42 protein-coding genes, 1 tRNA gene and 3 pseudogenes (1 of these 46 only partly in view) are annotated in these 57,671 nt (G+C 61.8%); 7 read left to right on the top strand and 39 right to left on the bottom strand.

All coding sequences use genetic code 11. The annotated features are described in order from the left end of the window. Positions 1 to 30: 30 nt before the first annotated feature. From A7D16_RS04695 to thrS, 21 genes and pseudogenes are all read right to left on the bottom strand, one after another. Complete coding sequence (locus A7D16_RS04695; RefSeq protein WP_064630278.1) at positions 31 to 825, bottom strand: WecB/TagA/CpsF family glycosyltransferase; 795 nt, start codon at positions 823 to 825, stop codon at positions 31 to 33. Between the two features lie 4 nt (positions 826 to 829). Beyond that, positions 830 to 1,624, bottom strand: coding sequence for a polysaccharide pyruvyl transferase family protein (locus tag A7D16_RS04690; protein ID WP_064630276.1), 795 nt, complete (start codon positions 1,622 to 1,624; stop codon positions 830 to 832). A gap of 33 nt (positions 1,625 to 1,657) precedes the next feature. Beyond that, a complete protein-coding gene (locus A7D16_RS04685) occupies positions 1,658 to 2,854 on the bottom strand; it encodes a GumK N-terminal domain-containing glycosyltransferase (protein ID WP_064630275.1) in 1,197 nt (398 codons plus the stop codon). Between the two features lie 63 nt (positions 2,855 to 2,917). Further along, positions 2,918 to 4,411 carry a lipopolysaccharide biosynthesis protein gene (locus A7D16_RS04680; RefSeq protein ID WP_064630273.1) on the bottom strand — a complete coding sequence of 498 codons (1,494 nt, stop codon included), beginning with the start codon at positions 4,409 to 4,411 and terminating at the stop codon, positions 2,918 to 2,920. A gap of 17 nt (positions 4,412 to 4,428) precedes the next feature. Next, positions 4,429 to 5,478: a glycosyltransferase gene (locus A7D16_RS04675; RefSeq protein WP_064630271.1), complete on the bottom strand. Its 1,050-nt coding sequence runs from the start codon at positions 5,476 to 5,478 to the stop codon at positions 4,429 to 4,431. Beyond that, on the bottom strand, positions 5,475 to 6,617 hold the full coding sequence (locus A7D16_RS04670) for a glycosyltransferase family 4 protein (RefSeq protein WP_064630269.1): 1,143 nt from the start codon (positions 6,615 to 6,617) through the stop codon (positions 5,475 to 5,477). Before A7D16_RS04670 ends, A7D16_RS04675 begins: the two co-directional genes overlap by 4 nt. A gap of 67 nt (positions 6,618 to 6,684) precedes the next feature. Beyond that, positions 6,685 to 7,768: pseudogene (locus tag A7D16_RS04665) on the bottom strand (acyltransferase family protein). A gap of 13 nt (positions 7,769 to 7,781) precedes the next feature. Next, positions 7,782 to 8,876, bottom strand: a complete 1,095-nt coding sequence (locus A7D16_RS04660; RefSeq protein WP_064630267.1) for an acyltransferase family protein — start codon at positions 8,874 to 8,876, stop codon at positions 7,782 to 7,784. After that, positions 8,873 to 10,162, bottom strand: coding sequence for a hypothetical protein (locus A7D16_RS04655; RefSeq protein ID WP_064630265.1), 1,290 nt, complete (start codon positions 10,160 to 10,162; stop codon positions 8,873 to 8,875). Before A7D16_RS04655 ends, A7D16_RS04660 begins: the two co-directional genes overlap by 4 nt. 94 nt (positions 10,163 to 10,256) lie before the next feature. Then, positions 10,257 to 11,711 (bottom strand): undecaprenyl-phosphate glucose phosphotransferase, encoded by a 1,455-nt coding sequence (locus A7D16_RS04650; RefSeq protein ID WP_064630263.1) that lies wholly within the window; start codon positions 11,709 to 11,711, stop codon positions 10,257 to 10,259. Positions 11,712 to 11,954: 243 nt separating this feature from the next. Next, positions 11,955 to 13,394, bottom strand: coding sequence for a GumC family protein (locus A7D16_RS04645; RefSeq protein ID WP_193395439.1), 1,440 nt, complete (start codon positions 13,392 to 13,394; stop codon positions 11,955 to 11,957). Continuing rightward, positions 13,376 to 14,074, bottom strand: a complete 699-nt coding sequence (locus tag A7D16_RS04640; RefSeq protein WP_064630259.1) for a polysaccharide biosynthesis/export family protein — start codon at positions 14,072 to 14,074, stop codon at positions 13,376 to 13,378. Before A7D16_RS04640 ends, A7D16_RS04645 begins: the two co-directional genes overlap by 19 nt. A gap of 467 nt (positions 14,075 to 14,541) precedes the next feature. Beyond that, positions 14,542 to 14,618: transfer RNA gene (locus A7D16_RS04635), tRNA-Pro, on the bottom strand. A gap of 60 nt (positions 14,619 to 14,678) precedes the next feature. Further along, positions 14,679 to 15,035 carry a MerR family transcriptional regulator gene (locus tag A7D16_RS04630; protein ID WP_005995911.1) on the bottom strand — a complete coding sequence of 119 codons (357 nt, stop codon included), beginning with the start codon at positions 15,033 to 15,035 and terminating at the stop codon, positions 14,679 to 14,681. Continuing rightward, the gene (locus A7D16_RS04625; RefSeq protein ID WP_002811076.1) at positions 15,016 to 15,315 is read right to left on the bottom strand and encodes an integration host factor subunit alpha; all 300 of its coding nucleotides are present in this window, start codon (positions 15,313 to 15,315) and stop codon (positions 15,016 to 15,018) included. The genes A7D16_RS04630 and A7D16_RS04625 overlap by 20 nt, the downstream gene beginning before the upstream one ends. A 22-nt stretch (positions 15,316 to 15,337) precedes the next feature. Further along, positions 15,338 to 17,716, bottom strand: coding sequence for a phenylalanine--tRNA ligase subunit beta (pheT, locus tag A7D16_RS04620; protein ID WP_064630257.1), 2,379 nt, complete (start codon positions 17,714 to 17,716; stop codon positions 15,338 to 15,340). Between the two features lie 126 nt (positions 17,717 to 17,842). After that, positions 17,843 to 18,838, bottom strand: coding sequence for a phenylalanine--tRNA ligase subunit alpha (gene pheS / locus A7D16_RS04615; protein WP_064630255.1), 996 nt, complete (start codon positions 18,836 to 18,838; stop codon positions 17,843 to 17,845). Between the two features lie 287 nt (positions 18,839 to 19,125). Next, positions 19,126 to 19,485 carry a 50S ribosomal protein L20 gene (rplT, locus tag A7D16_RS04610; protein WP_003484828.1) on the bottom strand — a complete coding sequence of 120 codons (360 nt, stop codon included), beginning with the start codon at positions 19,483 to 19,485 and terminating at the stop codon, positions 19,126 to 19,128. 10 nt (positions 19,486 to 19,495) lie between these two features. Then, a complete protein-coding gene (gene rpmI, locus A7D16_RS04605; RefSeq protein WP_002811096.1) occupies positions 19,496 to 19,693 on the bottom strand; it encodes a 50S ribosomal protein L35 in 198 nt (65 codons plus the stop codon). 247 nt (positions 19,694 to 19,940) lie between these two features. After that, positions 19,941 to 20,483 carry a translation initiation factor IF-3 gene (gene infC, locus A7D16_RS04600; RefSeq protein ID WP_070690874.1) on the bottom strand — a complete coding sequence of 181 codons (543 nt, stop codon included), beginning with the start codon at positions 20,481 to 20,483 and terminating at the stop codon, positions 19,941 to 19,943. 51 nt (positions 20,484 to 20,534) lie between these two features. Beyond that, positions 20,535 to 22,439 carry a threonine--tRNA ligase gene (thrS, locus tag A7D16_RS04595; RefSeq protein WP_064630253.1) on the bottom strand — a complete coding sequence of 635 codons (1,905 nt, stop codon included), beginning with the start codon at positions 22,437 to 22,439 and terminating at the stop codon, positions 20,535 to 20,537. 319 nt (positions 22,440 to 22,758) lie between these two features. Here thrS and A7D16_RS04590 point away from each other — a divergent pair, with 319 nt between their 5' ends. Beyond that, positions 22,759 to 23,883: a LacI family DNA-binding transcriptional regulator gene (locus A7D16_RS04590; RefSeq protein WP_064630251.1), complete on the top strand. Its 1,125-nt coding sequence runs from the start codon at positions 22,759 to 22,761 to the stop codon at positions 23,881 to 23,883. Positions 23,884 to 24,027: 144 nt separating this feature from the next. Here A7D16_RS04590 and A7D16_RS04585 read toward each other — a convergent pair whose 3' ends face one another. The 3 genes from A7D16_RS04585 to A7D16_RS04575 are packed head-to-tail and all read right to left on the bottom strand — an operon-like array spanning position 24,028 to position 29,362. Then, on the bottom strand, positions 24,028 to 25,653 hold the full coding sequence (locus A7D16_RS04585) for an alpha-amylase family glycosyl hydrolase (RefSeq protein ID WP_193395441.1): 1,626 nt from the start codon (positions 25,651 to 25,653) through the stop codon (positions 24,028 to 24,030). A gap of 47 nt (positions 25,654 to 25,700) precedes the next feature. Further along, positions 25,701 to 27,179 carry an MFS transporter gene (locus A7D16_RS04580; RefSeq protein ID WP_064630247.1) on the bottom strand — a complete coding sequence of 493 codons (1,479 nt, stop codon included), beginning with the start codon at positions 27,177 to 27,179 and terminating at the stop codon, positions 25,701 to 25,703. Beyond that, positions 27,176 to 29,362, bottom strand: coding sequence for a glucosidase family protein (locus tag A7D16_RS04575; RefSeq protein WP_064630246.1), 2,187 nt, complete (start codon positions 29,360 to 29,362; stop codon positions 27,176 to 27,178). Before A7D16_RS04575 ends, A7D16_RS04580 begins: the two co-directional genes overlap by 4 nt. Before the next feature lie 243 nt (positions 29,363 to 29,605). Here A7D16_RS04575 and A7D16_RS04570 point away from each other — a divergent pair, with 243 nt between their 5' ends. Next, positions 29,606 to 31,687 carry a glycoside hydrolase family 97 protein gene (locus tag A7D16_RS04570; RefSeq protein ID WP_064630244.1) on the top strand — a complete coding sequence of 694 codons (2,082 nt, stop codon included), beginning with the start codon at positions 29,606 to 29,608 and terminating at the stop codon, positions 31,685 to 31,687. Positions 31,688 to 31,999: 312 nt separating this feature from the next. Beyond that, positions 32,000 to 34,774 carry a TonB-dependent receptor gene (locus A7D16_RS04565; RefSeq protein WP_064630241.1) on the top strand — a complete coding sequence of 925 codons (2,775 nt, stop codon included), beginning with the start codon at positions 32,000 to 32,002 and terminating at the stop codon, positions 34,772 to 34,774. Positions 34,775 to 35,052: 278 nt separating this feature from the next. Here A7D16_RS04565 and A7D16_RS24410 read toward each other — a convergent pair. Both A7D16_RS24410 and A7D16_RS22355 read right to left on the bottom strand, forming a co-directional pair. Beyond that, a pseudogene (locus A7D16_RS24410) lies at positions 35,053 to 35,285 on the bottom strand (IS5-like element ISCARN85 family transposase); the annotation flags it as partial. Positions 35,286 to 35,288: 3 nt separating this feature from the next. Further along, a pseudogene (locus tag A7D16_RS22355) lies at positions 35,289 to 35,944 on the bottom strand (IS5 family transposase); the annotation flags it as partial. A gap of 248 nt (positions 35,945 to 36,192) precedes the next feature. Between A7D16_RS22355 and A7D16_RS04545 the strand changes: the two are divergent. Further along, positions 36,193 to 36,681 (top strand): MarR family winged helix-turn-helix transcriptional regulator, encoded by a 489-nt coding sequence (locus A7D16_RS04545; protein WP_064630235.1) that lies wholly within the window; start codon positions 36,193 to 36,195, stop codon positions 36,679 to 36,681. A gap of 7 nt (positions 36,682 to 36,688) precedes the next feature. Further along, entirely contained in the window at positions 36,689 to 37,546 is an 858-nt protein-coding gene (locus tag A7D16_RS04540) for an SDR family oxidoreductase (RefSeq protein ID WP_064630233.1), read from the top strand. Positions 37,547 to 37,698: 152 nt separating this feature from the next. Here A7D16_RS04540 and A7D16_RS22915 read toward each other — a convergent pair whose 3' ends face one another. The 4 genes from A7D16_RS22915 to A7D16_RS21225 form a co-directional block, all read right to left on the bottom strand. Beyond that, a complete protein-coding gene (locus A7D16_RS22915) occupies positions 37,699 to 38,085 on the bottom strand; it encodes a hypothetical protein (RefSeq protein WP_153043125.1) in 387 nt (128 codons plus the stop codon). A gap of 93 nt (positions 38,086 to 38,178) precedes the next feature. Beyond that, entirely contained in the window at positions 38,179 to 38,730 is a 552-nt protein-coding gene (locus tag A7D16_RS04535; protein ID WP_064630231.1) for a hypothetical protein, read from the bottom strand. Between the two features lie 714 nt (positions 38,731 to 39,444). Then, positions 39,445 to 39,669, bottom strand: a complete 225-nt coding sequence (locus tag A7D16_RS04530) for a hypothetical protein (RefSeq protein ID WP_064630229.1) — start codon at positions 39,667 to 39,669, stop codon at positions 39,445 to 39,447. 111 nt (positions 39,670 to 39,780) lie between these two features. Beyond that, positions 39,781 to 40,131, bottom strand: coding sequence for a SymE family type I addiction module toxin (locus tag A7D16_RS21225; protein ID WP_082925728.1), 351 nt, complete (start codon positions 40,129 to 40,131; stop codon positions 39,781 to 39,783). A 517-nt stretch (positions 40,132 to 40,648) separates the two neighbouring features. Between A7D16_RS21225 and A7D16_RS21220 the strand changes: the two genes are divergently transcribed. Then, positions 40,649 to 41,338 (top strand): hypothetical protein, encoded by a 690-nt coding sequence (locus tag A7D16_RS21220; RefSeq protein ID WP_082925727.1) that lies wholly within the window; start codon positions 40,649 to 40,651, stop codon positions 41,336 to 41,338. Beyond that, positions 41,335 to 42,786 (top strand): XVIPCD domain-containing protein, encoded by a 1,452-nt coding sequence (locus A7D16_RS04525; RefSeq protein WP_082925726.1) that lies wholly within the window; start codon positions 41,335 to 41,337, stop codon positions 42,784 to 42,786. The genes A7D16_RS21220 and A7D16_RS04525 overlap by 4 nt, the downstream gene beginning before the upstream one ends. Positions 42,787 to 42,938: 152 nt before the next feature. Here the strand turns inward: A7D16_RS04525 and A7D16_RS04520 are convergent, their stop codons facing one another. The 9 genes from A7D16_RS04520 to A7D16_RS04480 form a co-directional block, all read right to left on the bottom strand. Continuing rightward, positions 42,939 to 43,892: a hypothetical protein gene (locus A7D16_RS04520; RefSeq protein WP_064630225.1), complete on the bottom strand. Its 954-nt coding sequence runs from the start codon at positions 43,890 to 43,892 to the stop codon at positions 42,939 to 42,941. 968 nt (positions 43,893 to 44,860) lie between these two features. After that, positions 44,861 to 45,061, bottom strand: a complete 201-nt coding sequence (locus tag A7D16_RS04515) for a hypothetical protein (protein ID WP_064630223.1) — start codon at positions 45,059 to 45,061, stop codon at positions 44,861 to 44,863. A 107-nt stretch (positions 45,062 to 45,168) separates the two neighbouring features. Continuing rightward, entirely contained in the window at positions 45,169 to 45,762 is a 594-nt protein-coding gene (locus A7D16_RS04510) for a hypothetical protein (RefSeq protein WP_064630222.1), read from the bottom strand. Between the two features lie 372 nt (positions 45,763 to 46,134). After that, complete coding sequence (locus tag A7D16_RS21210) at positions 46,135 to 46,419, bottom strand: DUF3892 domain-containing protein (protein WP_082925724.1); 285 nt, start codon at positions 46,417 to 46,419, stop codon at positions 46,135 to 46,137. A 440-nt stretch (positions 46,420 to 46,859) separates the two neighbouring features. Continuing rightward, positions 46,860 to 50,723 (bottom strand): LamG-like jellyroll fold domain-containing protein, encoded by a 3,864-nt coding sequence (locus A7D16_RS04500; protein ID WP_193395438.1) that lies wholly within the window; start codon positions 50,721 to 50,723, stop codon positions 46,860 to 46,862. Between the two features lie 220 nt (positions 50,724 to 50,943). Further along, complete coding sequence (gene pelA, locus A7D16_RS04495; protein WP_064630218.1) at positions 50,944 to 51,972, bottom strand: pectate lyase; 1,029 nt, start codon at positions 51,970 to 51,972, stop codon at positions 50,944 to 50,946. Next, positions 51,972 to 52,949: a pectinesterase family protein gene (locus A7D16_RS04490; RefSeq protein WP_064630215.1), complete on the bottom strand. Its 978-nt coding sequence runs from the start codon at positions 52,947 to 52,949 to the stop codon at positions 51,972 to 51,974. The genes pelA and A7D16_RS04490 overlap by 1 nt, the downstream gene beginning before the upstream one ends. A gap of 12 nt (positions 52,950 to 52,961) precedes the next feature. Further along, entirely contained in the window at positions 52,962 to 56,162 is a 3,201-nt protein-coding gene (locus tag A7D16_RS04485; protein WP_064630214.1) for a TonB-dependent receptor, read from the bottom strand. Between the two features lie 244 nt (positions 56,163 to 56,406). Continuing rightward, on the bottom strand, positions 56,407 to 57,671 hold the 3' portion of the coding sequence (locus A7D16_RS04480) for a TonB-dependent receptor (protein WP_064630212.1). The gene runs 1,504 nt beyond the window's last position; only the last 1,265 of its 2,769 coding nucleotides appear in the window; its start codon lies beyond the right edge, outside the window; its stop codon occupies positions 56,407 to 56,409.

Raw genomic sequence — 57,671 nt, 5'->3', positions numbered from 1 at the left:
GCATGCTAGGCCAGACGCGCCGCCGCTGCATCAGGGCAGCTGCTTGCCCGCGCGCAGGCAGGTGCGGAAGAACACCAGCAGATCCCAGCTATAGCGCTTGAGCAAACGGCGCGGCTCGTTGAGCAGCCGATACATCCATTCCATGTGCAGGCGCCGCACCCAATCGGGCGCACGCTTGGCGGTGCCCGACAGGAAATCGAGCAACGCGCCCACCCCGAAGACCAGCGGTATACGCAGCGCATTGCTGTGGTCCAGGATCCAGCGTTCCTGCAACGGGTTGCCGAACGCCACCAGCAGCACATCGGCACCGGAGCGACTGATGCGCTCGGCCAGGCCCTCGCCCGCTGCCGCAAATTCGCCGTAGCCGTCGCACATGCCGACCACCTGTTGCCCCAAGGTGCCTGTCAGCGTGGCTGCCGCCGTCTTGCCGACACCCGGACGACCACCCAGCAGAAAGAACTTGAGCGGCTGCGCACTCTCGCGGCACAGATACGGAATCAGATCGGTGCCATTGAGATTGCCGGCGAAGCGGCGGCCATGGATCAGCCGTGCGGCCAGATCCATGCCGATCCCATCGTTGACGATCCGCACGCTGGGCTCGCGCATGCGCATCCGCAGCGCCTGGCACTGCACGATGAAATTGGTATTGGCAAAGAACACCCGCCGCGGCTGATGCGCGGCCAGCGCATGGAACAGATCCAGCGCGAAGGCTTCCTGCGTGGTGGACAACACCGGAAAGCCACCCAACGGAATCACCACACCGGGCAGTGTCGTACCGCTGGCAACTGCCGTCGTTTCCGCATCCACGCGCTGGCCCTGCATCATCGAATCACCAAAGGTCGTAAGGGAATGCAGCCAACAGCCCGGCCTGCAGTTTTTCAAGATCGAAATCGCCGTTACCGCCCAGCTCCAGACACTCTTCCACGCTGTTGCCGGAATGCCACTGCATGCGCCCGGTACCGTTGTAGTAGTCGTCGTACTTGAAGCGGTCTTCGCCGTTGCCCCAGTCCAGGTACACCGCCGGGATCCCGTAGGCTTCGGCAAGAATCAGGCCGTGCAGCGAGCTGCTGATCACCAGTTCAGCGCCGAGCAAGGCGCTCATGAAGGTCGCAGGCTTGACGTTGGGGAACACCAAGTGATCCTTGTACGCGCTGTACTTTTCGACCGGCTCGTTGAAGTGCGGCACGATGGCGAAGGGCCGCTTGTTGATCGGGCCGAGCGCCTCGGCCGGGAAGAACATCGGCGTCAGCAGGCCCGGATCGCCATACACTTCCGGCACCGCGATGCCGCGATCGACCAGAAATTTGCGCGTCTTCGGCCCGCGCACCGCACGGACGTCGAGCGTACTGAAGGTGTTGCGTTCGGCCGGGATCTTGCCATTGATGCCGCTGCCCCAGACGGTATCGCCGTCTTTGGCGAAATGCAGCACCGAGCCGATCGCGATCAGCTTCTTGCTGAGATCCTGCTTGTCGATCAGCGTCTTGTCCTGCAGCGACAGCACACATGAGACGATCACCTTGGACAGGTGATCTCCCATATTCACGCCAGCGTTCTTGGGCTGCCACCAGAACAATGCACGACGTTCTGCATGTTCTATCCACTTCTGCAGCAAGGCGTTGGCCATAGGTATGAGTCTCCTGGGGGTAGATGCCCCGCATCAATGCGAGAGCGCGGCCTCCGACGAGGCATGCACCGCTGCGCTGTGTTGCGGGTACAAACGGGTTTCCGGATACGCACTGGGATCCAGCACGCGATCAGTGGTGTCGGACCAATTCAGGCACTGGCGATAACGCACGCGCGGTGCTTCCAACGCACGGCCAATTGCCGCAATGACAGAATCAGCGTTGCCTGGAGTGTAGCCGAAACGCGACTGATACGGCCCCACCACGGCATTCGGGCACACCGCAGGCAAGCCGAAAAAGTCGTACTGCAGCAGCTTCATCGAGCTGTCGGCCAGATACACCGGCACCTGCTCGGACGCGTAAGGCGCGATGCCGAAACGCGCATGCTTGATGTAGCCGATGGTCTCGGCATGCTTCATCTCGCCATAGACCACCACGTTGTCGCCGTAGCCGGGATGCCGGCCCATGCCCGAGCCGATCACGTGGAAGGTGACCTGCGGGAAGGCCTTGCTCGCAACCACGAAGAACTCAGGATCGAACAGCATCGAGCCCACCGCCACTGCGTGGATGCCCTCGCCATACGGCGACGGGTCGCCCAGTTGATCCAGGTTGTGATCCACGCCATGGCCCACGTGGTACACGTTGTCGCGGCTTGCGATTTCCTCCGCCATTGCCGGCGACACCAGCGCAATCACATCGAGCTTGGGCGCGACGCGGTCGAACTCACGTTCGATATAGGACGCCACGTTGATCGTGCTCAAGCCGTCGGATGCGCGATAGACCAGCTTCGCGGCCGGATTGACACGCTTGGCAAGTTCGATGAAAGCAACCGCGATGCCGCTCTCGAACACGATGACGTCGGATTCGCGCATCCAGTCGAGCAAACGGCGTGGCGGGTGCGCGGCGTACCAGCGGAACATTGCATCCTCGACAGAACGCAGCCATGCGCGGCGCGTGTTGAACGGATGCACCGTCGTGCGCCACAGGTAGCAGTCGACACCTTTGTGCGAAACGACCGTGTTTGCGGTCTCGTCCAGCGGCAGTCGCATATCGCCTTTCATCCGCGACAACCGGCTGTAACGCAGCGAGAAAAATCGCGTGGTACCACGCAGCGCAAGCTGATCGGTAATGAAATGGATATTGGCGCGCCGCGGCGTGCGGTAGTCGTGGGCGGACAAGACCAGATAGCAAGGCCGGCGAATGCCGGAAGCGGCGGCGGGTGTGTCGCTCATGGGCCGTGTCCTATGAATGAGTGAGGGAAAGCATGACCAACTGCGGGCGAAGACGATGTCGACTCATCGACGTGCCCTGGCCTGCGTCAGCAACTTGCGGATATTGATGATGGAAATCACATCGCGACGGAATGCAGGCCAGATTGCCAGCGCAAGCAGACACACTGCGGCCATCGCTGCAGCGCCGACCGCAAGCTGCTGCCAGATCGCGCCACCTACCGCGATGGATGCGTAATACGCGCACCCACCCGCCACGCCATACGCGGTCATTGCGCGGACGGCATTGGTGAACAGAGCTCCGACAGGCGCGTCGGAAATCTTGCCGACCCACACCAGCGACAACGGCCAGATCAGCAACAGACCGAACGAATAGCCGATTGCCACGCCCATCGCACCCCATCGCGAACCGACAAAGATGCAGGCGATCAGCACGATGCGGCTGACCAGCGAATACACCAGCTGCGCGCGCATCAAGCCCCGCGCAAGGAACACCCAGTACGTCGCATAGGACGCCGTCTGAAAGATGCCGCCCAGCGTCAGCACCTGGAACAGCGGCACCGCCTCGCGCCACTGTTCGCCCAGCACCAACACGATCAACGGCATCGCAAGCGCGCAGGCGAACGCGAACAGCGCAACGATCAGATGCACCATCACTGTCTGCCCGCGTAGCAGAAACGCATTGAAACGTTCGCGGTCGTCCTGCAGTTGCGACAACACCGGCAATGCCACGCTGGTGGCCGGCGCATTGATCTGGTTCAACGGCATCATCAGCAACTGGAATGCGCGGTTGTACAGGCCCAGCGCATCCGGCCCGGTCCGCCAACCGATGATCACCTGCCCGACGTTGCGACTGGCGTAGCCCAGCAACTGCGCGGCCATCAGGTTCCAGCCGAAGCTCATGAAATCGCGCATCGGCGCCGAGCGCCGATAGCCACCCGGCAACCAGCGCGCGCAGCTTGCGGCGATGATGAAATTGACGATGGCCTGCACCACCTGCTGGACCACCAGCGCCCAATAGCCCCAGCCCAGCAACGCAGCAGCAACGGCTGCGCCCAGCCCCAGCACCTGCGAGCCCACGTCGCTGAGCGCCACTTGCCCGAAGCGCAGCCCACGGCTCAGATGCGCACGGTACTGCGTGGTCATTCCGTTGATCAGGAAGGTCACCGCCAGTGCCTGGGAAATCGTCACCAGGGCGGGTTCTTTGTAGAAGTTGGCGATCAGATGCGCCGAGGCGAACACCACCACCGACAGCGACAACCCGATGCCGCTGTTGATCCAGAACAGGTTATCGCGTTGCTCGCGGCTGACATGCTTGGCTTGCACCGCAGCTGCCGACAGACCGAAATCGCGCAGGATCTCGGCAGCGCCGACGATGGCGGTGACCATCGCCATCAGACCGTAGTCGTACGGCGTCAGCAATCGCGCCAGCAAAATGATGCCGCCGAACTGCACGACCATCTTGGCCGACTGGCCGAGCATGGTCACCGCTGCGCCACCGGCGGCGCGCGCGCCCAGGCTGCGCTGCGGTGGCGGTGGTGGCGGTGTGGGAGATGTCATCGTCGGTGTCTCTGCGTTCACAGCGCGGCGTCTCCATCCTTGCCCAACGCTTCCAGATAGGTGCGGTAATGCAACTGCCCGATCCGCGGCCAGTCGCGCTCCGAGAGATCCGGCACCGGGCCGCGTGGCGCCGCGCGCACCTTGTCCAGCATGCCCGTCAGCAACGCCGCGTCGAAGTCGCCTTCATACAGGAACACCCAACCCGGCCCGACTTCCTCGGCGATGGCCGCGTTCGATTCGCTCCACGGCGCCAGCACCGGACGTGCCAGCGACAACGCCAGCAGCAAGGTGCCGGAGTTGTGCATTTGCCGATACGGCAACACCACCAGTTCGGCCGCGCTGACTTCGCGCGCAAGCACCGGCTCTTCGACATAGGCCAGCAGCGCGCTGATGCGCGGATCCTGCGCGCAGGCGTCCTCTACCAGGGTGCGCATCTGCGGCGTCGCCGGGTTGCCGACGATACGCAGATTCACGCGCGCGTCGTCGACCTCGCGCATCACCTCCAGCAGTGTTTCGACGCCTTTGTACGGGCGAATCAGGCCGAAATGCAGCAGCCGCCCCGGCACCGTGCTGCCCTGCTCCATGGTCGCGAACCAATCGCGATAGTGGCCATGCAGAATCGTATCGGTGAATGGCGGGCGCGGCGGTGTGGTCGCATTGATGCGGATCCAGCGACGTGTCAGCCGGTCGATCCAGCGCAGCAGGCTGCGCTCGCGCCAGCCGCGGTCTTCGTGCGGCGCAAGATTGTGCAAGGTGCGCACTACCGGCGTGCCGGTCAGCTGCAGCTTGAGCAGCAACACCGCAGCGCACACCTGCTTGGCCAGGGTGCCGGCAGCGGTTGGATGGCGCAGCAGGTATTCGGGCCAGTGCAGATGCAATACGTCATAGCGCGACAGCAACGCATCACGCATCGAAAAGAAGCGCGGCTGCACGGCGGCGGGCAACGCATCATAGAGCTGGGTCAGGTACGGATTGGTGCTGGCATTGGGTTTTTCGGTGGAAAACAGCACCGTGACCTGCGGCTGTGTCGCCGCGTGCGTCATCGACGAAGAGGCCAGCGCGCTCATCGCACCACCTCCTGCACGCGCGGGATGCCCAATGCGTCGTGGTATTCGTCGATGTAGCGCCCGACCACATGCTTCCAGTCGTACCTGCTCACGTAGGCCATGGAGGTCGCACGACGGGTGTCGAAGTCGCTGTCGGCCTGCAACGCGAGCGCCTGCACCTGGTCTGCCGCTGCCTCGATCCTGTCGCGATTGACGATCACGCCCTGGCCCGATTCGCTGGCAAGCCGCACGAACGGCGGGATATCGCTGAGGATCGGAATCAGGCCGGCGCTCATCGCCTCGACCGCGGCGATCCCGAAGCCTTCATGCCGCGACAGGCACACGAAGAACTGCGCCTGACGCATCAGGCTGCGCAACTGCTCCTGCGAGGGCGACATGCTCAGCTGCACCTTGTCCTGCAGCCCTCGCTCGGCAATCGCCTTGCGCAGACCGGCCTCGTTCAAATCGTATTCGCGCCCGGCAATGATCAGCCGCCATTGCGGGTCGCGCTTGAGCGCGGCCTGCAGCAGTTCCAGCGTTTCGATCAGCCCCTTGTTGACCGACCAGCGCCCGAAATACAGCATCGTTCGCCCGGGCGTGGTTGCGCCCTGCCCTGCGTACTTGCCGACATCCACGCCGTTTTCGATCACCCGCAGCCGTGCCGGCGCCACCACCTTGGCGAATAGGTCGCCATCGTTTTCGCTGGTGGCGATCACGCGCGCGTAGGCCAGCGCCGAGGTGCGCGTGAGCGTCTGAAACCACAGCTGCTTCATCCGCGAGGCGTACGCAGTGTGGAAAAACCCGCCATGCGTGGATACCACCATCGGCTTGCCGTGCAACGGCTTGGTCAGGGCCAGATAGTCGTAGAAAAAGTCGATGCCGTGCAGATGCACCAGATCGGCCGAACGGATTGCACCGAGCACCGACGGCGCCAGCGGGTAGCGCGATGATCCGCGATAGCCAATCCGTCGGATCGGCAGCCCCTGATGCGTGTCCTGCGCCGAGAGCTGCGCACCCGGGTCGGTAAACACACGATCCAGCGTCACGACCTCGACCGTATCGGCGCTATTGGCTTGATGTTGGCGGGCAACATTGAGAACGACCTCTTCCATGCCTCCGATGGAAGGATGGAATTGGCGGACGACATGCACCACTTTCATTACGCCAATCTCCTGTGCCAGCGACGCGCACGCAGTTGCTGCGACGGCTGATGATTCTGAAAACTCGTCATTTGCGTTTCAACCCCAACATCCACGGCGCCAGCCGCACCAGCGCCGCGCGCATCGGCATGCTTGCAGTGATCGCGAACGCGCTCAGCCCCAACGCCCAGGCAGGCGTACTGATCGCGCTGCGTGCGATCACGCCGGTACACGCCACCAGGCTGGTGATCACCAAGAACACCAAGAACACCAACGTATGCGTACACAGGATCAACAAGGTGTTGGTGCCGATCCATTGCACCCAGCGCAAGCGCCGGATGAAGTACGCCACGCACAACGTCATCGCTGTCCCCAGCAGGCTGACGAGCAGGAACACGGCAGCCGACTGCCCGAACTGCAGGTTGTTCACGTCCACCTGCCCATTCCACGCGGCCAGCCACCACCACACCGCAGCCAATGGCACCAACGCCAGCACCCAGGATTCGCAGTGCATCTGCAAAACGCGACAGCCAGCCGCCCACCGCGACGAAGAACAGCGCCACAGGCAGCACATCCAGCGCGAGCGGCAAGCGCACCTGCAGCGACGGGAACCAGCCAGCCCATGCCAGCGCGAGCGCCAGACTGAGCGCGGCCACCGCGGCCGCACTCAAACGCGCACGCAGCGCAATGTAAGCCAGCGTTGTGACAAACAGCGCGGGCAGGAACCACAGCGCCGGAAGCACATACAGGCCTGCCCCGTTGGCCCAGAGCACTCCCGTCAACGGGTCCCACAACGGGCGCGCCTGTGCATGCCCTGCGTGGCCATCGAGCGCAGCGGTCAACAGCCACAATGCATGGGCTACCAGAAAGAACGACAGATATGGAATCAGCAACGTGCGCGCCAGCTTTGCGACCGTTGCGCCGGTCAATACACGCCGCCCGAAACGTTCGCCGACCCAGCCGGACAGCACGAAAAACAGCGGCACATGGAAGCTGTAGGCGAACAGCTTGTACGCCGGCGGCATCCCGCTGGCATGCCCCAGCACCACCAACACAATGGCCAGCGCCTTTGCGGCATCGATCTGCCAATCGCGCGTCGCCGCGAGCGCGGGCCGGGCATCTGGCAGGCGATGCGCACACACGGTCTGCGCGGAGGAAGACGCACGTGTCATGCCGCAGTGCCGCTCATGCCGCCACCCGGCGCGCACCCAACGTCCACGGAGCAAAACGCATCAACACCCAGCGCATGGGCACGCACGCGGCCAATGCGAACAGCGTAACAAACACCGCCCAGGCAAGCCCCGGACGCGCGCTACCGAAGCCACCCGCCAATGCAGCAACCCCGGACAGCACAAAGAACACCAGCATGTGCGTGCACAGGATCAGCAAGGTATTGCGGCCGATCCACTGCAGCCACGCCCAGCCTTGCACCAGCCGCGCCGCGCAGATCACCATCAATGAGCCCAGCAGCGCAGTGAGCAGGAACAGCGCGTGGTTGTGTCCGAATTCAAGCATGTTGACGTCGATCCGCCCGTTGGCATTGGCCAGCCAGGCCACCGCCAACGCCAGCACGACCGTTGCGACTGCACTGCCAGCCAAGGAGGTCGGCAGATGCGGCGAGAGGTAAATCAGCAAGGCACCCAATGCGTAAAAGCACAGCGACAGCGGTAGCACATCCAACCCGAAAAAAATCCGCAGGTGCTGGGCCGGGAACCACGCCATCCAGAACCATGCCAAAAGCAACGCCAGCACCGCGATCAATACCGGCGAGATCCAACGGCGCAGCACGAAATAACTCACCACCGTAACCAGCATCACCGGCAGAAACCACAGCGGTGGCTGCACATATAGGTCCGGGCCGATACCGGTAAACATCGCCACGATGGGCTCCCACCAGGGATGACTTCCCCAGCGCGCAGCCTTTTCACCGATATTGCGTGTCAGCAACCAATACGCGTAGCCCAACAGATAGAACGTGACATACGGCAACAGCAAGCTGCGTGCATGCCTGCCGACTGAGCGCCTGGCCCGCCCGGCGGTGTGTGACGCATAACCGGATGCCAACCAACCAGATACCAAAAAAAACAGCGGGACGTGGAAGCTGTAGGCAAACAAGGTCATGCCATGCGGAACGCCCTTGGCATGGCAGAACACCACGAGCAACATCGCGATCGCCTTGGTGGCATCGATGCGCGGGTCGCGGGCGCGACCGGTGGTGGCCGCAGGTGCGCCGGCGGCCGGCAAAGCCGACAGCGATGCCGACGTTGCCGACACGCTCATCGTGCAGCTCCCGCAGGCAATGGCAGCTGCGCGCCATCTACCGTTGGATCATCCTTGATCGAGTTAGCCGACGTGGGCGACGCAGACCAGGTTGGCAGCATGTGCCACAAGCAACCACAGACGAACCACCATAACGCCGAGGTCTTGATCGAGAAGTAGCCGTTGGACACCAGCAGACTCAATGCGAACGCAAAGATCGCCAGATTCTTGAACAGCTGCCCTTCCTTACTCGGCATCAACAGCAGGAACGAATACGCCAACAGGAAGGCCAGCACGCCCACGATCGATTGCGATGCAATGAAGTAGGCGATGCCGCTGTCGAAGTAGCGATACGCCTGCGCAAAGTCCAGGCCCATCCAGGATTCGAACGAGAGGTTGTTCATCGAATAGACGGTGAAAAATACACGTCCCATCGTGGTGTCCTGGTACGCGGTGATGCCCGTGACCCAGACCAGCAACCACGCTGTGACAATCACCAGCAGAAACACCAGAAATGCCAGCCGTTGATCCAGCCGTTTCAACAGCGGCGACAGCAGCACCATCAGCACGCAGGTGCCCGCCGCCAATCGTCCGTCCGATGCCACGATCATGAAGCCGATCAATCCCACCGACAGGATCAGTGCCGCAGGCCGCATCCAACGCCAGAACACCAGCACGATGGCGGTAAAAAAACAGATGTAGTTGCCCATCGTCACCGGCTCGATAAACATCGAGGAGGCGCGCGGCAAGTTGGAACCCGGCAGGAAGTTACGCTCGCCCGGCCGCGTCGCGCTGACGAACAGATTGCTGTCTTCGTTCCAGAAGCCTTCGGCGCTCATACCGCGCGCGTTGACGAAGAAGCTCTTCGGGTTGACCAGATCGCCGTACGCACTCGGCATCGCCAGTTCGAAGGCGGCAACCAGCGAAACGATGACGGTCATGCGGATGAACAGCTTGGGCACCGAGCCGGTGTAGGCCGAGCCAAGCACCACGAAGGCAAAGACCACCAGCGCGTCGCGGAAAAACTTGGGGTCGATCTGCCAGTTCACCAAGAACCGGACGAACATCAGCGTGACGATCAATCCAAGTCCGCTGATGATCAAGGCAATGCGCTTGCGGCTCATCGAGCCCAGGCCCAGCAGGAAGCAGGCCACATAGATCATGAATTCGACCGCATAGGTGATCACCGGCCGGACGGTGAACACGTTTGCGTTGATCAATGCCAGCACCAGGTTGTAACCCACGCCGACCAGCAACGTGAGCTCGATCAGCAGGCTGTGCCAGCGGACGCGCGTTTCCTCGCTCATTCGGATCAGCATGCAGACGCCTGCTTGGAAGGGGCGGCTGCGCTGCAGCCGCCCGCGGCGCCGGACGCGCCAGGTCGCACGCTTCCCACCATCATCAGTACGCGGTCTTCTGTCCGAGCACGCGCACTGCAGTCAGCACGATGATGCGGATATCCAGCCACAACGACCAACGACGGATGTAATCGAGGTCGTACTGGATACGCTTCTTCATCGTCCGCAGCTCCGGGGTCTCGCCACGGAAGCCGTTCACCTGCGCCCAACCGGTAATGCCCGGCTTGACGTAGTGACGCTGCATGTAATGGTTGATCAGCTTTTCGTAGTGGGTGTTGTGCTGCGCGGCGTGCGGGCGCGGGCCCACGATCGACATGCTGCCACCCAGCACATTGAAGATCTGCGGCAACTCATCCAGGCTGCTGCGACGCAGGAACGCACCGAAACGCGTGATACGGGTGTCGTTCTTGGTGGCTTGCTGGATGGTCGTGCCATGGTCGTCATGCACGCGCATCGAGCGGAACTTGAACATGTAGAACTCGCGACCGCCCAGGCCATGACGGCGCTGGCGGAAGAATACCGGACCCGGCGAGCTCATCTTGACGCCCACCGCAATGGCGGCCATCAGCGGCCACAGGCCCATCAGCGCAATCACGGCCAGGATCTTGTCCTGCAGTGCCTTGGCCACCACGAAGTAATTGTCGCGGTCCACACCACCCTGGCGCAGGTTGATCACCGGCACGTTGCCGATCTGCTCACCCGACTGATTCAACAGGCCGAAGTCGAACAGGTCCGGCACCAGCTTGACGTTGATCGGGTAACGATCCAGGCGCTGCAGCAACTGCTTAATGTGGTCGCGCTCACCCAGCGGCAGCGAGATCCACACCTGCTCGACCTGGTTGTCCTTCAGATAGTCGATCAATGCATCCGGCTCGCCCAGGCACGGCAGCGACTGGCGCTGTTCGGTCACGGCGATGTCGTACGGGGTGCGGAAGTAACCGACCAGATTCATGCCGACCCACGGGTTGCGGCTCAAATAATGGTTGATCTTCATCACCGGGTGACGCAGACCGACCACCACCACACGCTGCACGTCCACGCCTTGCGTACGCAGATGGTTCAAGAAGCCGCGCAGTACCGTACGTGCGGCTACCAGCGAGGCCAGCCCCCCGACGAACCACAGGCCGATCCAGCCGCGCGACACCTGCTCGCCCACCTGCACGATCAGCGCGTGCACCGCGAACAACGCGAACACACCACCGAATGCACCGCCCAGCACCAGCAGTTCGCTCAACAGGCCACGACCGCGCCAGCTGCGATACAACGGGAACAGCGCAAAGCAGATCACCGAGTACAGCAGCGTGGTGGCGATGGCAACCCGGTACGGTGCCGCAGGCACCCAGGAGCCGAACACGATGCGGTACGCGACCAGGCCGGAAACCACGACCATGGTCAGGTCGAAAACGCGCAGAACCAGATCGGCCGCAGCCGAATACTTGGACAACAATCGCGGCGAGGATGTGGTGTAAGTGGCGCTACTCAAGTCTGCCAAAAGCATGGGGATGTCCTCCAAACTCGATACGGCGCATGCGGGGGAACATGCGAATCGCACGCGAGCTTTCAATCATCTCCGTCAAGCGATCACCGCGGTAATACCTACCGACCCCAGATCACTCGACAGCCCTTTGTTTCAACAGAGACAAACCTTCAAACGAGGGAGCCCGAAACATACGGGATCCCACCTTTTCCACGCTGAATCAGTTGTCACTTAAATTAACCATCGTTTTGCAACATCACGATGTCAGTTCAGCCGCGTTTCCGGCCCGTTGCCGCGCAAGAAGTAGCGTACGAGAGCCACGGCCACACCAAGGAATACGCCAAAGATGAGGCCTAAGGCGAGGTTCAATTTGAGTTTCGGCGAAGTCTTCGACGTAGGCACATCTGCGGTGTCGACGATGGTCACGTTGTTGGCGCCGACATTGCTCGCCACGCCGATTTCCTTGTAGCGCTGCAGGAGCGCATCGTAGAGCTGACGGTTGGTGTCGACGTCGCGCTTGAGCATGTTGTAACGGATGCTGCGGCTCTGCAGATCGAGCTCGTTACTACGCAGACCGGCGATGCGTTCGTTGAGCAACTGCTCCTGATGCACCGATGCGTCGTAGGTCGCCTTCAACGACTGGCGGACGTTGATGACTTCGCCATTGATCTGCCGACGCGACTCTTCAATCTGCGCCTTCAGCCGCTGCATTTCCGGGTAATCCGGCTTGAAGGTCGACAGCTTCTGCTGGTATTCGCTGGTCAGGCGCACCTGCTCGCTGCGCAGGCTCTGGATCAGCGGGCTGCTGAGCACCTGCGGCAACGACATGCCATCGCCACTGGCGGCCTGGCGCCAGGCAGACTCGGCCTTGATGCGGGCATCCTGTGCGGACGCCAGCAAGGCGTTCAGATCGGTCAGGTTCTGCGCCGGCAACGACGGCTTGTCGTCGCCGACCGAGACGATCTGCTCGTCGGTCGAATAGGCAACCAGCGTCTTTTCCGAGTCTTCGACCTTGTCGCGCAACTGCTCCAACCGCTCGGCAAGGAACTTGGTCGCGAACGAGGACGCCTTCATGCGGCGCTCCTGCGTGCTGACGATGAACACCTTCGGATACGTGTTGGCGATCTTGGCCGCCAGCACCGGGTCCGGCGAGTCGTAATTGACGTAGACCAGGCGCGAATTGAGGATCGGCTCGACCACCAGACCGGCCAGCAGCGTATTGGTCAGGCTGCGCTCGATGATCGCCTGACGCGAATCCACCGACTTGCCGGCTTCCGGATTTTTCGCCGCGGCCTTTTCCAGCGCCTCATCGACCTGCTGCTTGAACGCCGGCTCCTTGTCGAGCTTGGCCTCGCGGATCACCGCACGCGCCAGCGAACGGCTCTGCAGCAGCTGATACTGGGTCTGGTAGAAATCGCGATCCTGCGGCGATTCCACCGGCATCAGGTTGTCGACATTCACCACGTTGAGCGAGTCGCGCTCGATCTGCAGCGTGCTGGTCGCGCGGTATTTCTCGGGCATCAGCATGGTGACGCCGAACGCCAGCAACAACGCGGTCAGCGCGATGCCAATGATCAACCAGCGCTGCGACACCAGGGCGCGCCAGTAATCGAGCAAGCCCACGTCGGCCAGCTCAAGATGTCCGTGGCGATGAGACGAAGAGGAACGATTGTCGGAATTCATGCTCATCGGTAAGCGCGCCACACCATCACAAGAGGAGTCAGTTCCAGCATGGTGCGCAACCAGACGCGCGCATCCGAGCGGTACACCACGACGATGTCGCCGCCGTAAATCTCAGGATCCGGGTTGCCCCCCTTCTCGATCTCGGTCAGGTCGAATCGCGCGATCATCTTCTGGCCGTTGACCGTACGGAACACAATGACGTTGCCGCGGCTTGCCACGGTGCTGACGCCCTTGGCCTGCGCGACGGCCTGTTGCAGGGTCAGATTGGCGCCGATGACCGGATAGATGCCGGGTTCGGTGACCGCGCCGGTCACAGTGACGCGGCGGCCATTGGATTCCTGCACGAACACCGAAACCTGCGGATTCTGCAGGTAGCCGGAGCGGTAGCGGTCGGCCACCATCTTTTCGAGTTCGCCAACGCCCATGCCGGCCGCATTGACGTCACCGATCAGCGGCAACGAGATATGGCCGTTCTGATCGATACGGACCTGACGCTCCAGATCGTCGACCTGGAATACCTTGACCAGCAACAGATCGCCTGGAGAGAGTCGATACTCGGGCTGCACGGCCGACATTGCGAGCGGATCGGGGAGCGGCAACGACGTCGCCATGCCCTTCCCGGTGCTGCAAGCGCCCAGTGTCATCGAGCAGATCAACGCCAGGCTGAGTGCTTGGCAAAATCGTCCGATCAGTTTCTTCATGCGTAGGGCTGTCTGCCTCGGTTAGGTGGGACACGCGCTCGCGCAGCGTTCCACCGGCCAACGCGCCAGCACGAACGTACGACAGAGAATTCATCCCGATACGTCGGGAGCACGACAGGTAAGGCGTGTTGCACTGCACTATGGCACAGAAAAATTGCATCGCAAGACGCTGCACGCCATTTTTTTGACGGCGTTGGCCTATTGATTCAAGTTCGTCGTTGGCACGTTAAAAAAACGTGATCCAGTAACGCATTCTGGGCCAAGGATTCGGAGGGTTTTCGGACACTTAGCGTCATTGCGTGACCCAGGTCCATAACGAACGGGACCGCAAAAACCGAGCGCTAGCGCGCCTTTCATGCTGCACTGCGATATGCCGATCTACCTATCGAGCAAGAGGCGCGAAGACAAAGAATGCAATGCTGCACCGCAACAAAAAGCCCATGACGCGATGTCATGGGCTTACTGTTTGGTCGGGGTAGCCGGATTCGAACCGACGACCACTAGTCCCCCAGACTAGTGCGCTACCAGGCTGCGCTATACCCCGAAGATGCTGCATCCGCCGCGAGGGCGGCCTGCGATTATAGCGGCTTTGCGAAACGTTTTCCTAGCGGCGCAGCAGTTGCAGAACTTCTTCCAGCTCCATCCGCACCTGCTTGATGATCTGATTGCTCAGCGCGGACTCGCTTTTGGCGCCATCGCCTTCCAGACGCAGACGCGCGCCACCGATGGTGTACCCCTGCTCGTACAGCAGGCCGCGGATCTGGCGCACCATCAACACGTCATGGCGTTGGTAATAGCGCCGGTTGCCGCGCCGCTTGACCGGCTCCAGGCTGGGGAATTCGGTTTCCCAATAGCGCAGCACATGCGGTTTGACGTCGCACAGCTCGCTCACCTCACCGATGGTGAAGTAGCGCTTGGCCGGGATCGGCGGTAGCTCGCGATTACTGCCCGGATCCAGCATATGCCTCCACCCGTTCCTTGAGTTTCTGGCCGGGACGGAAGGTCACCACCGTCCGGGCCGAGATCGGAATTTCCTCGCCGGTCTTGGGATTGCGACCGGGCCGTTGGTTCTTGCGCCGCAGATCGAAGTTGCCAAATCCGGACAGCTTCACCTGACGCCCCTGCTCCAGCGCATCGCGCAGCACATCGAAAAACGCGTCGACAAATTCCTTTGCCTCGCGCTTGTTCAGACCGACCTCGTCGAACAGACGCTCGGCCATCTCCGCTTTCGTCAATGCCATGCCAATCCCCTGGGTTACCGCCTCAACTCCGGATCCGGGCGCGATGTTCGCGCTCGATCACGGCCACCACATCGGTGACGACCGCATCCACGTCCCGGTCGGTGAGAGTGCGCGAGTTATCCTGCAAAATCAAGCCCATAGCCAGACTCTTGAAACCTGGCTCGACCCCCTGCCCGACATACCGGTCGAACAGCTGCACCTCGCGCAACAACGGCCCGACCGTGGTGCGCACGCTGGCCGACAGTGCCGCCCAGCTCACCTCTTCGGGCACCAGGAAGGCCAGATCGCGGCGCACCGAGGGGAACCGCGACAGCTCGCCGGCACGCGGCAAAGCACGCTGCACCAGCGGCGTCAGCTGTAACTCGAACGCGATCACGTCCACATCGATGTCCAGCGCCTTGGCCAGGCGCGGGTGCACCTGCCCGATCCAGCCGATGTGGGCACCGTCGCGGTAGACATCGGCCGACCGGCCCGGATGCCCGAATGGTTGCGTCGACGGCTGGAACTCCAGCTGCGCGCCACTGGCGGCAGCCAGTGCCATCAGGTCGCCCTTCAGATCATGGAAATCCACCTTGCGCGCGGTCTCGCCCCACTGCAGCGCCAGGGCATCGCCGCACACGGCCGCGGCAACATGCTGCGATTCCTGCGGCGCTGCGCCGGCATCGGCAGCGGCCGCAAACACCTTGCCCAATTCGAACACACGCACCCGCCCGGCCTGGCGGGCAGCATTGCGGCCCAAGGTCGCCACCAGGCCCGGCAACAGGCGCGGACGCATGATCGCCAGCTCGGCACTGAGCGGGTTGGCCAAGGGCACCAGGCCATCGGTGAGCTGCCAGCGCTCCAGCAGGCCGGCATCGACGAAGGCGTAATTGATGGTTTCCTGCAGCTCGCGCGCCACCAGTTGGCGCCGCACGCTGAGTTCGTCCAGCTGGGTTTCGCTGGGCATCGCGATGCGACTGGCACCGCCGGGCAGCGTGGTCGGCACCCGGTCGTAACCGTGGATGCGCGCCAGTTCCTCGATGAGATCTTCTTCGATGGCGATATCGAAGCGACGGCTCGGTGCCATCACTTCCCAGCCTTCGGCAACTGCGTCGAGTTGCATGCCGAGCGCGCGCAACATGCGCACGACATCGGCATCGTCGATCTGGATGCCGAGCACGCGTGCGATGCGCGCGCGACGCAACAGGATGCGCGCAGGCTGCGGCAGATGCTGCGGCAGTTGCGCATGCACTACCGGACCGGGCGTACCGCCGGCCAGTTCCAGCACCAGACGCGTCGCCACTTCGATCGCCTGCGGCGGCAATGCCGGATCCACACCACGCTCGAAGCGATGCCCGGCGTCGGTATGCAGGCCGAGTTTACGGCCACGGCCCATGATGGCCGCCGGGTCGAAGTACGCCGATTCCAGGAACACATTGCGCGTGGTCTCGGTGACGCGCGTGTCCAGCCCGCCCATCAACCCCGCCAGCGCAACCGCGCGCCCGGCATCGGTGATGGTCAGGAAGCTGTCGTCCAGCGTGACCTGGCGCCCATCCAGCAGCGCCAACTGCTCGCCGGCACGCGAGCGGCGCACACCGATCGGCCCCTGCAAGGTGTCCAGATCGAAGGCATGCATCGGCTGCCCCAGTTCCAGCATCACGTACTGGGTGATGTCCACCAGCAACGACACCGGGCGCACGCCGCTGCGGCGCAACCGCTCGGCCAGCCACACCGGCGTTTTCGCGGCCGGGTCGATGCCTTCGATCACCCGGCCGCAATAGCGCGGCGCCTCCTTGCCGGCATCCAGTTCCACCGCCAGCGTGCGCGTGGAGACCGGCGCCACCGCACCGGCATCGAACGCCACCACTTCGCTGGCGCACGCGGCGGCCACGTCGAAGGCGATGCCGCGCACGCTGAAGCAATCGGCGCGATTGGGAGTGAGCTTGATCTCGATGCTGGCATCGGGCAGCCCCAGATACTCGGCAAGCGCCTGCCCCACCGGCGCATCGTCCGGCAATTCGAACAAGCCGGAGGCGTCGCTGTCCAGACCGAGCTCCTTGGCCGAACACAACATGCCGTTGGACGCCACACCGCGCAACTTGGCGGCGGTGATGGTCAGCGCGCCGATCTGCGCACCGACCAGCGCCAACGGCGCCACCAGACCGGGGCGCGCATTCGGCGCGCCACACACGATCTGCAGCAACTCCCCCTGCCCTGCATCGACGCTGCAGACCTGCAGCCGATCGGCTTCGGGATGACGCACCGCCTCGACGATGCGCGCCACCACCACCTGACCCAGCGCCTCGCCCAACGGCGTGACGTCTTCGACTTCCAGACCGATCGCCGTCAGCGTGGCAGCCAGTTCGTCGCGCGTGGCCTGGATCGGAACATGGCTACGCAGCCAATTTTCAGAGAATTTCATGAGGAGCCGGGAATCGAGAATGGGGAATGGGGAATCGCAAAGGCGGGGACGCCGGGCCTTCGGAACGGGACCTGCGGAGCGTGTGGCTCTTGCGATTCCCGATTCCCGATTCCCGAATCCCCACTGTCAAGCAAACTGCCGAAGAAAACGCACGTCGTTCTCGAAGAAGGCGCGCAGGTCGTTGACTCCATAGCGCAGCATCGCGAAGCGCTCCACGCCCAGACCAAAGGCGAAGCCGGTGTAACGCTCGGGGTCGATGCCGACGCTGCGCAACACATTCGGGTGCACCATGCCGCAGCCCAGCACTTCCAGCCAGCGCGTGCTGCCATCGGGCTGCTGCCAGGCGATGTCCACTTCCGCACCCGGCTCCACGAACGGGAAATAGCTCGGGCGGAAACGCATTTCGAAATCGCGCTCGAAGAACGCGCGCACGAACTCGGACAAGGTGCCCTTGAGGTCGGCGAAGTTGGAATGCTCGTCCACCAGCAGGCCTTCGACCTGATGGAACATCGGCGAGTGGGTCTGGTCCGAATCGGAGCGGTACACCTTGCCGGCCGCGATCATGCGCAGCGGCGGTTTGTGCGCATCCATGTAACGCACCTGCACGCCCGAGGTATGCGTGCGCAGCAGACGCCCGTCGCCGAAATAAAACGTGTCGTGCATCGCACGCGCCGGATGGTGCGGCGGGAAATTCAGCGCTTCGAAGTTGTGCCAGTCGTCCTCGATTTCCGGGCCGTCCGACAGCTCGTACCCGAGCCGCGCGAAGATTTCGACGATGCGCTCCAGTGTGCGCGTCACCGGGTGCAAGCCGCCGCGCTCGCTGCGGCGACCCGGCAAGGTGACATCGATGCGCTCGCCGGCCAGACGTGCGTCCAGTGCGGCGCTTTCCAGCGTGTTCTTGCGCTCGGCCAGTGCGGCGGTCAGCGCGTCGCGCGACAGATTGATCGCCTCGCCAGCGGCCTTGCGTTGCTCGGCGGGCAAGCTGCCGAGTTGCTTGAGCTGGGCGGTGATGCTGCCGCTCTTGCCCAGCAATGCGACCCGCAATGCTTCCAGTTGGTCCGGCGTCTGCGCCGCGGCAACATCGGCCAGCGCGCGCTCGGTCAGGGATTGAATCTCACTCATTGCACTTGCGCCTCAACTGCTCAACCGAACGGTGTTTCCGGATACACCGGAATGCATTGCCACATATCTTGCCAGCCATCGCATCGACCGATGCTGGTTGTCTAAAACGCAAAAAGGGGAAGGACTTGCGCCCTTCCCCCGAACAACTGCTTCGCTCCAATCAGAGACTGCACACGAGTGCACAATCTCTGACGAGGACTACCCCTTCAACAGTCCGCACATGGATGTGCGGGCTCTTGCGAAGGACTCGCACATACGCTGTGCGGGCTCTTGCGAGGGACTCGCACTTATGCCGCCAGCGCGCCCTTTGCCTTCTCGGCCAGCGCGGCAAAGCCGGCGGCGTCGTGCACGGCGATATCGGCCAGCACCTTACGGTCCAGGGTGATACCAGCCTTGAGCAGGCCATTCATGAAGCGGCTGTAGCTCAAGCCGTTGATGCGAGCAGCCGCATTGATGCGGGTGATCCACAGCGAACGGAAATTACGCTTCTTCTGCTTACGGCCAATGTAGGCGTACTGCTGTGCCTTGATGACCGCCTGCTTGGCAACGCGGAACACCTTCCGGCGAGCGTTGTAGTAACCCTTTGCCAGGGTCAGAATTTTCTTGTGGCGGCGACGCGCCTGTACGCCACGCTTTACTCGTGCCATGGGTCAGTCCTCAGAGGTAGGGAAGCATACGATCGAGACGGCCTGCGTCCTCGGCACGGACGTGATTCGTCTGCCGCAGGTTGCGCTTCCGCTTGGTCGCTTTCTTCGTGAGGATGTGGCTACGGTTTGCGTGGCCGCACTTGTACTTGCCGGAGGCGGTCTTGCGGAAACGCTTGGCCGCCGCCCGGTTGGTCTTGATCTTGGGCATTGCAATGTCCTTGATGGTGTTTTGTCACTGACACGGGCGGCAGTCTTGCGACCACACTTTCCATCCTTGCCCTTGCCTGCTTGTAAGCCCTTGATCGAACACGATCCGGACAGGTCCTGGTGCCGCTTGCACGGCGCCCCAATAAAGCGGGCCGCGCAGTCTACCCTTTGCCGGGAATTGTTGCAAGTCGTTGATCCTGCAGCTGCGACAGACCCGCCGGGGGCCGTCGCAGCACACAAGAAGATCTTCAGATCTTCTTCTTGGGCGCGATCATCATGACCATCTGACGCCCTTCCAGGCGCGGACGGGATTCGATGACGATGTCTTCGCCCAGATCGGCCTCGATCCGGGCCGCCATCTCGCGACCGAGCTCCTGGTGGCTCATTTCGCGACCACGGAAGCGGATGTTGACCTTGACCTTGTCGCCCTCTTCCAGGAAGCGACGCATGTTGCGCAGCTTGATCTGGTAGTCGCCCTCGTCCGTGACCGGACGGAACTTGAGTTCCTTGATCTCGACCTGCTTGGTCTTCTTCTTAGCCTCGTTGGCCTTTTTCTGCTGCTCGAACTTGAACTTGCCGAAATCCATGATCTTGCAGACCGGCGGATCGGCCTGCGGCTGGATTTCGACCAGATCCAGGCCTTCTTCCTCGGCCTTGGCGAGCGCTTCGTCGCGCGACAACACGCCGACCATCTCACCGTCGCTGCCGATCACGCGGACGCGCGGCACACGGATTTCTTGGTTCTTGCGGTTCTGTTTGTTGTCAGGGGTACTGATATTGCAATCTCCCAGGGGAATCGAACCGGCGCATCGGGATTATCGTCCAGACCGGCCGGGGTTGGCTCACGCTGCCTGCTCGGCCTGCAGCCGTTCGATGAAGGCAGAGACCGTCATGGTCCCGAGGTCCTCCCCCGAACGCGTCCGCACGGCGACTGCGCCATTTTCCTTCTCGCGGTCACCGACGACGAGCAGGTACGGCACGCGTTGCAGCGTATGCTCGCGGATCTTATATCCGATCTTCTCATTACGCAAATCGGCGTTGACACGGAAGCCTTGATTTGCAAGGGTTTTCCGAACCGAGTCCACGTAGTCTGCCTGTGCGTCGGTGATATTTGCGACAACGACCTGGACCGGAGCGAGCCAGGACGGGAAGGCGCCGGCGTGGTGTTCGATCAAGATGCCGATGAAACGCTCCATCGAGCCGACGATGGCCCGGTGCAGCATGACCGGATGCTTCTTCTGGCTGTTTTCGTCCACGTACTCGGCGCCCAGGCGGCCCGGCATCATGAAATCGACCTGCATGGTGCCCAGCTGCCAGGTGCGGCCGATGGCGTCCTTGAGGTGGTATTCGATCTTGGGGCCGTAGAAGGCGCCCTCGCCCGGCAGCTCCTGCCATTCCACCCCGCATACGCCCAGCGCGCTGCGCAGCGCGGCTTCGGCCTTGTCCCAGGTGGCGTCGTCGCCCAGGCGCTTTTCCGGGCGCAGCGCGATCTTGATCTGGATATCGTCGAAGCCGAAGGCGGTGTAGACGGCCAGCGCCTGCTGATGGAAGGCGGTCACTTCGGATTCGATCTGCGATTCCAGGCAGAACACATGCCCGTCGTCCTGGGTGAAGCCGCGCACGCGCAGGATGCCGTGCAGCGCGCCGGAGGGCTCGTTGCGGTGGCAGGCGCCGAACTCGCCGTAGCGGATCGGCAGGTCGCGGTAGCTGTGCAGGCCCTGGTTGAACACCTGCACGTGGCCGGGGCAGTTCATCGGCTTGACTGCGTAGGTGCGCTTTTCTGATTCGGTGAAGAACATCGCGTCCTGGTAGTTGTCCCAGTGGCCGGATTTCTGCCATAGCGAGACGTCCAGGATCTGCGGGCAACGCACCTCACCGTAGCCGCTGTCGCGGTAGACCTTGCGCATGTACTGCTCGACCACTTGCCACAGCGACCAGCCCTTGGGGTGCCAGAACACCAGGCCGGGCGCTTCTTCCTGCAGATGGAACAGGTCCTGCGCCTTGCCGATGCGGCGATGGTCGCGCTTGTCGGCTTCTTCCATGCGCAGGATGTAGGCGTCCAGCTGCTTCTTGTCGGCCCAGGCGGTGCCGTAGATGCGCTGCAGCTGCTCGTTCTTGGCATCGCCGCGCCAGTAGGCACCGGAAATACGGGTCAGCTTGAAGGCCTTGAGGAAGCGCGTGTTGGGCACGTGCGGGCCGCGGCACATGTCCACGTATTCCTGGTGGTAGTACAGGCCCATCGCGGTGATGTCCTCGGACATGTCCTCGATCAGGCGCAGCTTGTACTCTTCGCCGCGCTGGGCGAACACCTCGATCACCTCCGCGCGCGGGGTGACCTTCTTGATCACCTCGTAGTCCTGCGCGATCAGCTCCTGCATGCGCTGCTCGATCGCGGCCATGTCGTCGGGCGTGAACGGGCGCTCGCTGTAGATGTCGTAATAGAAGCCTTCAGCGATGACCGGACCGATCACCATCTTGACCTCGGGATAGAGCTGCTTGACCGCATGCCCGACCAGATGCGCGCAGGAGTGGCGGATGATCTCCACGCCTTCGGCGTCCTTGGCGGTGATGATGCGCAGGCTGGCGTCATGGTCGATGACGTCGCTGGCGTCGACCAGCTGGCCGTCGACCTGGCCGGCGATGGTGGCCTTGGCCAGGCCGGCGCCGATCGACTGGGCGACCTGCATCACCGAGACGGGGGATTCGAATTCGCGGCGGCTGCCGTCGGGGAGCGTGATGTTGATCATGGGCAAGAATGAGGTCTGGTCTGGCTGCAGCGCTCGGCTGCCATGGGAGATCTGGCCATTGCTGGACAGGCTCGGAGAAGAATGCGGAGGAGGCAAGACAACGCCATAGAGGCGCTCTGCGCGCTGGCGCAGGCAAGGATCAGCGGTGGGCGGTGGTAGTGCTCATGTCGCACGCTGGGCCGGCGCTGGGCGCGGGCCACCTTCTCGCAAGGGGTCTTGGGCATGAATGGTAAACCAATCAGCCGGCCGTTGCGTGCGGCGGCACGGCATTGGCGGGCGCATGGCATGATGCCGGCCACTTGTCCTGTCGTTGCCGACCATGACCATCAAGGGTAAAGCCACCTCGCTGGATATCGCCTACCTGGCCGGCGTGTCGCAGCCAACCGTGTCGCGCGCGTTACGCGGCAGCCCGATGGTCAACGAGGAAACGCGCAAACGCATCCTGCGCATCGCCAAGGAATTGAACTACAAGGTCGACAAGAACGCCTCTTCGCTGCGGTTGCGCAATGCCGGCACGCTGGCGCTGCTGTTCTTCGAAGACCCCACCGCCGACGATTCGCTGATCAACCCGTTCTTTCATTCGATGCTGGGCTCGATCACGCGCGCCTGCGCGTTGCAGGGCTACGACCTGCTGGTGTCGTTTCAGCAGCTGTCCAAGGACTGGCAGGCCGACTACGAAGACAGCAACAAGGCCGATGGCATCATCCTGCTGGGCTACGGCGACTATCAGCAATCCCGCCAGCGGCTGCAGTTGCTGGTCGAACAGGGCACGCACTTCGTCCGCTGGGGTGCGGCCCTGCCCGGCCAGCCCGGCATCTCCATCGGCAGCGACAATTACCAGGGCGGGCTGGACATCACCGAGCATCTGCTGGCGCAAGGCTGCCGGCGCATCGCGTTCCTGGGCCACGCGTCCAATCACTACCCCGAATTCGAAGAGCGCTACCGCGGCTACGTTGCCGCACTTGCGCAGCAGGAGTTGGTTGCCGAGGCCTCGCTGCAGTTCGATGCGATCACCACCGAGTTGTCCGGTTACACCGCGTGCCTGGAACTGCTGGCCAGCGGCAAGGCGTTCGATGCGGTATGCGCAGCCAGCGACCTGATTGCGATCGGTGCGATGCGCGCATTGCGTGAGCGCGGCCTGCGCGTGCCGCAGGACGTGGCGATCAGCGGCTTCGACGATATTGCGTTGGCAGCGTCGGTTGCGCCGGCGCTGTCCACCGTGCAGCAGGACACCAAGCAGGCCGGCACGTTGCTGGTGGAAAGCCTGGTCGCCCTGATTCGCGGCGAAGCGGCGCAGAGCCGCACGATTCCGGTGCGATTGGCGCTACGCGATTCTTCGCGCAGTAGCGGGTTGCAGCCGCCGCTGGGATGGGCGCCGGCGGCGGCCGTTGAAGCTGGCGATGCGGTGCGCGGCCAGGCGGCGAGCAAGGCTGCCGGGCGCTGAGGGATCGGGAATCGGGATTCGGGATTCGTTAGAGCATGCATGGCTGGCGGCAGGATAGATCGCGATCCGCCGAACGTGTTGTAGGAGCGCGCTGGCGCGCGATGAAGCACTACCGGTAACACCCCATCGCGCGCCAGCGCGCTCCTACCGGTTGCGAGGGTCGCGCGCGGCTTGATCGGCAATCTGCGCGTCGAGTTGCTTGCGCAATGCGAGGTCGGTGATCGGCGCATCCGACAGCAGCACGCGCACGCCATGCGCGGGCACCGTAAGCCGCAACCGCTGCTGCACCGGCACCTGCTCGCCGCTCATCGCGTCGCGCCAGGTGCCAGGCTGCAGAAATCGCGTCACTTCGATGTTCGCCGCCGCATCCCCCTTGTTCAGTAGCACCAGCGCGGTCTGGCTGGTACCCGCGTGCTGGTAGACGCGAAAGAACGCCGCCTGGCTTCCGCGCAGCAGCACATCGACCTGCATGCCGCGCTGCAATGCCGGCGTGTCGCGACGCACCTGGGCGATTTGTTTTAGCGGCCCGAAGATCGGGCTCTGCGGCGCATTGCGAATACGCTCGACGCCGAAGTAATTGCGGTTGCCCGCATGTTCGGCGCGGCCACGCATGAAGCCGATTTCCGAGCCGTAATAAATCACCGGGATACCGCGCGCGGTGAACAACCAATTGTGCGCATCGATGAAGCCGTTATCGCTGGCATCCAGGCGCGCCATGTCATGGTTGTCGTAGAAGCTCATCAGCTCGTAGGGGTTCGCATACGGCCCCTGACGCAGGAACAAGGGCGTTGCGAGTTTTTCGAAACCCGCCTGCTCATGCCCGAACACCGCAGAAAGCTGCTGTTTCAACGGGAAATCCAGAACGCTGACGCCGGCGTTGCGCGCCCAGGTGTGCCCGGCAATCTTGTTGGCGTCGTAATCGAAGGCCTCGCCGAACATGAAAAACCCGGGGCGTTTTTCGCGGATGCGCGCCACAAAGGCGTGCCAGAAGCGATCCGGCATCCAGCCGATGGTATCGATGCGAAACGCATCGGCACCCTGCTCCATCCACTGCAGATACGCGCCGGCCAGATAATCCAGCACCGCGGGATTGTTCTCGTTGAGGTCGGACAACTCCGCCAGGCCGCCGCCGGTGTTGTAGAAGGCATGCAACGGGTTGTGCTGTGGATCCAGTTGCGCCGGCGGAAGATTCTGGTGGTCGGCGGCCAGGCGCCCTTGCGCATCGTAGAGTTTGCCGAAACCCGGCTGTGCCTGCGGCATGCTGTAGGCCGGCGAACCATGGTTGCCCACGATGTCCAGCACCACCTTCAGCTTGCTGGCGTGCATGGCGCGGGTGAAGCCGGCAAAGTCCAGGCCAGGGCTGGGAAGATGTTCGTCGAGCTTGTAGAAGTTGACGCCCCAGTAGCCGTGATAGCCGGTCTTGCCGTGGTCGCTGAGCGTGCTGCCGCAGGTGATCGGCTTGCCGCCGGTAAACGCTTGATCGGGGTTGTCGACGATCGGGGTGATCCACACCGCACCGAACCCGAGGTCGCGAATGTAATCGGCATGCTCGACGATGCCTTTGAAGTCGCCACCGAGGTAACCGATGTTGTCGTCGCTGCCGTCGGCGCACGGCGTGGGCACATCGAACGTGCGATACGCCCCGCCCTGGTCGCGTTGGTCGTTGCCGGTGTCGCCGTTGACGAAGCGGTCGGTCACCACGAAATACACCGCATCCGCAGCGAAGGGTTCCAGGGTGCCGTAATAGTTCTTGCTGGCGGGTGCCGCGATTGCCACGCCTGCATACATCGTCAACGCCACATACATCGCACTGCGCATCACTGCCCTCCCGAGGCCACTGGAACCCGCACCACGCACACGCCTGCAATCAACAGGCTGAGCCCGCCGATGGCCAGCGCATAGATCGGTTGGCCGCCAAGCCATGCGCGAAGCACGAAGCCCAACGCGCTGGCGGCGACCAGCTGCGGAATCACGATAAAGAAATTGAAGATGCCCATGTACACGCCCATCTTGGCGGCGGGCACGCTGTCGGACAGCAAGGCATACGGCAGCGACAGGATCGAGGCCCAGGCAAAACCGACGCCCAGCATCGACAGCAGCAACCAGTGCGGGTCGCGGATGACCAGCATCGACAGCAGGCCGGCAGCGCCCAGCCACAGATTGCATAGATGGCTCCAGCGCAATCCAATCGCACGCACCAGCAGCGGAATCACCACTGCGGCCAAGGCGGCAAACCCGTTGTAGGCGCCGAACAACACGCCGACCCAGTTTGCCCCATCGTTGTAGGCTGCCGATGCGGTGTCGCTTGCCCCGAAGTGCACCTGCGTCACTGCAGCGGTGGTGTAGATCCACATCGCAAACAACGCAAACCAAGAGAAGAACTGCACCCAGGCCAGGCGACGCATCGTGATCGGCATGCTGCGCACGTCCTGCACGATCGCCACCAGCATGCTGGTGGCGGGCAGCATGCGCGCCAATGCGAGCAAGACGCCGTAGGCGATACACAACCCGACCAGCACATACAGCATGCGGTCGCCGTGTAGCCAGGCGATGGCCGAGGCCAGCAGCACGCCCAGACCGCACCACAGCACACTCGCCGCAGACGACGGCGCCGCACCGGTGCTTGCCGCAACGGCGACAGGCGGATGCGCATCGTCGAAAGCGGCAAGTTGCTCGGGGCTGTACTCGCGCGTGCGCAGCACGGTCCAGGTGATCGACAGGAACAACACCGCCGCGCCGAGGTAGAACGCATAGCGCACGCTGCCGGGCAATTGGCCGGGCGGCGCGGTATTGGCAACGCCCCAGTGGGTCAGCAGCCAGGGCAGGAAGCTCGCGACAATGGCGCCGACGCCGATGAAAAAGCTCTGCATCGCATAGCCGGCAGGCCGCTGCGATGGCGGCAACTGGTCGCCCACCAACGCGCGGAACGGCTCCATCGAGATATTGATCGATGCATCCAGCACCCACAGCGTCCCGGCAGCGACCCAGAGCAGCGGCGCGTTGGGCATCACCAGCAAGGCGAGCGTGGTGAAGACGGCGCCCACCATGAAATACGGGCGCCGGCGGCCCCACGGGGTCCAGGTGCGATCGGACAGGTAACCGATGACCGGTTGCACGATCAGACCGGTAAGCGGTGCGGCGATCCACAACCCGGGCACGTCGTCGACCTGCGCGCCCAGGGTCTGGAAGATGCGGCTGGCATTGGCGTTCTGCAATGCGAAACCGAACTGGATGCCCAGAAAGCCGAAGCACATGTTCCAGATCTGCCAGAAGTTCAACCGTGGCTTGGCGGTCATGGCGCGGCCTCCACGTGTGCCGCGGGCCCAACCAGCAACGCGCTGATCTGGGCCGCGTTGACCACCCCATCGCGGCCGCCGCGGCCGCCGTTGTACTGCGCGAAATGCGCCAACGCGCTCATGTTGAAGCCGTCCTCCAGCCGGAAGGTGCATGCCTGCCCCGCCACCGCATCGAAAGTGACCTGGGTGGAGAGCTGCTCGCCCACGCTATGCGGCATCACGATAACCTGCGATTGCACAGGTTTTCCCGGGCATTCCAGCAGCAGCCGTTTCACCGCCACAGTCACACCAGTATTGATCGGGCCATTGTCGTTGCGATACCGCAGCGAGACGCGATGCATGCCTGCGCGTGCAGGACGCCAGTTCCAGCGCTGGCTGCCCGGCAACTGCTGCAGCGGGCCGAGCGTCAATGCCGGGCCATGCAGCGACTCCAACCCATCAATGCGCCGGGTCAGGCTGAGCACATGCAGCAAGCCATCGTCGGGCAGATCCCAGTGCGCGCTGGCGTCGAGTGCCCGGCCATCCAGATACAGCGTGGTGCCCGCCGGAATGGCGATGCGAGACGTCTTGCCGATCTGTTGCGCGACCGGCGCAGGCGGTGTCTCCGGTGCGAAGACGTGCGCCGGTTGCGCTGGCGCCGCAAGATCGGCGACCTGCCCAACCAGCTGCACCAGCGTGGTCTGCCCCTGCTGTTCGACGCGCCCGGCCACCAGCAAATCGCCAGCGTCGTTCGTCGGGCGCTGCAGCACGTAGCGCCGTGCGCCTTTTTCCAGCACGATTTGCTCGGCGTCGCCGAACAGCAGCGGCAACAACGACCGCGGCAATTTCGGCTGCACGCTGCCATCGGCCGACAGCCCGAACACCCCTTCCAGCACCGCCGACAGATAGCCGGCCACCGACCATAGCTGACGTGGCGAATTCACCACCGGCCCGCTGCGTGCGCCCTCTTCCACATGCACCGCAAGGCTCTGCATTTCGTAGTTTTCCATATTGGAGCCCGCCAGCGCGCTGCCGCGCATCAGCGACTGCAGCTCCAGCGCGATGCGCGGCGCATCGTCCAGCCTGCGTGCGGCGCGCAGCGCATAGGCGCTGACGAACGGCCACACGGCGCGGTTGTGGTAGATGGGCTGCGCGGCCTCCTGCGGCCACACCACCGGGCTGCCGCCAGCCACCGTTGGGTAACTGCGCAGCGCAAGGCGCGCCCGCTGTGCCGGAAAGACATCGGCCAGCACGCCCAGCGACAGACCGAGCAGATCCGCCTTGGCATAGCGCACCGGATGCGCCGCGTCGCCGAGATAGCTTGCGTACTGACTGCTGCGCGCGTCCCAGAACCGCGCATCGATGGCGTGGCGCAGCGCATCGGCCCACTGCGCATACTGCGCGGCGCGCGCATCGCCATGCTGCCGCGCCACCTGTTCGGCCAAGCGCAGCGCCTGGTAATGCAGCACATTGGTGGAGAGTGCGAAGGACTCGGCAATGAAGCGCACGTCCTCGCGCGTCCGTGCCGGGTAGGTCTGTTCGCGCCAATCCAGGAACGAGGTTTCGCCGCGGTAGAGGCCGATCTGCGCATCGAAAACCGCATCGCGGTCTTGCGCGATCGTCGCCTGCAGCGCCTGCCACACCTGTTCGGCAAACGGCTGGTCGTCCAGCAGGCCACGCGCTGCCAGGAACCACACCACACGGTCACTGCTGATCGGCCAGCTGCCACCGGTGCCGGTGTCCTGTGCCACGAACAGCCCCGGCGTGCGCCCATCGCGTGCAGCCGAGAGCTTGAAGCGCAATGCGTTGCGCGTGCGCTCCGGCTCCAGCTGCGCCAACGCAAGATCCGCGGCAAAACTGACATCGCGGGTCCACACGTAGGGCCAACGCTCGCCGGTCTCAAAACATCTGCAGGGCACCGGCTTGCCGTCGTTGAAGGCAGGGTCGCGGATCGCCTCGACGCGGTCGTCGGCCATGTCCTGCTGCGCCAGCGCGAACAAGGCATCGAACAACGGGCTGGCGGTGTGCGTGCGCATCGGTTGCGCGGCGATGCGGCGTTCGCCGTACGGCCCACGCAACATGAAGCCGCCGTCGTCCAGCGCCTGCGCTTGCGCCCGACGCCCCTGAAATTCCAGCGCGTCGGCAAACACCGGCGAGCTCGCCGCAACGCCGAGCGTTGCAGCCATGCAGATCATCTTCAGCATCGAAGCGGCAAGACAGCTTGCGCTGTCGGCCTTCCTCCCTCGTTGCACGCGTTGTGGTGCGCGGCACAGACGTGCCACGGGCGCGGACCCTCCCAGGTGCCGTGACGCCATGGTAGACGCGCACTCCGCTGTTCCGCACCACTGCATACGTATTCATGGGTTCCAGGCCGCGCACGGCACGACGCATCCACTGCCGCCCACTGCATAGTCGCTGCCTGCACAACGGTCACCTTGGGAGGGGATATGCCGCTGTCTTCACGTCGAGCACGCTCGACACTGGGCGCCGCGTGGATCGCCCAGCTGCTGGTCTTCACGCTGTTTGGCGGCACTGCGCCACCGCTGCATGCCGAAGTCACCACCCTCAGCGTGGAATCGCCGAACAAGGTGCTGCAGGTCAGCCTGGAGGTGGATGGCGGCACGCCCTACTACCGCGTGCAGCGCCTGGGCGAGGCGGTGGTGCAACGCTCGCGGCTGGGGTTCACGCTGCGCGACGGCCGGCTGGACCGCGGCATGGTGGTGCTTGCACAGGCGCGCCAACGTCACGACGACACCTGGGAGCAGCCCTGGGGCGAAACGCGGTGGGTGCGCAATCACTACAACGAATTGCGCGTGAGCCTGGGCGAGCGCGACGGTGCGCAGCGCAAGTTCGACGTGATCTTCCGTGTCTACGACGACGGGCTGGGCCTGCGTTATCACTTCCCCACGCAAGCAGGCTTGCGTGAGGCGATCATCGACGAGGAAGTGACCGAATTCGCCATCGCCCAGCCTGCCGATGCCTGGTGGATTCCTGCAGGCGAACCGATCCACTACGAGTATCTGTATCAGCACACGCCGTTGAATCAGGTGGCACTGGCGCATACCCCGCTTACCCTGCGCACCGACAGCGGGCTGCATATCGCGCTGCACGAAGCGGCCCTGGTGGACTACGCCGGCATGTGGCTGCGACGCACCGACAACCAGCGCCTGCGCGCGCAGCTGTCGCCGGCTGCCGAAGGCTGGAAGGTGCGCCGCAGCCTGCCGTTCGATACGCCATGGCGCACGCTGCAGATTGCTGATCAGGCCACCGGCCTGGTGGAATCCAACCTGATCCTCAACCTCAACGAGCCCAACGTGCTGGGCGATGTGAGCTGGATCAAGCCGTCCAAGTACGTAGGGGTGTGGTGGTCGATGCACCTCAACCAACACACCTGGGCCACCGGCCCGAAACACGCGGCCTCCACCGCGACGACAAAACGCTACATCGACTTCGCCGCCGACCATGGCTTTCGCGGCGTGCTGGTCGAAGGCTGGAATCCCGGCTGGGACGGCGAATGGTTCGGCAACGGCGGCAGCTTCGATTTCACCCGGCCCACGCCGGATTTCGACCTACCCGCAATAAGCAAATACGCCGCCGCCAAGGGCGTGCATCTGATCGGCCATCATGAAACGGGGTGCGCAGTGGACCATTACGAAGATCAGATCGCCGAGGCGATGGACCTGTACGCGCGCTTTGGCGTGGATTCGGTCAAGACCGGTTACGTCTGCGACGACGGCCAGGTGGAGCGACGCAATCCGGCCGGCGGCACGCCGCTGCGCGAGTGGCACGATGGACAATGGATGGCGCGTCACCACCTGCACGTGGTGCAGGAAGCGGCGCAGCGGCATATCGCGGTCAACGCGCACGAGCCGATCAAGGACACCGGGCTACGCCGCACCTATCCCAACTGGATTTCGCGCGAAGGCGCGCGCGGCATGGAATACAACGCCTGGGGCCAGCCGCCCAACCCGCCCGAGCATGAGGTCAACCTGGTATTTACGCGGCTGCTCGCCGGGCCAATGGATTACACCCCGGGCATCGTCAGCCTGAAGGGCCGCAACGGCCAGGCGATTCCCAGCACCCTGGCGCGGCAGCTGGCCTTGTACGTCACGCTCTACAGCCCGATCCAGATGGCCGCCGATCTGCCCGAGCATTATCTGCAGCACCGCGACGCGTTCCGCTTCATCGAAGACGTGGCGGTGGACTGGGACCAGACCCGCGCCGTGAATGGCGAAGTGGGCGACTACGTCACCATCGCACGCAAGGACCGGCATAGCCGCGACTGGTTCCTGGGCAGCATCACCGACGAACACGGTCGCCTGCTGCAGGTGCCGCTGGGCTTTCTCGAACCCGGCGTTCGCTACACCGCGCAGATCTATCGCGATGGCGACGGCGCGGACTATGTCAGCAACCCATTCGCCTTCGTGCGCGAAGAACGCCAGGTCAGCAGTGCCGATACCCTGGAGCTGCGTCTGGCACCGGGCGGTGGGCAGGCCATTCGCTTCGTGCCGGTGGATGGCAAACGCTGAATCACGCGTTTGCTGCGGCGCAACCACGTGCTGCACGATCGATGACATCGCGCAGCGGCATAACGGCCGTTGCGCATTGCGCGTCGTGTTGGGTGGCTGATGCCCAGCTTCCATGCAGTCGACAGGCAAGGCCTGCGTGGAATCGATTTCATCGCCCAACGCCGCAGTGAATACGTATGCAGTGCCCGTTTGCACCCAGATGCCGTGTCTACCATACGTCGCAGTCGTGACGTCCATCGAGACACGCGGCGCATGACATCCAGGCGTCTGCCGGATCAAAAATCAAAAACAACATGTACCTGGGAGGGGAAAATGTTGAAGCACAAGCGCTCCGCGCTGAGTATTGCCATGGCGGTTGCCATGGCACCGACATGGGCCGCCGCGCAATCGGCGACGCCTGCACCAGCAAGCGACACCCAACAAAGCGCGTCCGACCAGAGCGCTGGCGCGGTCACCGACTTGGACAAGGTCCAGGTCACCGGCCTGCGCCGCGCGATCGAAGGCGCCATCTCGGTCAAACGCGATTCCACCTCGATCGTGGAAGCCATTTCGGCTGAAGACATCGGCCGCCTGCCGGACGTGAGCATCGCCGAATCGCTGGCGCGCCTGCCCGGCCTGGCTGCGCAGCGTGCGGCCGGCCGCGCGCAGGTGATCAGCGTGCGAGGCCTGTCGCCGGACTTTTCCACCACCCTGCTCAATGGCCGCGAAGTGGTCAGCACCGGCGACAACCGCAGCGTGGAATTCGACCAATACCCGTCCGAGCTGGTCAGCGGCGTCACCGTCTACAAGACGCCCGATGCCGGCCTGGTTGGTCAGGGTCTGTCAGGCACCGTGGACATGCAGACCGCCCGCCCGCTCAGCTACAACGAGCGCGTGATCGCCATCGGTGGCCGCTATCAGCGCAATTCGCTGGGCAAGGCCGCCAACGTCGACCCGTACGGCAACCGCTTCAACATCAGCTACATCGACCAGTTCGCCGACCGTACCATCGGCCTGACCATCGGCTACGCCCACACCGACATGCCCCTCCAGGAAAACCAGGTGGGTCTGTACGAACCCTGGCAGCAGGTCAACGCGCAGCGTCGACGCCCCGGCGTGGCCGATGGCGTGTATTTCTCCGATGGCATCAAAGCGTTGCGGCGTACCGGCAATCAGAAGCGCGACGGCCTCATGGCGACGCTGCAGTACCGCCCGTCCAACGCCTGGACCAGCACCTTCGATGCGTTCCATACCGAAGCCGAGCAAATCGACACCGCCAACCAGTTCGAGCTCAATCTGAGCAACTACAACGGTGGCTACACGCCGGGCCTGAACATCACCGACGTGCGCGTCAACGATAACGGCAGCTTCGTCGGCGGCACCGCCAGCGGCGTCTATCCGCTGGTCCGCGGTATGTACAACAAGCGCGAAGACAAGATCGAGGCCTTCGGCTGGAATAACGAAACCACCGCCGGCGCGGTCAAGATCGTCGCCGACCTGAACTACTCCAAGGCCACCCGCGACGAATTGAATCTGGAGAACAATCTCCAGCGCGCACCGATGCCGCAATTGGACACCGTGGGCGTGTCGGTTGTCGGCAACGGCTTCTCGCAGCTGGCGCCGGGCATGAATTATTCCAATCCCGATGAGTTGTTCCTCACCAACACCATCTACGGCTCCGGCTACGGCAAGGTGCCGCGCGTGGAAGACGTGCTCAAGGGCGCGCGCCTGCAGGCCAGCTTCCCGATGCCTGAGGCGCTGAGCTGGTTCTCGGATCTGGATGTCGGCGTCAACTACGCCAACCGCGAAAAGCAGAAGACCCAGCCGGAAGGCAACATCACGCTGGGCGCGCAGGGCGAGGCCACGGTGGCAGCGGATCTCCAATACGCGCCGGTCAATCTCGGCTTTGCCGGTCTAGGCTCCCTGCCTGCGTGGAATGTACCGGCGGCGGTCTCGCGCTACATGCTGTTCAACCCGAACGACGATGCATCGTTCCTGGTGTCCAAGGCCTGGACGGTCGAAGAGAAGATCACCACCGCATGGCTGCGTGCCAACCTCGACACCGAATGGGGGAGCGTCGGTGTGCGCGGCAATATCGGTGTGCAGCTGCAGAGTGCCGACCAGTCCTCGCAAGCCAATTACTGGGACGCCTCGCAGCCGGCCGGCAGTGAAGTACGGCCCATCGACGATGGCAAGACCTACCGCGACTGGCTGCCCAGCCTGAACCTGGCCTTCCAGTTCCCGTACGAGCAGACCCTGCGTTTTGCGATGGCCAAGCAGGTCGCACGCCCACGCGTGGACCAGCTTCGGGCATCGCTGGAATTCGGTGTCGACACCTCCACCGGCCGCCCGGGCGCCAGCGGCGGCAACCCCACGCTCGATCCATGGCGCGCCAACGCCATCGACATCTCCTACGAGAAGTACTTCGCCGAGCGCGCCTACCTGGCCGCCGCGTTCTTCTACAAGAACCTGAAGAGCTACATCTACACCCAGAGCCGCGACAACTACGACTTCTCCGCACTGGTTGCCGGCTACGTGCCGCCACCGGGCTCGGCGCCGGTACTCACCACCGGCACCTTCAGCGCCCCGTTCAACGGCAAAGGCGGCACCCTGCGCGGCGTCGAACTCACCGCCTCGCTGCCGCTGGATTTGATCTTCGCCCCGTTGGAAGGCTTCGGCATCCAGGCCAGCGCCACCTTCAACGACAGCGACGTCAAGATCCGCGACCCGGAAAGCGCCTCCAGCGTGGGCGACGGTGAAATCAGCCTGCCTGGCTTGTCCAAGCGCGTCTACAACCTGACTACGTATTACGAGCACAAGGGCTTCGAAGCGCGCGTCAGCCAACGTCGCCGCTCGGACTTCATCGGCGAGATCGGCAACTTCAACGGCAACCGCACGCTGCGCTACGTGGTCGGCGAAAACATCACCGACGCGCAGATCAGCTACAACTTCAGCGAAGCCAGCAGCCTGTCCGGCCTCACCCTGCTGTTGCAGGCCAGCAACCTCAGCAACTCGCCGTACCGCACCTACGCAGAAACCAAGGACCGTCCACTGGAATACATCGAATGGGGCCGTACGTTCGTGCTGGGTGTTAACTACAAGTTCTGATGTGACGTGAACTTCTAGTTCTGATGTAACGTGAACTAGAAGTTCTGATGTAACGCGGACCTGAAGTTCTGATGTGACGCGAACTGGAAGTTCTGCACCGATTGGTCAGCCAATCACTGGCCAGCGGTGCACTACTTCCCTGACGTCAGCCCTCTCCACTCGGGGCGGCAAGCCCCTCTCCCACCGGGAGAGGGGTTGGGGTGAGGGTACGGCGCCCAAGGAAACAGAATCATCGTCCAAGATGCAGTGCGTCACCCGCCGTAGATTTCTAGGGCCTGTTAACACATCCGAAGTCCATCAACGACAAGGATGAAGCTTAAGAATCCGAGGAACATGACATCCAGCTTTTCGAAGCGCGAGAAAATCCGGCGGTAGCCCTTCAAGCGACGAAATAGCCTCTCCACTTCGTTGCGCCGCTTGTACATTTCTCGGTCGTACTCCCAGGGCTCGACCCGATTGGCTTTTGGCGGGACCACCGGGACGTAGCCAAGATCAAGCGCTAGTTGGCGCGNCGACGAAACAGCCTCTCCACTTCGTTGCGCCGCTTGTACATCTCTCGGTCGTACTCCCAGGGCTCGACCCGATTGGCTTTTGGCGGGACCACCGGGACGTAGCCAAGATCAAGCGCTAGTTGGCGCGTCTCATTGCCTTCGTAAGCACGATCCATCAACAAATGAATCGGTCGCTCCACAGGCCCAAGGTGTTCAAGCAACGTGCGGCCCGCAGGTGCGTCATGGGCGTTGCCAGGCGTCAATCCGAACGTGATCGCTGTTCGAGCATCTGCGGCAACCATATGAATCTTGGTATTCCATCCGCCGCGCGATTTACCGATGGATTGTGGGCCGTTTTTTTTAACGCACCAGTCCCATCCGGATGCACCTTGATGCTGGTGGAGTCCAGCGAGACCGCCTCGATTTTGATGCGCACGATTTGGGACTTCTGCAGTTCAGCGAACATCCGGTCCAGCACACCTGCCTTGGCCCAACGGTTCATGCGTGTGTACACCGTGTGCCAATTGCCAAAGCGCTTGGGCAGGCCGCGCCATTTGCAGCCATGCTCGGCAACATAAAGGATGGCATTGACCACTTGCAGGTTGGTCATGCCGACATTGCCGCGCTGCCTCGGCAGACACTGTTCGATGAGAGAAAATTGTGCGGGTGTGATTTCCATGCGCAATAGTTTAACCGCTCAGATCATTAGTGTTAACAGGCTCTAATAGGCGAAGCTGTCTCCGTGCTGCTGAAAGGTAAATAGGTCGCTCGTGTCGAAATGCGCGATGCATACGATCCACGCCCACCTGGCGCCGCGTTCACTTATCGCGATCCCGCGATGCCCTACGGGCTTGCTGCAAAACCCGCATCACATATCACTCACCGCCAGATTGACGACATGCTGTCGAATTGAATGACGGCGATTGCATGCAGACAGATAACGCACACGTACGCGCGTTGGCGCTAACGGTGTTTGCGGCCAATGGCCGCTTGGTGAGCGCGGGCAACGAGCTGGTTGCCCATCTCGGGCTCACCAGTGCGTGGTGGCAGGTGCTGGCGGCGCTGCGGTACGCACCCGCTCCGCTTCCCGCCGCCTCGATCGCACGCAACATGGGCCTCTCCCGGCAGGCGGTGCAACGCATTGTCGATGTGCTTGCCGAGCAGGGGCTGGTCGAGTTCCAGCCGAATCCACATCACCTTCGCGCCAAGCTCGTAGCGCTCACCCGGGCAGGCAGTAAAGCAGTGAACGGCGCCGAGAACGCGGTTGCGCCCGTCGACCAGGCAATTGCGGACAGGATCGGCCTCGAGCGTATCTGCGGTGCCATCCGCACGCTTGAGGAGATGAGCACTGTCATCTCCGAGTGGCTGGGCGATGCGTCCAGCGCTTCCAGTTCCACCGCCAAACCGCAGGAGTAACGCAGTCATGATGTTGGTGTCAGGTGCCACGGGTGGTATCGGCGGCGAGCTGTGCAGGCTCTTGAATGAGGCAGGCACGCCGTTCCGCGCAATGTGCCGCAAGCAGCAGCAGGTGGATGACCTGCAACGCAAGGGCATCGACGCCGTGCTGGGCGACTTCGACACACCAGACACGTTGCAAAACGCGATGCAGGGGTGCAGCACGCTGTTTCTCATCACCCCGCCCACACCCGGGCAGGTGGCGCAGGAGACGGCCGCGATTGATGCGGCCAAGCGCGCCGGCATCGGCCGGATCGTGAAAGTCTCGGCATCGGATTGCAACGTGCGCTCACCGGTACCGTGGGCGAAATCGCATGCGCTGATCGACCACCACCTGCGTGCGTCAGGCATCGCGTGGACCATCCTCAAGCCCACCGCGTACATGCAGAACTTTCTATGGTTCAAGGATCCGATTGCCAAGGGCGTGTTCCCGATGGCGGCCGGCCGCGGCAGCGTGTCCTGGATCGACACACGCGACATCGCGCGCGTGGCCGCGACGGTACTGACCGAAGATGGCCACGCAGGCGCAACCTATTTCCTCACCGGGCCAGAGACACTCGACATGCAGGCGGCCACCGCTCGCATGTCGAAGGGCATTGGCCGCAAAGTGCGTTATCTCAACCTGCCGACACCGGTGTTCCGCGTGCTGATGCGTGCCACGGGCAACTCGCCCTGGATGGCCAAGGGCCTCACGGTGCAGTTTGCGGACGTAGTGGCAGGCCATCACGATATCGACCCCACCTTCGAGATCGAGCGGCTCACCGGAATGCCACCACATACGTTCGATGACTTTATTCGCGACCACCGGCAGTCGTTTGTGGGTTAGTCGTTGGGAGACCGCAGGGAACGAGTCAAGTGACTTATGAGGTGAACCTCACCCTGTTCCCCCTGAGCGCGGAGGATATCCATGAGCGTTATCTAGCCGGCTTATCTAAAGATATGACCCTGACCCGCCACTATTTATGCGCTCTATTAGATCTACCAAATCTCAAAAGCTCCGCTCTTTGCAAAAACTACAAATTTCTCGATGAATGCATCTTCAGAATTAGGGACGGCCACAGAAATACCAGCCTCGGAAAATTTCTTTGCAATGAGCGGTTCTCGCTCATAACGATGCGGATCCACTAAGTAGCGTCCCAGCGCAGCAGCCAACTCCCTTGCGTCTGAGTCAGCGACAGATTGCCCAGCATTCCAATCGTAATGTGACCCCCAAGGTCTTCTATCGATCCAGTCAGGGGGAGGCGATGTCCCTTCTGGCTTCCATCCGTAAATCGATGCCAAATTCAAATAAAAAGACCATCCTATTGTTGAGAAATAGAATTCGGTGCCAGCTTTGTTCTTAAGGTCTACACCCATATCAATCACTTACCCTACATTGAGCGACCCAGGCCGCGGTAAACCTGAACCCGCTTTTCCGAATTAGGCCTAGCCGCCAAGCGCCTTCGGCTCAATGAGTTGTTAGCTGCAATCACGGGAAAAGATAGCGACGTCACTAGGCGATGCGACAACGAGACTATTGCCGATGTAGGAGAAGCCACAAGCACACAACTCTGACTCTGCGCCGATCTTGTGGAAGATGGCGGGCTTGCCGTATAGCGATCCGTATAAAAAAGAAGATGGCTCAACTAACAGAATGTCTGTGACCGGCCAATCGAGCGATACCAGCTCCACAGACCAACCGTCGAGAGTAGAGACGGGTAGCCCGCCACCAAGGAGCCCGGATATGCGAACAGTTTGCCCTTGTAACGGGCTGATGCCTTCCGCCTCAAGAAACTGTTCATGCTCGTAATATTCATTATAGTCCCGTGCTACTTTGGTGCCAGTGCGGCAGTCAATGACCCCGCGCCCTGCACTAGAGATGACGAGCAGGAGTTCCGAGTTGCGGTCAAACCCGACCGAGCGCAGGCCACCGACGGCTATGGTAGCCACTTGGCGCCAAGGGGATGGCGGTGCTACTTGTTGCAACGCACGCAATTGCTTTTTTAATGGGTCTAGGTGATTTTTTAGCATGGCGGCAAAAAACCGAATTTCGAGATTGTCTTGAGGTGCTCACGGTTCCCAGTGAATGGGCCTGCATAGTTAACGACAACCGAACTTAATATGCCAGATGCCACCGCCCAATTTTCCCGACCAACGGTGAGTTGAGCGCATTCCAAATACTTGATGCATCGCTGCATATCGTGCTTAGAAATTTGGGCACGATTGAACTGGCGGTTGGTTAGCGTGGAATCCATTGCGCTCTAATGTGTAGGCAACCGGCATCGAAAGGCATCTGCCTCGAACGATTTTTCAAGCCTTCACGTACATTGGCTCGCCAGGTCGCGGCAGGCCTGCGGTGACCAGGTGCTTGTGTACTGAACAGAAGACCTCGTTGTACCACCCATAGTGCGGATCATTGCATATGGCAGTTGCGAGATCCGGCGGCAACTCATCATTCGGGGTGCTAAGACTGGAGCGGAGATGTGCAACTAACGAGCCGGGCTCCGGCCAGTCGCATAGCTCCGGCTCACGCTCAACCATGTTTCCGCGAGCAATCTCTTGTGCCACGACCACCTCAAGCTCAGGACAAAGCGTTGATATTTGCTGGACCATTTCCTGCGTACCTCCGGAGGATGCCTGAAATTCTGACACGAAAGGCCAGACCCGGATTGCCGGGACTAGCCTTCGATAGATGCATTGTGGGTCATGACACGGGGGTGGTGAGATCGCCCAGCACTTGGGGCATTACCGCGCACCGTGCGTCTGTTCTACCTTCTGCTCAAGCATCTCACGCAGGGCATTGGCGGCATCGAAGACCGCTTGGCCCAGCGTTGGGAGGGTCTGCGCATGCAGGCGATCCGCTGTACTCATGGCGATGACATCGCCGTGCGCGATGAGGCTGCGTAGCAGACGGTCGAGTTGATCGAGTTGGTCCAACGTGAGATGCAAGACAACGGCGGGGTGCTCCATCTTTGTGCTCCTCTACACGGGCAGCGGTGAGCGCGCACGGTGCGGCGATCGGCGCCTTGCGCTTGGTGTGGGGCTTGCGGGTGCGTGCAGCGTGTGTGTAGCGAACCTACGTTAGTCCGTAGGTGCCACGCTGACGACCAGCTCGCCGTTGCGCATGGTTATGTTGAGTTTGCTGCCGATGGTGAAGCCGAGTTGTTCCAGCCAGCGGCCGCGTAGGCGTAGCGTGGGGATGCGTTGGTGGCTGGCGGGGTAGTAGCCGTAGCCGACGGTGCAGTGTTGGGGGGCACGCGGGTGGCCTGGGCGTGGGGGGCGGCGTTCGGTGCGGGGCTCGGGGATGGGCGTGCGCTCAAGGTACGGTGGTGGCTTGAGTGTAGGGTCGAGGGTGCGCCAGACGACCTCGGTAGGCGGCGGCACCTTGGTGCGCTTGCGTGCTGATGTGGGACGGGACGTGGATCGACGCATGGCAAAGCCCTCCTTGACGAACAGGCCCCGCCGCCGAGTGGCAACGGAATGTCGGGAGGTTAGAAACCGCTAACAGTCGGCGGGCGTATTTCCCCAAGGGGTGTTGTATTAGCCGCCCTCCCGACGCAGGCATCGCGTCGGTTGTCCCTACAAGAAACTGTAGGCACAAAAAACCCACCGGTTTGACGGAGGTGGGTACCGCTGTTAGAGGAGTTTCTACGCTCCTTGCCGAAAAGACTGCTACGCGCTGCGTGACATGTCAACTGGCTGATGCTGGCAATCTGGAAAGCGTTGATGGAAGATCCCTTGCGTCAACGTTTGAAGCAGCGGGGTCAGAGTTGGATTGAACCTCGAGAGATTGCTACTCCAAGCGCATTCCCAACCTCCCCCAAATAGCTTTCCGTTCCTTCGCTATCCATCACCATCGCGCCACTCAGGTTCGGGCTCGGTAGTGCAGGACACCAACGGCACGAATGACAATTGGCCAGCATCACAATGTCGCGTGAGTAGGACTCCAATGATAAAAGTTAGCTTCCGAAGCCTGTTCCCTTTGCTGCTGATTTCACTAGCGCTGCCAAGCGCATGCGCTCGCGCGCCTGGTACAGCAGGACGGGATGCAGGCACGCCATCTGCTGCCACAGCGACGCCAACCTCTCCAGAGAAGGGCAAGAGCACCGATAACCGTGCCGATCCCGTCTCTGCCAACACCACTCCGCAAGAGCTGGAGCGCCGGCTGCTGCGCTTCATCGATGGCCTTACAGTGCCAGCGGATCTGGACTATCCCCAGATGGAGTCAGCACTTGGCATCAAACTTGGACCACCATCTGATCCGGCATACCCGTGGCGTGAAGTAAAGGAGGTTTCTCTGGCCGATGGCTATGAGCTCTACGCGACGCATCGCCCAACGAAAGATGGCTTCTCGAGGATAGAGGTTGCAGTGACTCTACCTGACCATAACGACCCCACGCGCGTGCCTACGTCCACCTGCATCTGGCAAGCAGAAGCACTCTCCAAAGCGCTCGAAGGGATGGGATATACGCGCGGCGGCCAGCGGCCGTTTCAGGGTGGATGGCTACGCCAGCATTGGCGCGCGATCAACGGCGGAAGTCAGATTTTTTCGGTCTCGTTGCTTCTCTATCGAACCAAGGAACAAGGCAGGCCACAAGAGTGCGCTTATAGCGTAAAGATCGATGGAGGCAAGCCATGACCCGGGTTGACCCACGTATCGAGCCTCTACTTGCCCGGATGGCGAAAGACCCTGCACTTCCTGCTGGTGCAGAGGACAGCATTCGCCAGACGATCGCCGAATCACCCTATCTGTCGAACCTGCTAGGCGATGCCATTGAGAAAGGTCGAATTGGCGCGATTGCTGTTTCGCATGGACAGAACAACGGGGGCCACTTCCAGGATGGTAAGGACGGCAATGCGGGCACACTCAATATCAGTGAAGCAGCGTTCAAAGACTTCGCAGGATCAGAGCGCATCGACTATCTGACCGAGGTCATGGGCCACGAAACAATGCACGGCGTGTTGGCCCAGCATCGTGCCGACGCCCTTGCCGAGTTCGGCAAGAGCATGGGCAACCGGATGCAGGAGGCCTACGACAATCGGGAAAATCAGGTCGACCTGACTGGCCCTACCCGTGTTTACCTGGATTCGACTCGCGCAGACGAAGCACTGTCGGAAATCTCGGGAATGCGTGCCTTGCATGATCGAATCAAACATCTGAGCCCTGAGATGCCCGACAGTGTGGTTGAGAAGGAGTTGCTCGACCGGTCGAGTAATCGGTGTGTCGTGCGACAACCGGACGGCGCTCCGCAATTTGCGGATGGGCTGACCTACGATGCACTCACCAAGCAGCCCTTTTCCCGTAACGATGCGCTGACCGAATCTGTTGAGCACTGTTTTTATGACAGCAGTGGCACGCTAGGCCCGCATGGCGATTCCGATTACCGGAACTACTATGGCGTCAACCCGATCAGTCACATCGCACAGAACTACGCGCACTTGGCGCATGATCGCCAGCCTCCGGAAATCCGCATTGATCTCAAGTCATTGGGCCTGGACCCAAGACAGCTGGAGCGCAACGGGCTGGACCTGGGGTCTGCGAAGACCTTCAACATCGTTGACCTTGGCAAGGACGGCTATGGAATGGTCCAGCTCAAGGACACCGGAGCACGTGGCATCAGCACCCCTAACCTTGCGGCACCGAATGAACCGAGCCGCGCATTGACACCTGTAGATGCTGGGCACCCCGACCATGCCATGCATCAACAGATTCGAGGCAAAGTGGAGCAGCTAGACACTACAAATGGCCGTGCCTTTGATGCCACCAGTGAACGGATCACGGCCAGCCTGCTGACGCTGGCCAAGGACAACGGGCTGACGCGGGTAGATCACGTGCTGCTCAGCGACAAAACCAAAGACCTTCCTGCGGCGCAGACGCTGTTTGTCGTGCAAGGCGACCCGAAGGATCCCGCAATGTTGCGCGCTCATATGCCAACGGCCGAAGCCGCACAGCGGTCTGTTCAAGACAGCTTCGCGCAACTGGAATCTATCAACCAACGACTAGCGCAGGACCGCACGCAAGAGCAGGCAGTGGAACAACAGCGCTCGCAGGAACGACACCAGCGCGGCCCTGTTCCGTCGCTTTGAGACAATGACGTGCCCGCAACTGCCAGCAGACAGCGAGCCGGCCCTCACTTCTGAACAAGCAACGACTAAGGCTGCTGTTTAAGTGCACCTGACCCCATACTTCCGTGAGTGTACCCGCCCCTTCTTCGCATTCCCATTATCCCGAAGCTATTTTACGGCTTCGATCCAGACGGCAGCTTGGCAACTGCTGGCTTTGGCAAAGCAGTTGCGTTGTACATAGTTCCAATCTTCAATGCCTCAGCTTTACCACCGGTCAACACATTGGCTTTTGTCAGAATGTATTTGGGGAACTTTGTGAGCAAATAATCCTGCCTAAACCACTGCCGGAAAAGAGGAAGAACGGCATCAGGATAAGCATTCGGCCTCTGAGGGTTACTCATTGACTGGGGATAATAGTCGGGATAATTGTGCTCGTACTGCGTTCTTTTCCCGTATTTATTTTCAAGATTATTTTCAGACCAGTACTTGCTCCAAGCCAAGCCCACACTGATATCTGGCACGGTTTTGTGGTTTACCGTCAGATCAGCCTGAATCAAATCCACGACTAGGCCAGTGATTTCCTTAAAGATAGTAAAATAACCAGCTGGAGCACTGTCTTTCAGTATTGAAACGCGGTCATTGTGATACTTCCACTTATCAGCTGGCGTGTAGTTAAGGGACTCATAAATAAACTTCCGTAAGCCGAACGCCGCAAACTTGCGATAGCTCTCCAATGCCGTGTCGTTATCCGCCTTAGACTCAAACGCGTAGTATTCAAGGAACGCCATGCAAACAACGTCAGGATAGGCAAAGTGCGTGGTGCCGTTCTGAACTGTTTGCAGGTGCAGTTTTTCTTCGTAATACCCATTGCTGAAGAGATACGCTTTAAAGTACGAGATGCGGTCTTTGCCCAGAACCGTATCGTTGTAATGATCCTCCCATTCCTTCGTAATGGTCTGAACCACATTACGGGATATCCCTAGGGCGCCAGCCAAACCTCGCTGCGTGAGGAAGGGGATACCGTTCTCAAGAACTCCCATCTCGATTCCATTCACATCCTTCTGGACCTCTATTCCAAGATCCAAAGGGAGCTGAGTAGGGGCGGCCTGTTGCAGGGGATTATTCATGACTAATTAGCTCCTTCATATAGTTTATTAGTGGCCTGTCAGCATACAATCAATAGCCCGTCCATCGCCTGGCAAAGATGACTGGCGCGTATCTTAATCCCTGAACAGACCGACTATTATCTCATTCAGCTTTGCACAATCGCGGAGCATTTCAGGCTAAATTTTTTTTGAATAACCATTATCTGCGGAATAACTTACTCCTATTCAAGGGATTAGCTGGCAGCTTGAACAAACGATGGACCTCGGAACTGCTGTTAACCCCTTATCGCCCGCCACCTCGATGCAGCGCTGGTCGACGCAGGCGCAGCGCAGCGCGCCTGCGCCGTACCCGCTCAAGCCTGCCACTATGAGACGCTCGTCACAAAAGAAGGCCATGCTCGGATGCCGTCACTAGCTTTCAACATCCGCACGTCACGCAATGAGCTTCGTTGTATGTCAAGAAGGCATTTCATGATTTTCCGTTCTCCTGATGGTGATAAGCAAATCTAACGCTTGAATTGATCTATAGATTGAATTGGACCTATTCTTTTTCATGCTCAAATCATTCGAAGGGCGCATTTACGCTGTTGATAAAAGATCTGATTTGGTCTGCCAACTCGCCGTTGACGTGGTCGCCTTGAAATACGACTGATCCTGTTTCGTATACATTCAGAACTAGCCCATTTGTAAACTTGTACATGCTTTGACCATTTGGCTTATTGTTAAGCGAGTGCTCGATGCTGCCGAGAAAAGCCTTCAGCATTTCGGGTTTGAGACATTTCATATTTTCTCAATCTCCTATCGGTGATACGCAAATCTAACGTTTGAATTAGCCGACTCGGAACAGGGAGGCTTGGTGCAATGTAGGCCGATGGAGCTTGGACCAAAGGGGCCAGGGTTAATTATAAATTGAACCTGACACATTCCTCCGCCGTATTGTCGCTGGAGCGAAGCAATCTCGTCTTTAACGAATTTTTAGTCACCGCCACTCAATCGTACGACAAGGCATACCCGTGATCGGTCCATTTAATTGAATAGTAGCGCTTGCAGTCTTTAGCGGCTTTCTGAACCAGTTCGTTAAAATTGGACTTGAGAAACATCTGGTCAGTGACGTTGCCGTTCGGTTTTGCCTCTTTAAGAATTCTGTCGAATTCTGCTTCGATCTCTCTGTGCAACTCTTCACAGTTCATTTTTTTCCCCTGGTTATGCAACGAACGATGTGTAATGGAGCTAGGCTGCTAACACCTGATTTAAGCTGAACTGCGAGGCGGTTTCGGCTTGAATGAATTTTTAGACGTCAAAGCCGGCCACCTTGAGCGTCCATCTGTTGAAGTAATTCGTGGATACGCGCTACCTCTAATACAAGAGCTGGCATGGCGTACTTTTTGCCCAGCACCTCAAATTCGCCGGTGTTGATGAAGTACGCCCTAAAGAAGATCGCTTTGGGCCCGTCTCTATTCGGTTCTGGGCCGAAAAATTCGGGAATTACGTAACCGGAGAAGACCTGCTCCCTGAAGTAGTCGTCAAGATTCTCATCAAGGTGCTCTAGCTGGTTCCGCAAGTTGCGATCTTCCAGTGGGCTACCAGTGGCAACGTGAAGTCTGCCCCGAAGATATTCACCCCTTGTCCTGTAACGCTTGCCTACTGGCCAGAAGTACTTGGACAGTGCTGCAGCATGTATCGCGATGCTCTGAACCTCATCTAGGCAGGCGGAAGTGTCCAATTCCAGCTGTTGCAGATTCTCGACGTTGTCCTTGATTTGGGAAATCACAGATTCGATATTCTTAGCGGCTTTCAGTGCCTGTGTTGTATTGAACAACATTGCGTTGATGTAGAACGCCTCATGCGGCGGCCAGATCACAAAATCTTCCAGTGGCGAGACACTTTCCATTTGATGTCTAACGCTCGATTTAAGTCAACATGCGAAATGGGTTCGGCTTGAATGAATTGTTAGGCCGCATCCTCGCCTACTCTGGCCTCTAGGCTCTTTAGGTAGGCAATGAGAACTCGAAACTGCTCACGGGTGGCTGCCAGTGGGTATTGACCAGGACCAGAGCGGAGTACTTTATGGTGGTCTACGAACAGTAGCTCAGTCTCAACGTATATTTGGTATTCGCCGATAGACATTTCGCGCATCGTCGGAATGTCTACAGCGTTCTCACCGACTTTTACAGATAGTTTCATAGCCCCTCCATGCGGTCTAACGCCTAAGTTAAGCCGATCCGTGAAGCGGGCTCGGCTTGAATTAATTGTTAGACTTGTCCTACGGACACTCAGGGAGGCTCAGGAGATTGTTGGGTTGCTCGCCATCATTTTTAGTTTTTATGTACTTGTTGCCGGATGCACTTGTAGCAACAATCACCCAAACGGATTGTCCACTCACGCTGACATAAAATCGCCACTTTCCAGACTCGATGCCATCAATCGCATCTTTCTGAGATACTTTCCACCGAGTTTTGTCTTCATTAAATCCTCCAATGAACTCAATGCGTTCGTGTGCACTCTGACGATTACTTTTATTTATGCAATATACTTGATGGTCCGACATTGCTCTTCCTTGGTTATTCTGGCGATGGAAGTTACATTGAACAACGAGTCGAGCTTACTCTTGAGAGAGGTCTAACTATTATTGACCGTCTAAGCACGGCGTAACACGATCCTCATCGGCTCCCTGACCGTAGTCAATTGCTATGAGCGTTTGAAGCCGACCGCTTTTCAGCCATGCCCCTCTGACGCAAGGTGTTATGTATCCTCAGTGCGGCCACACTCAGTGCCACGATGCTCCATGCCTTGCTCAACATTGTTTCTTCCCCCTGAAGAAATTCTTGGCTTTGCGGCTGCATTAAGTACTGCGCGCCTTGATCCTCGCCGAGTTTTTGGATTGCGTCAATGCGCTTGCGCGATTGATTGCTGGGTTTATCGGGTTTGCCCTCATCCGCCCTTCGGGCACCTTCTCCCGCGTGCGGGAGAAGGGATTGGTGTGTTGGGTTATTGGCTGTTTTTTGCGGTTGCCGGCTTGGCCGACGCGGGCAGAGCGAGTTTATTGTTGAGGTCGGTAACCTCTGGAGCGTTGCCTTCGGTCAGCACACGCAGTTGCGCGGTTTTTAGATTTTCCGCGTTGGTTAGTGGCAGGCGTACCTGGGTGGTGATTGGCTGCAGATTGCGTGGTGCGGCAAGGGCCGGGAACGCGGCTCTTGCCAGCTCCTTGCCACGCGTATCTTCCAGCACCACAAACCCAGCCGGTGCGTCCGCGTGGCCGAGGCTGTGCACCGTCACTTCGATGGCGTCGGCGGTCAAGCGCACGTCGCCATGGCCGATGCCCAGGTCCGGGCGTAGTTCGACCGGGGTGGTGGCTGCGATGCGTTCGAGCTGCAGGACGGTGGTGCGGCCCGCGGGGAAGTCGATGTCGATGGCCGCGCTTTTTTCGAAAGCGACCTTTTGCGTCTTGGCGCTGCTGTCGAGCTTGCCGTCATTGCCTTTGCTTACGCCTTGGGTGATGCGCCATTGGCCCGGGGCGACGTTCCAGCCGGTCATGCTGGCGCGCTGGTTTTTATTCGATGTGTTGTAGGCGATGACGGTGAAGCGGTCTTGCCGGGGTGCGGGGATGGCGATGGCCACTTGGGTGGCGGCCTCTGGGTCATTGAAGCGCCAGCTGACGGTGTGGCCGGGGTAGGTTTGATTGCGCTTGAGGGCCACTCCCCCTAAGCGTGCGCGTTGCAGGTTGACCGTGGGGGATTCCACGCGGTCGCTCCACCAGTGGCCTTCGGTGTTCATGTAGAAGTTCTGCAATTTCTCTCTTGCCTCGCTGCGGTAAATGGCCGCGAGATACTCGAGGTTGCCGGTCTGCTCCCAGGCCACATGGTGCGGGAAGTCCGGGGCGCTGCCGTCGTCCTTGTTTGCGGCGTCGATGAGCTTGCCGCTCCAGTCGCTGCGCTTGCCCATGACGTCGAGGAAGTTTTCGTTGAGCAGGGATAAGCCATTCGGGCCGCTGTTGGCGACGCGGTAGTCGATGGGTTTGAGATAACGCGCGTCGCCGGTGAAGCGGTAGGCGGCCCAGAAGGTGTGCAAGGTGTCGGCGCCGCCGCTGCCTTCGAACAGTTCGCCGCCGCGGGTTTTGCCGGTTTGCCAATTGATCTCGTTGGGCAGGGCCCAGTTGCCCTTGGCGTTGGTGTAGGCGTGGGTGAGATAGCCATCCGCTAACCCGGTGACGATGCGGCGGCTGTTGGGGTCGGCGTTATAGCCGCCCAGCAGGATGGCCGGGTGCACGATGGGGAAGGAATACGGCTTTTGCCATTGCCAGTTGGGCTCGCGGTAAACGGTGCGGCCGCCGAACCAGTTGCTGGCGAATAGCAGGTGGCCTTGCGGGTTGACCTGGATGATATTGTCGAAGGCCTTGACGGTTTCCATCAGGCGCTCGACGGTGCGCGGGTCGCCCCAGTTGAGGTACAGCAGGGCGCTGTTGAGGTTGATGCCTTCCTCGTAGGAATGCAGCTCGTCGGTTTCGATGGTGGACAGGCCGTTGGTGAACATGCCGTTGCGGTAGTTGGCATCGGACAGCGCCAGCATGGAGGCGTTGAGCATGTCCGGGTCCACGCCCATCAGGGCGACGCCGGGCCATTGCTGCACCAGGTCCGAGTCGTCGGAGATGCCGCCGCCGAAATCGCCGTAGGCCACCTGGCGCTGCTCGATCCACCAGCGGATGTAGCGGCGCGTGGCGCTGAGGTCTTGCAGCTGCCAGAACGCCCAGGCGGGCACGCCCTTGGGCACGGTGGGCATGTCCACAGGCAACTCGCCCTGGTTGGCGTAGCTGATGTCGTTCCAGTATTCGCGTCCAAGCGCGTGGTCCGGGTCGACGCGCAGCAGGTCGGTGATGTCGGCGTCCAGCCGTTTGTAGAGCAGCTGGCGCTTGGAGGTGGTGTGTTCTTCCACCAGAAAGCCCCAGTTGTCCTTGACCTGATTGAAGCGGTCGGCCACGTGCTCTTTGATGGCCTCGTTGCGCGGTTTGAACACCAGTTGCAGCTGGGTGCCGTCGAGCGCGTTGGCATCGAAGCCGGGTGCGGCGGCGGCGATGCTGAGCATCAGGCTGTCGTTGCTGAGGATCCTGTCGCGTAGGTCCAGCCACAGCGTGCGGGCCTGGCCGGGGGCGACGGCCACCGACACGTCGATCATGTCGCGTGCGGGCCAGATGGGGTCCTTGATGCGGATGTTGAGCGGGATGCTGCCGTTGTGGGTGGCCGGCAGGCTGAGCGCCGGCAGGGTGATGGCGATGCCATCCAGGCCGTCGTGCATGTTTTCCCAGCCGTAGGACCAGCTGCGCATCAGCGCCTGGTCCGGCGGCGGGTTGCCAAGGCTGGAGGGCACCAGGATGTGCACGATGGGTTGCTGCGCGCTTGCGGCGGCCTTGTCGCTGGGGCGCTTGCGCGCCGGTGCCTTGGTGGGCAGCGCGATGACGGTCTGGCGCTCGCCCGGCGGGTAGCGCCCGGCGATGACACCGCGCAGTTCGGCGAGGTTGTCGTAGTCGGGCTGGATGTCGCTGCGCACGGTGTAGCTGAGTTGCGCGCTGCCTTTGGGTACCTGCCCCGGTTGCACGTTGTAGGCCCAGATTTCCTGGATGGGCGTTTCCTGCGCGGTGTTGGCAAAGCGCAGCGTGCCACCGCGGCGCTCGGGGAACTGGTCCACGCTGCGCACCACGCCTTGTGCGCGTGCGAACAGCGGTTGCGCCTGCGCGGCGCTTGCACCGGCGGCAACGGGCGCGGTGTAGCTGGCCTGGCCGTAGGCGGCGCCGCGCAGCTCGATGCGGTTGACCGGCTCGTCCGGCAGGGTGAGGTCCAGCGCCTTGCCGCCTTCGACGTAGGTGTTCCAGTCCGGCAGCTGGAAGTAGTCGTTGCGGCCGGGCAGGCGCGAGCGGTTGTAGACGCCGGGCCAGGTGGTTTCGGCAATGCCGTCGGTGGCTTTCCACATCCATTGCTTGAGATCGCGCGCGTCGGTGAATTCCACCTTGCGGATGCGGGTGACCGCTGCGGTGAGTGCAGGCGGTGCGTGGCCGTTGTCCCAGCCGTAGCGGTGCAGGAAGGCGGTGTGTTGCGCGTCGCCGGTGGCGGGGACGGCGGTGGTGGGTTCCTGCAGGCGGGCGAGCGCGCTGGCGCCTGCGCCATCGAGCATGCGGTCGTAGATGCGAATCTCATCGAAGTCGCTACCGCGCAAAAAGTTGTAGCGGCTCTGCACCTGGTGCGGCGACATCACGCGGCCGGCCAGGCCGAACTGGTCCAGCGCAGTGTCGTAATCGAGCGCGCCGCCGTTGGTGCAAGGCGCACCGCAGTCCACGCGTGCGGCTTCCTTGCCATCGACATACAGGCGCACGCCCTGGGTTTCGTCCCAGGCAAACGCAATGTGGGTCCAGTCGCTGGCGCTGGGGAGTTTGTCGAGCTTGAAGGAGACGCGGGTGCGCGCGAGGTTGGCGTCGGTGACGAAGGCATCGAAGCCGTGGCCGTTCCAGTCGATGCGCAGCCAGGCCATGTCCCAGCTGGTGTGGTCGGCGTAGCCGACGCGGAAGATCACGAACGGTGCTTCGCCGACCGGGTAGCGCGGACGCCAGAAGAAGCCGAGCGTGCCGCGCTGGGTGTAGAGGTTGCCGGGCGCATTCCACGACAGCACGCCGTCGTCGGCCCATTCGATGGCGTTGCCGCGTTTGCCGGTGGGCACCAGGGCGATCTTGTCGCGGAAGTTGGGCACACCGTCGCCACGGGCGACGTCCGCGTCCAGGCTGCGATCGGCCGAGACCCGGAACAACAGCTCCGGGGCCGTGGAGGTGGCCGCACTCACCGGCAGCGCAATCAAACACAACAAACCCATCCAAACCTTCAGCACACGCACCTCGTCTGGTTCAAAACCACTCTTCAAAACCACTGCCGCACCGCATGGGCGACAGACACTGCACCATGCCAACGCAACGCGGCACGCGGCGCACGGTTGGCGGCGAGCAAGCGGGCTGGCACGTACGAGAGTACATGCGGTGCCTGCGTGCTGCGCGCGCCAGCCTGCGCCGCGTGCGGTGGTGCGGTGGCTGCGTCCACTACAGCCCGTTTGCGGCCTTCCACTTGGGAATCTCGTCCTTCAACAACTTGTCCGGCCAGGTGCCATGCCAGGCATAGCCCACGCGGCGTTCGTTGGGCACCTGCATGTAGTCGGTCAAGGCCTTGCCGTCGCGGTTGGCATACAAGGGGCACTGATTCTGCAGGTCGTAGAAGCGTGCCCACAGCGAGGCGCCCGGCTGCGCGACCAGGATCACGTCCTTGCCGGTTTCCTGGGTGGGGTCATCGATTTTCTTGGTGACAAGATCGCGCATGCGGTGAGTGTCGAACCAGACACCGGCCGCTTGCACCGCAGTCTTGATCTTGGCCGAGGGGTTGGGCTGGCGCATCAAAAACCGCGCGATGCTCACCGACTCGCTGGACGACAACGAGGCCAGCTCATACGCGCGCGCCTTGGCCGGCTTGAGCGTGACCTCGTCGTATTGCGCGCCCCATACGGTGAGCGTGCCGCCGATCTTGACCTGGGTGGCAAGCACGCATTCCAGGCCCTTGGTCACCGCCTGCACTGCGCGTGCGCCATGGCTGCTGCGCAGCTGCGCGCCGGCATCGCCCTTGCCCTCGCCGATGTCCTGCAGCAAGTTGAGCACGCGCACCATCGCGTCGTCGTTGTAGGTGATCTGATGGTGATAGGACGACAGGTCCGGGTAGAACTGCGGCCAGCCGCCATTGGCGTATTGCGCCTTGAGCAGGTAGTCCACGCCACGGCGTGCGGCGGCGATGTACTTGGCGTTCTTTTCGTTCTTGAAGGCGGTGGACAGGTACGTGATTTCGTACGTGGTCGCCTTGTTGTCGATGGTGGCGTCGTCCTTGCGCCCGGGCTGTTGCAGTTCGGCAATTTCTGCAGCGGTGAAGGTGCGCGTGTAATCCACTGCCACGCCCTTGTACTGCTTGGACCAGCCACCGGAGGCGGTCTGCAGCAGCAGCATGTTGTCGGCGATGGTGTCGGCCATGGCCGACAGCGGTGCCAGCAGCAACGCGGTGGTGAATGCAATTGTCGATAAACGGGTCATCAGAACGGCCTCCAGCTGCCCAGGATGGTGTTGCGGTCCAGCGCGGCGGCCTGCGCAGCAGTGAGCTGGCGCGACCACTTCACGCGGCGCGACGGGTTGGCGCCGTTGCCGCTGCTCTGGTATTCGCTGTAGCGGGCAGTGGCCTCGTTGGCGGCGTTGCCCCAGTTGTTCCAGCCTTCGGGCAGGATGTGCGCGCCGAGCTGGCTGCTGACGAAGCTGACGCTGGCATACGGGCGCCACGGGCGGCCCAGGTGCACGCGGCTGACGCCGCTGGCGGCGGTGACGCGTGCGTTGCGGAACACGAAGCCGCGCGCACTTTCCTGCGGAGTGGAGGCTGCGGTGAGATAACCATCGCCCAGCGAATGCAGTTGCGTGTTTTCAAACAGCGCTGTGCCGCCGCCGAAGATGAAATCGACGGTGCCTTCCACGTAGCAATCCAGAAAGTACGAGAGCTTGGGATTGCGCAGATACAACGTGTCTTGATAACCGAGAAAGCGCACATTGCGGAACGCCGCGCGGTCGCCATCCACACGCACCGCCACCGCCTGCCCAACCGGGCCTGCGTGATTGCCGAAGGCGAGTTTTTCTGCAGTGAAGTCGTTGCCGGCGATGATGACGCTGGACGAACCGGAGGTGCCGTATTCGGTGCCGGTGGCCGGATTGATGCGTGAGGCGTAGTTGTCGTAGGTGATGACGGTCTGGGTGGCGCCGGCGCCGGTGAGCCTGAGCGCCGGTGCGTTGGACGGCACCACGATCAGTTCCTGGTAGGTGCCGGCGCCGATGTTGATCTGCGCGCGTTTGCCGCCCTGCACGGCGGCGTCGATGGCGGCCTGTACGGTGCGGTAGCCGGCGCTGCCCTGCTTGGCCACGGTGTAGACCGGGTCGGCGGCAATGGCCGCGGTGCTGCCCAGCGACAGCCCGGCCAGCAATGCGGTGGCAGCGAGAGTACGTAACACGATCCTGCGATGCGGTTGCATGCGTTGCTCCTGTCAGAACTTGTAGCGCGCGCCGATGTAGTACTGACGCCCGGTGACGGTGTATTTGTCGGGCAGTTCCAGCGTGGAATCGACGTAGCGGCGGTCGGGGGTGTCGAGCAGGTTGATCGCCTCGAAGGTCAGCGAGATGTGGTCGTTGAGCTTGTAGGACATGTTGAAGTCGACGTTTTCAACGCTGTATTTGCCGGTGACATCGGCAGTGGCCAGGCGACGCCCGTCCAGGTCGTAGACGTCTTCCTGGGCGAGGATGTTGTTGATGTAGCCATCGCGATAACTGGTGGACACGCGCGCACTGAAGCGGCCGTCGTCGTAATAGACGGTGGCGTTGTAGGACTGCGGCGAGAGATTGAGCAGGTCGCGCTCGGTGGCGGTGGTGGTGATGCTGGTGTTGCTGTTGCCGGCGGTACTGAACAGGTAATTGATCTTGGAATCGACCTGGGTGTAGTTGAGCTGGATGCCGAAGTTGCGCCAGAAGCCGGGCAAAAAGTCGAAGGCCTGCTGGTAGGTCAGCTCGAAGCCCTTGAGCGGGCCGCCGGGAGTGTTGAAGTAGCTCTGCACATTGAAGATGGTGTCCGGCGTAAAACCTGCCGGGAGCAGATCCAGCGAGTAGCCCATCGCCTCCCAGGTGCTGAGCACGCGGGTGCGCTGCACGTAGCTATCGATGTCCTTGTAGAACACCGCCGCCGACAACAGCGAGCCTTCGCGGAAATACCATTCGGCGCTGAGGTCGTAGTTGGTGGAGCGGAACGGGTCGAGCTTGGGGTTGCCCAGGTTGATCGAGAAGAAGCGCCCGTCGTCGAAGAACTGGGTGGGGCCGCCGCTGACGCTGGGCGACAGATACGCCAGCGTGGGACGCGCCATGGTCTTGGCCGCACCGAAGCGCAGCACCACTTCGTCGCTGACATCCCACGAGAGGTTGAGCGAAGGCAGGATGTCGCGGTAATTGTGATTGACGGTGGTGGGCACCAGCAGGCGCTCGCCGGCTGCGGCGGTGGCGCTGGCCACGCCGAAGAACGATTCGCAGTTGGGCGAGATGGCGCCGGCCGCGGTGGCGGTGCATGGCGCATAGCCGCTGGCGGCGATCTGCGTCTGCACATAGCGCACGCCCAGATTGCCGCGCAGCGCGCGGCCCCACAGGTCGGTGTTGAAATCCAGCTGCAGGTAGGTGCCCAGGCTCTTTTCGTTGACGGCGAAATTGTTGTTGGACGAGCCGAAGTGGCCGACATCGGCCAGGCGGTAGTCGCCACCGGGCACGCCGGTATCGCAGTTGCAATTGATGTTGAGCAGGTCGGCGACCTTCTGGAAATCCGGAATCACCCAGGTGGTGGGGAAGCTGCCGTTCAAGCTGCGGCCGAAGCCATCCAGATTGGTGCTCAAGTCACCCACGCCCACACCGGCCGGCAAGGCCTGCGCCAGTCGCCCGTAGGACACATGGCGCGACTCCGACGTGTCCATGTCGTAGTTCTTGTAGGCCAGCCCGGTGCGGAAGGTGAAGGTGGGGCTGATGTTGAATTCCAGATCCACCTTGGCGGTGTCGAAGGTGTTGCCCACCGACTGCGGGTTGAGCCGCACCTCGCTGATGTTGGTGCCGCGCGCGGTGCCGTTGCTGTTGACCGGCACCGCGCCGTAGCCCAGCCACTGCCAGTTGTCGGGGTTACCCGCATCGAAGGGGAAACTCATGCTGGGGTAGTCGCCACCATTGCGGCGGTCGAGCACGAAGCCGTCCAGATTGGTGTTGTCGAAACTCACCATCGAAAACTCGGGGCGTTCGTAGTCCGAGGTCGAATGGCCGACCAATGCGTTGACGCGCACCTGGTCGTTGAAGCGGTGCTGCAGGTCCAGGCTGAACTGCTTGAACTCGGTGGATTCTTCGATGTTGCTGGATTCGGTGCGGAAATCGACGTTGTCGAACACCCCATAGGTGAGGCGGTTCTGCTCGTCCACCTGCGCCTGCCGCACGGCGATCTGGGTTTTGCCGCCGAAGTTGGCGGTGCGGTGCAGGTTGGCGCCGACCGAGTCTTCGCGCTGGTCCTTGTCCAGCTTGGAATACAGCATGTCGACGTTCAGCAGGGTGTCGTCGCTGACCTTGAATTGCAGCGCGCCGGTGACGCCGAGGCGTTTGATCTCGTGATCGGTGCGGATATAGCGCGGGTAGCGCGGAATCCACGCATCAGTAGCGGTTTCGTAGGCCTGGATGTTCTCCGGCGTGTTGGCCGGGCGCGCGATGCCGGTGCCGCAATTGGTGGCGCTGATGCCGTAGCTGCCCCAGCCGTTGTTGCGGTCCTGGTTGGCCTGCGAGCCGACCCCGGCGCGGGTTTCGTTGGCCAGCGGGTTGCGCGGGGTCTGCGGGTTGTAGCCCACCGGCGAACAGAAACCGTAGGTGCCGTTGTTGGTGGCGGTGTTCTGGTTGGAGTTGCGGTAGTTGCCGTGCTCCCAGCGCACCGGGTTGTAGCCTTCCTCGCGCAGGTGACGCTCGCTATACGACACCGACATCAACGCGCCGACGCGGCCATCGGCCCAGATATTGCTGATCAAACCGGAAAAACGCGGGTCTTTTTCGCGCGAGAGATCGTTGTAGCCGTACTGCGTGGATGCGGCCGCTTCGAAGCCGTCGAAATCGAACGGGCGCGAGCCACGCAGATCGACGGTGGCGCCGAGCGAGCCTTCGTCCATCTGCGCCGACTGGGTCTTGCTGATGGTGACGCGGCTGAAGAGTTCCGAGGCGAAGGTGTTGAAGTCGAAACCGCGGCTGCGGTTGACGCCATCGCTGCCGCTGCCGGCGGTGGCCAGGGCTTCCAGCCCGTTGATGCGCACGCGGGTGAAGTCCGAGCCCAGGCCGCGCACGGAGATCTGCTTGCCCTCGCCGCCTTCACGGTCGATGGAGACGCCGGCGATGCGCTGCATCGATTCGGCCAGGTTCAGATCGGGAAACTTGCCGATGTCTTCGGCATAGATCGCATCCACCTGCTCCACGCTGTAGCGCTTGGCATCCAGCGATTGCTGCAGGCTTTCGCGGTAGGTGGCCTTGACCTGCACGCGGTCCAGATCCACCGCGTCGGTAGGCGTGGTCGGCGGGCCGACGGTTTGCGCGGCAGCAGTGGCCGCGTGCAGTGCCAGAACAATGGCCACTGACAAACGCGCGCTGGGCAGGCGAGCGGCCGCCAATGCGGCGGGACGACGCGAACAGACTTGCATGATGCACTTACTCCAATGGCACTGCTGCAAAGACGCATGCAGCCTCCCCACAGGCCCCTGGCGTCGCTCGATAGCGCTAGCGCATCGCCGCGACGCGACCTTGCGGCGGCGTGCGTTGGATGTCTGCGATTTGAAACGGCACGCCCACCGCGTTGCATGCGCGCACGCACGGCGGGCGCAAGATGTCATCGCGATCAGGCGTTGGAATCAGGCCCGCTGCGCGTGCGCAGCGGGCGGACACGCGTTAGAACTTGTAGCGGGCACCCAGCAGGAATTGGCGGCCGGTTTCACCGTATTGCAGCGGCAACTGGCCGGTGCGCGGCGACGACACCCACTCGTCTGAAGCTTCGTTGGTGAGGTTGATGCCTTCCAGGCTCAGCTCCAGCTGCTTGCTGATCTTGTAGCGCAGCGAGGCGTCGATCATGGTGGTGCCGGTCATGCCGTGCACGCCATCGACGTTGAAGCCGGCTTCCGAACCCGGTGCCTGGGTCAGGTAGTCGTCGCGGTTGGTGGCCGACACGCGCCCTGCGAAGGATTCGCCTTCATAGAACAGCGTGGCATTCCACGACGAGCGCGACAGCCCGAGCAGGTCGTTCTTCATCACCGGCGCGCCGCTGCTGGCCAGGTACTGGATCTTCGAATCGACCCAGGTGTAGTTGAGCTGCACGCCCAGGTTGGCCCACTTGCCCGGCAGGAAGGTGAAGGGCTGCGTGTAGTTGGCTTCCACGCCCTTCAATTCGCCGCCAGGCGTATTGAGCGGGATGCTGAAGGCGAAGTCGTCGTTCACCGTTGCGCCGGTGCCCTCCAGCAAGGACGCCGGCAGGCCGCTGCTGGAATACGGACGCACTTCGCGCGCGGTCTGGATGAAGCTCTCGATGTCCTTGTAGAACAGGCCGACACCGAGCAAGGCGCCTTCGTTGAAGTACCACTCCAGGCCGAGGTCGACGTTGGTGGCTTCGATCGGGTCCAGGTCCGGGTTACCGCCGGCCACGGTGCGTGCACCACCGGCCACGGCCACGGTTACGCCGGGCGTGAGGCTGCCCAGGCCGGGACGCGACATCACCTTGGCGGCGCCAAGACGCAGCAACAGGTCCGGCGCCAGCTCGGCGACCAGGTTGAACGAGGGCAACGTGTTGTCGTACTTGCGGCCGACCGTGGTCAGTGCCGGCGCGTTGTTGATCAACGCATAGCCAGTGGATTCCTGCTCGGTCTCCACGTAGCGCACGCCGAAGTTACCCGACAGCGGAATGGCGCCCAGGTCGGTAGAGAACTCGCCCATCAACCACACGCCGCGGTCTTTTTCTTCGACGCTGCGGCTGTTGTTGACGCGCGGGGCCACGGCGAAGGTGCCGCTGTTGCTGTAGATGCCGAACTGATCGGCCACTGCATCCAGGTTGGGGACCACCCAGCTGGCCGGGCTGCCGTTGATGCCCTTGAGCCCGGCTTGTTCGGTCAGGGCGGCCGGGACGATGCGCGTGCCATTGGCGAAGGTGGGCACGGCCAGCTCGT

Origin of the sequence: Xanthomonas nasturtii (assembly GCF_001660815.1) — a bacterium.
GTDB lineage: Bacteria > Pseudomonadota > Gammaproteobacteria > Xanthomonadales > Xanthomonadaceae > Xanthomonas > Xanthomonas nasturtii.
This window is presented reverse-complemented; position numbering and strand designations above follow the sequence as displayed.

Coding starts and splice junctions, on each gene's coding strand:
- A7D16_RS04695 (WP_064630278.1), bottom strand. CDS start 825: ATGATGCAGGGCCAGCGCGTGGATGCGGAAACGACGGCAGTTGCCAGC.
- A7D16_RS04690 (WP_064630276.1), bottom strand. CDS start 1,624: ATGGCCAACGCCTTGCTGCAGAAGTGGATAGAACATGCAGAACGTCGT.
- A7D16_RS04685 (WP_064630275.1), bottom strand. CDS start 2,854: ATGAGCGACACACCCGCCGCCGCTTCCGGCATTCGCCGGCCTTGCTAT.
- A7D16_RS04680 (WP_064630273.1), bottom strand. CDS start 4,411: ATGACATCTCCCACACCGCCACCACCGCCACCGCAGCGCAGCCTGGGC.
- A7D16_RS04675 (WP_064630271.1), bottom strand. CDS start 5,478: ATGAGCGCGCTGGCCTCTTCGTCGATGACGCACGCGGCGACACAGCCG.
- A7D16_RS04670 (WP_064630269.1), bottom strand. CDS start 6,617: ATGAAAGTGGTGCATGTCGTCCGCCAATTCCATCCTTCCATCGGAGGC.
- A7D16_RS04660 (WP_064630267.1), bottom strand. CDS start 8,876: ATGAGCGTGTCGGCAACGTCGGCATCGCTGTCGGCTTTGCCGGCCGCC.
- A7D16_RS04655 (WP_064630265.1), bottom strand. CDS start 10,162: ATGAGCGAGGAAACGCGCGTCCGCTGGCACAGCCTGCTGATCGAGCTC.
- A7D16_RS04650 (WP_064630263.1), bottom strand. CDS start 11,711: ATGCTTTTGGCAGACTTGAGTAGCGCCACTTACACCACATCCTCGCCG.
- A7D16_RS04640 (WP_064630259.1), bottom strand. CDS start 14,074: ATGAAGAAACTGATCGGACGATTTTGCCAAGCACTCAGCCTGGCGTTG.
- A7D16_RS04630 (WP_005995911.1), bottom strand. CDS start 15,035: ATGCTGGATCCGGGCAGTAATCGCGAGCTACCGCCGATCCCGGCCAAG.
- A7D16_RS04625 (WP_002811076.1), bottom strand. CDS start 15,315: ATGGCATTGACGAAAGCGGAGATGGCCGAGCGTCTGTTCGACGAGGTC.
- pheT (WP_064630257.1), bottom strand. CDS start 17,716: ATGAAATTCTCTGAAAATTGGCTGCGTAGCCATGTTCCGATCCAGGCC.
- pheS (WP_064630255.1), bottom strand. CDS start 18,838: ATGAGTGAGATTCAATCCCTGACCGAGCGCGCGCTGGCCGATGTTGCC.
- rplT (WP_003484828.1), bottom strand. CDS start 19,485: ATGGCACGAGTAAAGCGTGGCGTACAGGCGCGTCGCCGCCACAAGAAA.
- rpmI (WP_002811096.1), bottom strand. CDS start 19,693: ATGCCCAAGATCAAGACCAACCGGGCGGCGGCCAAGCGTTTCCGCAAG.
- thrS (WP_064630253.1), bottom strand. CDS start 22,439: ATGATCAACATCACGCTCCCCGACGGCAGCCGCCGCGAATTCGAATCC.
- A7D16_RS04590 (WP_064630251.1), top strand. CDS start 22,759: ATGACCATCAAGGGTAAAGCCACCTCGCTGGATATCGCCTACCTGGCC.
- A7D16_RS04580 (WP_064630247.1), bottom strand. CDS start 27,179: ATGACCGCCAAGCCACGGTTGAACTTCTGGCAGATCTGGAACATGTGC.
- A7D16_RS04575 (WP_064630246.1), bottom strand. CDS start 29,362: ATGCTGAAGATGATCTGCATGGCTGCAACGCTCGGCGTTGCGGCGAGC.
- A7D16_RS04570 (WP_064630244.1), top strand. CDS start 29,606: ATGCCGCTGTCTTCACGTCGAGCACGCTCGACACTGGGCGCCGCGTGG.
- A7D16_RS04565 (WP_064630241.1), top strand. CDS start 32,000: ATGTTGAAGCACAAGCGCTCCGCGCTGAGTATTGCCATGGCGGTTGCC.
- A7D16_RS04545 (WP_064630235.1), top strand. CDS start 36,193: ATGCAGACAGATAACGCACACGTACGCGCGTTGGCGCTAACGGTGTTT.
- A7D16_RS04540 (WP_064630233.1), top strand. CDS start 36,689: ATGATGTTGGTGTCAGGTGCCACGGGTGGTATCGGCGGCGAGCTGTGC.
- A7D16_RS04535 (WP_064630231.1), bottom strand. CDS start 38,730: ATGCTAAAAAATCACCTAGACCCATTAAAAAAGCAATTGCGTGCGTTG.
- A7D16_RS04530 (WP_064630229.1), bottom strand. CDS start 39,669: ATGGAGCACCCCGCCGTTGTCTTGCATCTCACGTTGGACCAACTCGAT.
- A7D16_RS21225 (WP_082925728.1), bottom strand. CDS start 40,131: ATGCGTCGATCCACGTCCCGTCCCACATCAGCACGCAAGCGCACCAAG.
- A7D16_RS21220 (WP_082925727.1), top strand. CDS start 40,649: ATGATAAAAGTTAGCTTCCGAAGCCTGTTCCCTTTGCTGCTGATTTCA.
- A7D16_RS04525 (WP_082925726.1), top strand. CDS start 41,335: ATGACCCGGGTTGACCCACGTATCGAGCCTCTACTTGCCCGGATGGCG.
- A7D16_RS04520 (WP_064630225.1), bottom strand. CDS start 43,892: ATGAATAATCCCCTGCAACAGGCCGCCCCTACTCAGCTCCCTTTGGAT.
- A7D16_RS04515 (WP_064630223.1), bottom strand. CDS start 45,061: ATGAACTGTGAAGAGTTGCACAGAGAGATCGAAGCAGAATTCGACAGA.
- A7D16_RS04510 (WP_064630222.1), bottom strand. CDS start 45,762: ATGGAAAGTGTCTCGCCACTGGAAGATTTTGTGATCTGGCCGCCGCAT.
- A7D16_RS21210 (WP_082925724.1), bottom strand. CDS start 46,419: ATGTCGGACCATCAAGTATATTGCATAAATAAAAGTAATCGTCAGAGT.
- A7D16_RS04500 (WP_193395438.1), bottom strand. CDS start 50,723: ATGGGTTTGTTGTGTTTGATTGCGCTGCCGGTGAGTGCGGCCACCTCC.
- pelA (WP_064630218.1), bottom strand. CDS start 51,972: ATGACCCGTTTATCGACAATTGCATTCACCACCGCGTTGCTGCTGGCA.
- A7D16_RS04490 (WP_064630215.1), bottom strand. CDS start 52,949: ATGCAACCGCATCGCAGGATCGTGTTACGTACTCTCGCTGCCACCGCA.
- A7D16_RS04485 (WP_064630214.1), bottom strand. CDS start 56,162: ATGCAAGTCTGTTCGCGTCGTCCCGCCGCATTGGCGGCCGCTCGCCTG.